This window comes from Microbulbifer mixtoriginis (SeqCode) (genome assembly GCF_052467945.1).
In genome coordinates this window covers 3,243,603-3,301,273 of record NZ_CP174328.1, presented here as the reverse complement: position 1 = coordinate 3,301,273, position 57,671 = coordinate 3,243,603, and the positions used below count along the sequence as shown (strand labels likewise).

The following is a 57,671-nucleotide window of genomic DNA, read 5'->3' as shown; positions in this document are numbered from 1 at the left end:
GCTTAGGGGGAGGGGGTGTCAAGATTATAGCCAGCAAGAAGGCAGCAATTCCTGCCCACCACCATTTCTGATGCTGAGGTTTTGCCCTTTTCACGAGACCATAAAGTCCAACTGGCCAAAAAACAATCAGCCAAAACCAAGCCCAGCCGGTTTGATACCAAGCTTGCTTCGATTTCCCTGCCTTGGAGTGAACTGTCTCAGCAGGTGAAGTTTTGATTCCACACTTAGAGCAAAATTTATCAGAATCTAGTAACGTGTTGTTGCAAGAAATACACTTCATGATAGCCAATGCTTGGTATGCCAAATATGAGATTTACTGAGTTTTGGGGTAATACTCGCTGCTTTACGATTACATCATATTCAGACTGTAGTGGCCTAGCTTGGATTTAGAGAATCTCCCGATTGACTACTAAGCGTGAAGGGGCTTAGTTGGGGTTTCTTGATGCTTATAGCTGCTGTCACCCACCTAGATAGCAGAAGGGTAAGGGCGAGCTATTAAGTCCCTTTATTTTTTTAGTCCTAAAAAGGGCTGAGATTTCGGGTCCGGCGGGTTGGGTACCTCAGGTATTCTCAGGCTAGGGCCTATTCTCTAGGCAAGTCGGGTTCTCTTGGGTGTGCTGCTTATCTTAATCACTTATCCCGCGGTTTTTGTTTGGTGGCGGAGTCAACTGACTTGGGGCGTATTGCCAGCTTTTCAGGAGTGACCAAGTCCTTCAGTCTCTCTTTAGCCTCTTGCATTGATTTTACTTCTTGTTTTTCTGGCATGTCTTGTCCTCTTCGGCTTCCTGTTCATCCAAAATTTTAGGGTCTGTAATGAAGTCTGGATTTCCAATGATGGTGACATCATCAAGGGTGTCATCCTCAAGGATATGCTTATTCTCCTTGATGGAAGACTTCATCCTCTTCATTCTTTCATTGAAATCTTTGGACTTCTTCATATCTTTTTCACGCAGTAGTCAGGGAAATGGCGGGCACCTGTTGATGGTATATAGCTATAGCCCTTCTGTACGTAAAAATCTCTTACGTCCGAATTTATGGGCTGCATTATACGAATCTCATCAGCACCTAGTAGGTTGGCGTATGCAATCAAGCCTAACTCTGTAATAGCGAAGCTTCTGCCCTTGAGCATACTATATCCGGAAACCCGCTCGATTAATTCAAGACGCACTCTTGTTCCTTTGAAGGAAGGGCGCCCAAGAGAGAGGGATTCGAGCCGGTTTTGATACCAAATAGCTAGCTCAAAGCGCTTAGGGTATATCTTTCTATAAGCTCTAGTGTTCGCTTCCCAATCGAAATCAGCTCTACGCTCTGGAATCCTGTCCCAAAGCTTCGCTTGGCTGATTGCCCTGGAATCTAATCCTGAAAGGTGTATTTGGCTTGCATCTCCATAGGGGAGGGCTTCTTTGACGTGGTCCCGCACCGCTTGACGATATGATTCGTATCGTGATTCTGCATCACTATGAGTTGCTAGCATTTATCCTCCTTGCCGCTAACTGACAAACCCCATGCATGGGATATAAGAATTTTATCCTTGTCCTGGCGCGGGATTGTAGGGCCTGTAGAGAATAAATTCGGTAGAATTTTACGCCTTAATCAATCACAAGGACTGAAATTTCGGTGTCTTGCTAATGATGCACCTCAGATATCCAGAAGCTTTAAGTTCATATTTTGCACGTTGGTACAACAAAAGTAGATGACCCACTTGTCGAAAACATTGTTATGCTTTCCATAGTTTTATTTATGTGAACCGTGGTGATTAGCTCTATTTGAGAATTTAACCGTGAATAAAAAAGTTACTGACATCCGAGATAGGAAGCATAGAAAGCCTGTTACGGTTGAGGAGGCGGCTAAACGTGCATACAGAGAGCTTTATCGGAAGGTTTCGATAGAAGAGGAGCCGCAGGGCTTGGCTTCTGGCAAAGCTGACCCAGATGGACGCATGAGGATGGATGATAATGACGGAGAAGACTAAGGACCCCAGGCATTTAAGCCTAGCCGTGAAGCAGATAGTTCCGCTACCTGAAGAGGTGGACCCTAAAGACGTGGCAATGAGAGCGCGGATTGTAGCCTTTCAGCACATGGTTAAGGTAAAGCACAACACTCGGAACAAATAGCAGACTACTTGTAAAACGCAGCATGGCCGGTGAAACGCATCCCCCTAAAGGGACTCCAGAATATGAGCAATGGAGAAAGGAGTGGTCGAAGAAGCGGACTGAAGAACTGCTTTCCGCTGATTGTAATTTTGGCCAGGTAGGGCTTCTTAGTGGTGGCAAGCGCGCTATGCGTGAAGAGAACCTAGACGGGAAACCTGACCTGAAAGAGGTCAAATAACACTTTTACTGGCTGCCCACCTATGACGTGCTGGAGGTGGCCAGCCGTTAACCCGGATGCCGGTATTTAGACCAGCTCCTCGGCCCTTTAGGGGGTTCTTGAAAACTGGACATATTTGTACAGTTTCTCTCCAATCGAGGCCCTTGCTTTGAAGTGCATCCCCATCAATTGCTGTATAAACAGCCAGTATTTTTAATCCCGAAGATTTACCCACTTTACCTGCTGAGTTTGCCTGGGGAATATTCGGAGCCCCGAATAGGCGTTCGGAAAATGCGAAGAACCCTATTCAGGATGCTGAAGGGGGGTATTCAGCTTCCGCGAAGGAGAGTAATACATTAGAGAATAATAATACTGGAACAAATCCGGAAGTTGACCCTGTTGAATCTGGGCTGAGGATGTTGTGAATAATCCAGCATGTGCTGGCGCACTCTCAGACTGGTTACTTTCTCCAGTGGTTATTTTCTTAGTATCTTTACTTTCTTGTGTCGGCAAATCCCTATCTGGGTTTCCCGTATCTGGATTATCCGTATCTGGATTTTCAGGAAGTGGATTGGGGAAAGCGGGTCAACGTTTGGATAGCGCTGAAACTGCCTAACTTCAGCTCTGCTTGAATTGCTTCTTGGCTTTTATCTTTCTCGGCCACCTCTAAGGCGGTTTTAAGCGCTCCTGCCGGGATTTATTTCTTTCTTGGTGTCATGGGTGGCCTGTAGCTAAAGGCCGCGAAAAGTCCTCTTAGGTGGCTTCAGCGCAATTTCGCTAAATTCATCTTTTTGTGCTGGTTTGTATGGCTGGGGGGGATTTTTAAATCTCTCAGCGAGTGCAAGCCCAAGCGGGTTTCTTGCTCGGTGTTTGGTTGCCAGTGAGCCTTAGGTGAATTGGCAGATTTATTTTGAATTTTGTTTAACCTGCAAGGTAGGTTCATTGACTGGTTCAAAAGAGTGACTGGTTCAAAGAGTGACTGGTTCTGGGTGACTCTGTGTCACTACCTAGTGAATCTCTGTCACTACCCAGTGACTCTGTGTCACCACCCCCAGAGCGGTCGATAAGTGCAACCAACCCCCACAAACGACTTCCAAAAAACCTTCACTTTAGCCATCACGCAACGCCATTCAGGTGTTTTGGCCAAGGCGTTGAGGGTTGAGGCTCTTAGATATGAAATCCAGAAGGGTAAGCACTAGGCGCACACCCCGGGAACATTAGTTTCAATCCCGCCATTTCGGCGGGTTAGGATTTCGACCGCGCATATACCTTGCGCGCACCGAGGCAGCCTCAAAGGGTTGCGTTTGAAACGTGACTCCTGACTCTGCTAGCGCGCGTACTGGTCGCAAAACTCTGAGAAGGTGGCAATGGGGCGCACCCTCTGCTGCAAGGGCCTCTGTGGCTCTCTGAGCCGCTTTACTGGCCTTGGGGGTGCGTTGATGTTGATACGTTTTAGTGCTGCTTAGGGAGCACCTAAGTATTTCTCAGTAAAAATTACGTACAAATACCGTTATTGATACGTTCGTACATATCATATCTCTGGCTTGCTAATTGAGCTGTAAAAATCCTCCCTTTGATTGTTTTAATGAGTCATGCAAATCGACACGGCTCCACATCCGCATTAACCTCTGAGTCTCTGGCACACATGTCACATCTCTGTTTTCTTTGGCAAGTGATATAGACAAGCCTCAAGACTAAGGGTGTTTATGGCATACATAATCGTATAGCTGAGTAGTAAGGGAGTTCTCAATATGGAAATAGATTCTAATCAAATAGATACGTCTCCAAAATGGAGGTCGCTAATTAGAGATTTTAAGCGGCTAATTGCGGTGTCACTAATCATCGCTATTTGCGCTGGGGCGATGTACGCATCTACGTTTAACGGGGGGTTATCCAATGACAGTGGCGTCTGGGGCGCCTTTGGAGATTTTATGGGTGGGGTTCTGAACCCTATCTTTGCGTTTATGGGGCTGATTGCTCTTTTGCTAACTATTTCCATGCAGAGTGAGGAACTTAATAATTCTACAAAGGAGCTTAGGAATTCAGCAGAAGCTCTAATGGAACAAAGTAAATCACTTGAAAGGCAGAATTTCGAGAATACTTTTTTCCAGCTGATAAGTTTACACAATGAAATTGTCAGCGGAATGAAAAAGAGAACAGGCTCTCGAAGAAACGGAATTGAGTTAGAAGGAAGGTTCTGCTTTACATATTTTTACGGTTGGATGAAAGAGTGGTATGACGAATTATATTTAGAAAATTTTGACCATTTGACTGCGTCGGAGCACACCTATCAAAAGTTCTTGGAGGAGGGTGTGAATACTTTTGGTCATTACTTTAAGAATTTGTATGAAATATTTCGTTTTATTGATGAAAGTAAGGCTGATGATAAAGAGCAGTATATTAGAATCCTAAGGGCTCAGCTTTCTTTGTATGAAGAAGTTATTCTGTTTTATGACTGTGTTCATAGGCCTGAAAATGATGATATTAAAGGAGTGCTCGAAAAATATTCCTTTTTTTCAAACCTCGATAAGAAGAGCCTATTTGATGATATAGCTCACCCAGAGATGTACAAGCCGCTTGCCTTTGGGGTGAGAGCAGAGACTTTGGACAAAACATTAGTCGAAGAGACTACTTGAAGGCAATGTTTACCTTTGGTCTGACTAGAATTGGCGAAAGCCCTCTTAACTCACGTTCAGAGCTTCAGACCCCGAATTAGGGGTTTGAGCTGCCAACTCTCAATATCACCTTAATATTCCTTAATGCTTTGGGGTTGAGTGGTCCCGAGCTCGTTTTTGTATTCTGACGGCTTGAATTCAAGCCATGAGATAGCCCCGACCTGCGGCAAGGTTCCACCCTTCCGCATTTCAAATGCGATAGGGTCAAAGTGGGAATTCCCGCTCTGGTATGACCTTGAAGGTCTGCTGGCCTCCCTCGGTAAGGGCGCCCTGTTTCAAGGCCCCCTTTGCACTATGAGCCAGCTAAAACCTCTTACTGTTCACCCTCCAGGCGCTCCAGGTCTTCACGCTCACAGTCGATAAGATTTGCCCATTCATCGGCAAGGTGAGCCCCAATAACTGCCAGCTCTTGGCTGGTGGTTTTGTCCTCGGATATCTGGCTGATGCTCTGGAAGAGGGTGCGCAGCTTGTTCAGTGACTCAAGGCTGAGGTTTGCGATATCGATTGAACGACCAAGGAAGTTATCGGCTTGAGGGGTAGATACAACTGGGGCTTGGTTTGTCATGGCTTGGGCTCCTGATATTGAGTGAGCCGCTGCCCGTGAGGTGTCAATCTCATTAGGGCGGCGGGCTGACTGGGTTGACACTACCGCTATCAGGAACGGCGGGCACAAGGCCCCCCAGAAAGCCCACCATAACAGGGTGAGACCTTAGAGGTCTGGGCACAAAAAAACCGCATACAGGGGTAGGCGGCTTCGGGACGCCTGATAGTTTCGGGGTGTCAAACCCGGTTACGGATTTTGCCGCAACGCCTCCAGTATGCTTGCCCAGTGTAAAGCCTTTCAATGCTGGGCGTCGAATGTGCTGCCAATATTTTACTGTGCTGTTTCGCTACCTGAATTTGGATAGGGCGCCCCAAATTATTAAATCAGCCCGCGCGCTCATAACAAGCTAACCATTCCTCATTGGTCTGTTCTTGGGGGGGAATAGGTGTTCCCTTATACCCACGTCCCCTTATTACCGTATTACCGTGCTTTTTTTCACCCGTAGTTTGAATTGGCTGTATTCCCCGTGGTTGCTGGGTTTGCTGGATTTCCTTGTCCGGAAGTTTTGTCCGGGAGTTGTCCGGCACTTGTCCGGGACATTCAGGTTGGGGGTGGGCTCCTAATGTCCGCTGCTCAATGCAAACATGCAAGTGTGATGTCTAACCGCTTCCTTGCGCAGACTCTGTGATGTGAGGCCCACGCACTGTATGGAGCATTAGAATTGGTTAACTATGGGTATGGCTAAGTATAAGACTCTCCAATATGAGACTAGTGAGGCCCAAAAAAGGGCTGTTAGTCCTTCATATTGATACTGCTGGCGCTTCTATCATCTGTTTTCCTCGTTAACTTGTCTCATATTGGAGTAGGTAGAGGTAGTTAGTCCTCCAATATGAGACTGGTAAAATCGAAATTTGCAGGAGCCTTGAGCGTCGGTTTTAGCTTCCAGGTTGAGGGGTGGGTGCACCAATAGCCCAATGACTGACGCCCGGGAATAATTCCTTCCCGAAATCCTGTCCCGCTCTTTGGTTCATCAATCCCAAACCAAGTTGCAGCTAACAGAGTCGGGCAGCCCCGCTTTTTGACCCCTTTTCGAGTGACTACGAATATGCCTGAGTGCTCCAGCTCTGCAAGTGCCCGATAAAGTGTTCCCTTGACCCATCCATAGTCCTTCATGATGGAATAACAAGCTGATAGGTGGCCGTTGTTATTCCCCTTGTACTGGACCATGACGTTATTCAATAGCTTGTGAGCCTGGGCGCCTAGCCCCCGGAAGCGGGGGCTATCGTACACACGGTGTGGGCATTGGATATAGCTGCCGTTTTCAGGCTTCTGTCTCCGTTTTGCCATTAGTCCTCCAGCAGATTTAAGGACTTTACTCGCTGTCAGGTAGCCAATAAACGCCATGACTTCCTGCAATTCCGTCTCGGTCAATATGCCCCTCCATTCGGCATTTAACAGCTATTCCTCGCTTTCTAAGTTGCGATACGATTTCGGGACTATTGCTTGCCCCGGTGACTTTATCTAGCTCCTCTCGGCAGCATGACCGCTTAACAAGAGTTTTGAGTGCACGCATTTGCCTGGCGGTAAGGCGGCGTTGTTTGCCCGGCGGGAAAAGTGCCAGCTGCTCTTTATTTGGGGCTGCCCGGTTGGCGCTATGGGGCGTGCTTACAACTACTCCAAATAGCGATTCACTGGTATTATTTATTGGCTTGGTTTTTTGGTCGGGGCCGCTCTGTACTGGGGCGGTTCTGATTGTTTTCATGATTCCTCCCGTTAGCTCCGAGCTTCTCTAATGAGTTTTTGGCGAAGGTCTACTAAATACTCTCCCTCCCATACAGTTGTTTTTGGTCCCAGCTTAATGCCGGGTTTGACACGTCCATCTGAAACCCACTTCCACCACGTCGAAAGCCCAACGCTATATAAATTTGCGCAGTCCTTTGCTCGATAAAGAGCGTCTCGGTTAATGGTGTTTGTGTGCTCGACAGTCCCAGCCATAAGGCTTCCTCTCTTTAGAAACAAAAAAACCCGCACTAGGCGGGTTGGGTTTGAAAACTAGATGTAAAAACTTTGCTGCTATGCGACCTTTCTCTAAGTGGTGGGTAAAGGTGCTCCTCCTTTGAGCTCAAATTTCAGGCATAAAAAAACCCGCTCAAGGCGGGTTTAGTGGTTTGAATCTGTAATTTTCAGGGCTGTAGGTGCCTGACTATAGGCGCTTAATTTATCAACGATTCTCTATCTTTCAGGCACAAAAAAGCCCGCTCGAGGCGGGCCTTCTTAAATTCTGTGGGCTACTCATATCTTTCGCCACTGTTGCATATATTCGACCATGAAATACGTATTAGTTGCAAGCTTTTTAGGGCTTTCATGGGTTGCTCCGCACGAATCGGCAGCTTGCCTGAATTTAATGTCTAGACGGCTAGACGTCAAGGTGGTTTTATGCGCCACAAGCTCAAACTGGATTAAAATACAGTTTTTGCTTTAAGCCCTTCGCAGAAATCGGCAGCTTGTCAAAAAATAGCGTGTACACGTGTAAACTGTCAAGGCGGCACAGGGCCACAGTAGGTTTGTAGGGGTTAATTTAAGCTCGCTTGATACTTAAGTATTAAATAATATCTTGCTGTAACAGTAAAAGGCGATGTGATTTTAATTGTGATAATTAGGGGCTTTAATAATTCTTGAAGAGAGGCGCCGTGCAGAAATCGGCAGCGTATCAGAAAATAGCGTGCGCACGGGCGCCTGTCAAGATGACATAGGGTCTCAGTGGTTTTATAGAGCTTAATATTAATTTTACTTGGTACACCGGTAGCAATTGTTTCAGCTGGCTGTGCTTGCGGTCTTTTATAAGCATTTAGAAGGAACAACTGCGCAGAAATCGGCAACCTACCTAAATTTAATCCCCGGGCGCCCGGGGAGTCAAGGCAGCCTTAGATTTACTGGGTGTTATTTCTGAGTTTTAAGTGCTTGAATTGTTTAATCCGAAATTAGCGGTTACTACATTATTCGCTCCCGCTTGAGCTTTGAGATTATCCAAATAATCTGCCCACTTCTGCATCATAGCTGCCCGCTGCTCAAGGTGCTTTGTCCGGTTATAGGCGCGCCCCAGCGTGTCTTTCACTTCATGGGCTAGCTGGTGCTCTATGTAGTCCACGCGGAAGCCAAGAACTTCATCCAGCAGGGTGCGAGCCATTGCCCGGAAGCCGTGGGCAGTCATGGTTTCGTTGTCATAGCCCAGTGACCTGATCGCAGTCCTCACCCCGGCATCAGACAATGGGCGGCTCTGGCCTCGAGCCGATGGAAAAACATACTTGCCACGGCCTGTTAGCGGCTCCAGCTCTCGCAGTAGAGCCAGCGACTGTTCTGCAAGAGGGATAATGTGCGGCTGGCCCATTTTCATTTTTTCGCTGGGCAGCTCTATTTGCTTGGCCTCCCAGTTAATTTCGGCCCACTCCAGTTTGCGCAATTCTCCAGGGCGGCAGAATAGGAGAGGGGATAGTTTGAGGGCGGCCCTCACTACTGGGGTGCCTTGGTATTCCTCCATGGCGGTTAGCAGGCGCCCAACTTCAGTGGGGTCAGTAATAGCTGCCAGATGTTTCTTCTTGGTGGGGGTGAGTGCGCCGGTAAGGTCTGTGGTGGGGTCGCGGTCGGCCCTTCCGGTGGCCACGGCAAAGCGGAATACCTGGCTGGCTACTCGCTTTACCCGGTGGGCAGTCTCCAGGGTTCCCCGGCTCTCAATACGGCGCAGGCACCGCAGCACTTCCGGCGGGCTTATCTCGGAGATAGGACGCTTACCCAAATAGGGCTTTAGGTCACGCTCTAAAGCGAGGGTGGCGCGGTCCTTTGATGAGCTGGATAGGTGCGCCATCTTGGCGGCGAACCACTCATCACTAACGGCGGCGAAGCTGCTGCGATTGGCTTCCAGGGCGGATTCTTTGCGGGCGCGTTTTATATCGCGGGGGTCGACACCTTCGGCAACATGCTGGCGGGCTTCATCACGAAGTTCGCGGGCGCGCTTTAGGCTTACATCGGGGTAGAGCCCAATTGCCATTTCTGGGCGTTTGCCATGCAGGCGGAAACGGAATACCCAACGCTTGGCCCCGGTCGGGGTCACTTCGATTGCCAGCCCTTTCTCATCGGACTCGATGTACTTCTTGTCGCGTGGCTTGAGGGCGCGGACCTTGGTGTCAGACAGCGGCATAGCTCACCTTCCATGGATTTTGGACGGGTTGGACGGTGGCACTGCTATCAACCCGTCCAATAACCCGTCCACTTGAGTCTGGATTTGGACGGGTTAGCTTAGATTAACTGGGATGGTCCAGATAAGCAAAAACCCCGGAAACTCTAGGTTTGCGGGGCTTTTGTGGGCTGTCTGAGACAGCGATTTGGTGGAGATGGCGGGAGTCGAACCCGCGTCCGTCAGCACTCTGCCAGAGGCTCTACATGCTTAGCTCCGTCTATTGATTTAACCCATTACAGCCCGGCGGTCAGGACGTATAGGGCGATCCCGTAAAGTGTTTAACCGCTTGCCCACGAGTATGGCTTGCGGCGATCCAGTTCTGTATAACAGTCTACAGCGCGATACTGGAACCTTGCTGAAGACTGCTAAGGGACGAACCCTTAGTTAGTGCTTCACAAGCTGCTTACGCAGCGAGTTGGGCACCGTAGTTGTCGTCGTTGGCAACTAATAAAATACAGCTTTGGATTAACGTGATTCGCTGCCATCACGGCATGCACCCAAGGTTTCGTCACCGGCGTCGAATCCAAGTCATCCCCGATAAGAAACACTCTCGTGTGTCATCTAAGTATACCTCAAACTCGGGCATTGCAATAAATTTTTATGCGCCAGGAATTTTTGGGAACTTTGATCAGGGGCAGGGAGAGAGCGGAGTGCCCCGGCAGCAGTGGCCGCCGGGGTAGTTAGAAAAGGCGTTACAGTATCGATTGGGCGAAGGCTACCAGGATCAGCAGTGGGCACACGATGCGTACATACCAGGGCCAGATCTTCCAGAACAGGGTGTGCTCAATATCTTCGTGGCCTTTCTTCAGCTCGCTCAGCAGCTGGTCTCGGCGCCAGATCCAGCCGGCAAAGATACACAGCGCAATACCCAGCAGGGGCTGGCCGTATTCAGTACTGATGCTGACTGCCAGCCCAAACAGGCTGTCGAAGTTGTAAATAATGGTGCTGCTGATGGCAAAGATCACCAGGCCCACCCCTGGGGTGGCAATACGGCGGGGGATGCCTAGGTTCTCAATAGAGAAAGCCACCGGTACTTCCAGCATAGAGATAGAGGAGGTGAGGGAGGCGATCACCATCAGGGCAAAGAAGGCAATGGCGACGAACACGCCGGCTTCGCCCATGGTATCGAACAGCGCTGGCAGCACCTGCAGGATCAGGTTGGGCCCGGCAATCAGGGCACCGTCAGCAGCGAAGATCTGGGTGCCGGCTTCCTGGGCCACATACATGGCGGGCAGGATTAGCAGGCCGGCGGTGAAGGCGATCCCCACGTCGATCAAAGTGACCAGGGCGCCCAGGCGGGGCAAGCTCTCCTGTTGGCTCAGGTAAGAGCCGTAGATCAGCATGGTACCCACCCCTAGAGACAGGGAGAAGAAGGCCTGGCCCATGGCAGAGATCAGTAGCTTCGGGGTGAAGTGACTGAAGTCTGGCATCAGGTACACCTCCAGGCCGGTAAAGGCACCGGGCTGGGTGAGTACGTAGGCGATTAAAAGCAGCAGCAGAATAATCAGCGAGGGCATCAACAGGGTGGACCAGCGCTCAATGCCCTTCTCCACACCACTGGCAATAATCAGCATGGTGAGACCACTGAAGATCGCGGTAAAGATCAGATTGCGCTGGGTACTGTTTTCTGTGAGCCATTGGACGGCTTCCTGGGCGCCAAACAGGGCGGCGAAAGGCTCGGCCAGGTGGGCCACCATCCAGCCGGCCACAATAGCGTAAAAGCTCAGAATCAAAGAGGCTACCAGGATACCGCCAAAGCCGGTGAGACCACCGAAGAAGCGGCTCACAGGACCAATAGAAATAGCCCGCAGTGCCTGCACCATATTGCGCCGCGCATAACGGCCAATGGTGAGTTCGGCCATCAGCGCCGGATAGGCGAGGGCGAAGGCCAAAAACAGATAGGCCACTACAAAGGCGGCGCCGCCGTTGCTGGCGGCTTTGGTGGGGAAGCCCCAAATGTTGCCGAGACCAACGGCGGACCCGGCGGCGGCCATCAAAAAGCCAATATTCGAGCTGAACTGTCCTCGCGGTGCACTCATAGTAAATCCCGTAATTATTCTTCTAGTTGTCTCTGTGCACTACTTGTGCGTGGCGCGCATCAGGCGCTGCTTTTCACGGTTCCAATCCCGTTTTTTCTCGGTTTCGCGTTTGTCGTGCATAGCCTTACCCTTGGCCAAGCAGATTTCGCATTTGACCAAATGGCCCTTCCAATACAGCGCGGTGGCAACCACGGTGTGCCCCTTTTGCTCCACGGCGGCGATCAGCTTGGACAGCTCGCGCTTGGTGAGCAGCAGGCGACGGGTGCGGTCGGGCTCGGTCACATAATGGGTGGAGGCGCTGGCAAGCGGCTGGATATTGGAACCCAGCAGCCAGGCTTCGCCATTTTTAAAAATGACATAGCTGTCGGTGAGCTGGGCCTTGCCCTCACGACAGCTTTTCACTTCCCAGCCCTGCATCTCAACGCCCGCCTCAAACTTCTCCTCTATGAAGTAGTCGTGACGGGCCTTCTTGTTGAGGGCGATGGTATTGGATGTTTGCGCTTTCTTTTTCTTGGCCATGAAAACTTCTAGTGACTAGATAAAACTGTGTCCAAAAAACTTCAGGGCCACGGTGTTGATAAAGATCAACAGCAGTATCAGAGGGATAAAGGTGCCCAGGGAGAAGTTTACGTATTTTTGTGAGAAAGAGCCGGCAAAGGCGGAGTCGCCTTCCTGCAGCTCTTTGTCAAAGTTGGCTTTCTTCCATTTGTAGATCACAAACAGACACACCAGCAGGCCATTTAAGGGCAGGATGGTGTCGTAGAAAATGATCTCTACCAGGTCGAAGAAGGACTTGTTAACGCCGGCCAACTGTACAAATTCAGTGAACCAGTTGACCATGCCAAAGGAGACGGCGCAAGCGATGGCCAGTACAAACTGTACTCCGGCAACCCAGTAAATGGCTGTTTTACGCTCCATATCGCGCTCGTCGCGCAGGGTGGCGATGGGTACTTCAATAATGGAAACCAGGGACGTGATCGCTGCTACCAGAACCAGGAAGAAGAAGATTGCAGCCACGGCACTTGCGCCGGCATAGCCGATGCTGTCCTGTAGGGCAAGGAAGATCTTCGGTAGGAACAGGAAGATCATTCCGGCAGAGGACTCGCTTAATTCGGAGGGATCAATCTGCGGGTTGAAGTGGAAAATACTCGGCAGAATCAGCAGGCCCGCAGTAAAGGCCACCATGGTATCGGTAATGGCAACGGCGCGGGAGGAGCCGGGGATAGAGTCCCGCTTCTTCATATAAGAGCCGTAGGTGATCATGATGCCCATACCCAGAGACAGCGAGAAGAAGGCCTGGGCCATGGCTTTGCTCACCACGTTGCCATCAATTTTGCTGAAGTCTGGCACCAGGTAATACTTCACACCGAGGATGGCGTTATCCAGGGTCAGGACAAAAATCACCAGGCCCAGCAGCATTACAAACAGCATCGGCATCAGGGTTTTTGCCGCACGCTCAATACCGTCTTTAACTCCCATAGCGAGGATGGCGTTAATAATCAGCATCAGTACCACCAGGTAAATAAATACCTTGGGGGTATTGATAAAGTGGATAAAGAAATCCTGGGTGGCGAGCAGGTTGAGATTACCGGTGACGGTTTCAATCAGGTACCCGAGCACCCACACAGTAACCACTAAATAAAATACTGCGATCATAAAAGGCGTGATCAAGGCTAGCCAGCCGGGGATACGCCACAGGTGTGAACCGTTGGAGAGTTGACGATAGGCACCTACCGGGTCTTTATCGGAGCGGCGCCCCAGAGCCAATTCCGCCATCATAACGGGCAGGCAGATCAGAAAAACAAAGAGCGCATAGACCAGTAGGAAAGCACCGCCTCCGCTCTTGGTGGCCGCTACCGGGAATGCCACCAGATTGCCAATACCAACTGCGGAACCAGCTGCGGCCAGGATAAAGCCCAGCCTTGACCCAAAATGCTCTCTCACTGCGGTCATAGTACTCTCGCTATTATTTTTTATCAGATACAGCTTTCGTTTTTGTTATTCCAGCGGGGCCGGGTATGTCCCGCCGGCAAAAAATGCGATTGTTGCAGGAATTCTCTTGCTTGAGTAGCGCCGACTGGCAAAATTAGCGGCCGAACGACAATCCCAGGCGATTTCGCCTGGCGGACTGGATTTGACAACAGGAATGACTGAAATAGAGCGCAGCGCGCTGGTGATGTACAGCGCGGAACAAATGTTTGATCTGGTCAATGATGTGGCCAGCTACCCACAATTTTTACCGGGGTGTCGCGGGGCTGAAATTCTGCATCGGGACGAAGAAACCCTGGAGGCACGGTTGGATTTATCGCGCGCGGGTATTCGTCAAAGTTTTACCACGCGCAATCAACTGGTGCGCCCGACCAGCATGACCCTGACCCTGGTAGACGGTCCCTTCGAAAATTTTACCGGGCATTGGATGTTTACTCCCCTGGCTGAGAGCGCCTGTAAGGTGACTTTTTCACTGTCGTTCTCCATGAAGAGCCGTTTGATCGCCGCCGCCGCAGGTAAGCTTTTTAGTGATCTGGCCAATCAAATGGTGGCGGTAATGTGTGAGCGTGCCGAGGACATTTACGGGAAGCCGCAATGACAGAAGAAAAAATGATTTCGGTAGAAGTGGTTTACGCACTGCCCCATGAACAGCGGTTGATGCGGTTACTGGTAAAACCGGGCACTACGGCAAGGGAAGCTCTGATTCGTTCGGGTATTCCAAAAGAGTATCCGGAAGTGGACCCGGATAGTGCCAAGATGGGTATCTTTGGCCAGGTTCTGGGGAGCAAAGGATTGGCGCCGGCAGAGAGCTACGAGTTGCAGCCGGGCGATCGGGTGGAGGTTTACCGCCCGTTGATCGCCGACCCGAAAGAGGCGCGCAAACAACGCGCCGAGAAGGCCAAGCGTATGGCCGAGAAAAAGAAAGGTGCCGAAGACGCTTAGGCTTAGGGCCAGTCAGCCGGCTGCAAGTCACCGCTGGTGGATACCAGGGAGTCTTCGTCAAAATAAACGCTAAAGCGCTCCTGGCTGATATCACCCTTCTTGTCGCGAATGCGGTTGACGTAGTCCCAGCGGTTGGGATTGTAAGTGTCTTCCAGCAGCGGGGTGCCAAGAACAAACTGTACCTGGCGGCGGGTCATACCGGGCTTCAGCTGGTCGATCATCTCTTGGGTAATGATATTGCCCTGCTGTACCTCAATGCGGTGCACACCGGGAAACTTAACCAGCGTACAGGCGCCGAGAAGGGCGCAGAGGCTGGCGATGGCGATAAATTTCAGGCTAGGCGGCATTCATTGCTCCATTATGTTCTTTCACACGGCACCTCTCGTACAAATTTTAAACGGTTGCCCGGAATAGGACCCTATGCGTAGGGAAAGTTCCCTTCCTCTGCGATTTCCCTCTCTCATGGTGCCTGGGGTTCCGCTGACTCCGTTCGGCATGGGATAATACCCGAAGAGCCGGCTCGCTGACAGGCGGGAATCTGTGGTCTTATTCGGGTATAGACCTTTTCAGTGAGCTGATGCAAGTAAAGACAATTCATAAAATCCTGTCGGGAAATATTTATTCATGTCGAACGAAAACCAGGAATTGCGCAAGGCTGGCCTGAAGGTCACCCTGCCGCGGGTTAAGATTTTGCAATTGCTTGAAAGCACCAGCGAGCAGCACTTGAGTGCTGAAGATGTGTATAAGCTACTGCTGGAAGCGGGGGAAGATGTCGGTCTGGCTACCGTCTACCGGGTACTGACCCAGTTTGAGAGCGCGGGTCTGGTTGTTCGCCACAACTTCGATGGCGGCCACTCCGTATTCGAGCTGGATCGTGGTGATCATCACGACCACATGGTGTGTACCGATACCGGCAAGGTGATCGAGTTTCACAATGAGGAAATTGAGGAACTGCAGCGCCAGATCGCCGATGAGCACGGCTACGAGCTGACAGGCCACAGCTTAGTGCTGTACGTGAAGGAAAAAGAGAAGTAATCCAGTCGGGTGCGGCGTCCGCCGCACCCATCTTATGCCCGCTTACTGCTGTGGCTGGCAGGGCGGCGTGTACAGCTCTGGGAATTTACCGACCTTATCCGCGTAAAACTCCCTTAATTTGTTCAGTTCTGCCTCCAGGTTTTCCCCCAGTTGGGCGATAGGGCCAATTCCCACTTCTTTCTTGGAGAAATTGATAAAGCCCAATACCAGAGGCACCTTGGCACTGCGTGCAATATGGTAGAAACCGGACTTCCAGCGCTCACCCAAACCGCGGGTGCCCTCCGGTGGGATGGCAATAACCAGCTCTTTGCGCAGCTTAAATTGGCGCACGGTGGCATCTACCAAGTTGTTAGCCTTGCTGCGGTCTACGGCGATACCGCCAAACCAGCGCATGGGGCCGCCCAGGGGGAACTGGAACAGTTTGTCTTTGCCCATCCACTGCGGAGTCATCTTTAATTTGAGTGCGGCGAGAATAAAGTAGTAGCCGTCCCAGTTAGTGGTGTGGGGAGCCCCGATCAATACATATTTTTTCAGTTTTAATGATTGCTGATCGCCGTTAACGCGCCAGCCGTGAAACTTCAGCAGCAGCTTGGCAACTTGGCGCAGCAGCGGCGTGATAATCGGGGTATTAAAAATCGTTCTCTGCATAAACTCGGCCGATACTACTCAAACAAAGTTAAACAAGCGGCTCAGTATATGGTGACTTCTGCCGCCAGACCCAGTCATATTTGGTCTATTTGTCCTAAAACGGCATATATCACCGGCAGGCCGGCTATTTTGCCGGATTGTTGGCGGTTATTTATTGATCTGCGAGATATGATTGCCCACCGCTCCATTGAAAGTGATGGGCTGTCCTGTTGGTCAGCTTTGAAACTCGGCTGAAGGGCTGTTCTGAGATTGCCCTGGGGGCAGCTCAAAGGGTCCTGGTCAACATCTCTTCCGCATGGGCCAGTGACTGCGGGCTGGGTTGCCCTCCGAGCATGCGTGCGATCTCTTCACGGCGCTCGCCGTTTTTCAATTCACGCAAAGCCACAAACGCCTGCTCACCATCACTGTGCTTCTCCACCAGATATTGGCGGTGGGCTCGCGCAGCCACCTGGGCCAGGTGGGTGACGCAGATCACTTGGCCGCTACAGCCATTGCGGGTCTCTCCCAGCTGGCGCAGTAGGCGGCCTACCACGTCGCCAGTGGCGCCGCCGATACCGACGTCCACTTCATCAAAGACCAGGGTGGGGGTGCGTGAAGTCTGTGCCGTGACCACCTGTACGGCGAGGCTTACCCGAGAAAGCTCACCGCCGGAGGCGATCCTGCCCAGTGGGCGCGGTGGCTGGCCGGGGTTGGTGGAAATTAAAATTTCCACTTCCTCCAGGCCGTGGCTGCAAGGCTTGTCGAGAGCTTGTAAGGCAAGTTCGACCTTGGCGTGCGGCATGGCCAAATCCACCAGTTGCCGATTGACCGATTCGGCGAGTGTGATCGCTGCCCCACGCCGTAGCTCGCTTAATTTTGCTGCGACTGCCCGAAACTCTTTTTCCAGTTTGCTGCAGGTTTCGGCGAGGCGCTCCAAGGTATCTTCCGTGCCGATATCTTCCAGTTCCTCTTGCAGCTGTCGCTGCAGGGCCGGTAGCTCACTGGGTTGTACACGGTGTCTGCGCGCCGCCTGGTAAATAGCACTGAGGCGCTCCTCAACTTCACTGAGCCGCTCAGGGTCCATCTCGAAGCGATCGATATGTCGCGACAAAGTACCGGCCGCTTCGTCGATCTGAATTCGCGCACTATCGAGCATCTGCGCCACCTCGACCAGGGCCGGCGCCTGTTCGGGCATGGCGGAAAGCAGTTGCAGGGCGCGGTGCAGTTGTTCGGCGATATCGCCCTCACCGCCGGACAGCAGCGCGGCCAGCTGATAGCTGCCGTTAAGAATATCGCCGGCATTGGCCAGCTGACGCTGCTCGCTCTCCAGGGCCTCTATCTCACCTTCGCTCAAATCCAGTTGTTCCAGCTCGCGCAGCTGGTACTGCAGTAGGTTGCGGCGCGCCTCGGCCTCCTCAACGCTGTCGGCCAGATTGCGGTAGCGGCGGTATTGGTCCTGCCAGGTCTTGTAGCGACTGCGGGTTTCGGCGGCCAGTTCCTGGGCTTGGGCGTACTCATCGAGCAGGCGGCGGTGGGTTTCCTTCTTCAGCAGGGACTGGTGCTCGTGCTGGCTGTGGATATCAATCAGTTGCTCACCCAGGGCGCGCTGCTGCAGCAGCGTCACCGGCTGGCCGTTGATATAGGCCCGTGAGCGGCCATCGGCGCCGATGGTGCGGCGCAGTATCACTTCCTGCCCGCTATCTAGCTCCTGGGATTTAAGCCAATCGCTGGCGTTGGGGTAGCCGGAGATATCGAAGGTGGCACTTATATCGGCGCGGTTGGCTCCAGCGCGTACCAGTTCGGCACTGCCGCGACCACCCAGGGCGAGCCCGAGTGCATCTAGGGTGATGGATTTGCCCGCGCCGGTCTCGCCGGTGAGGGTGCTGGTACCTGGGCCGAACTCCAACTCCAGTTGGTCCACCAGGGTGAATTGGCTGATAGACAGGTGCAGCAACATATAGAGATCGCTTCTGTGTCCTTTTCTTATGGGTGGGTCTGAATACCCAATCAGTGGTTATTTATACAGTATTCCTTTCTGGTTAGCTATAGCGTCAAGCGCAGATTCTCCAGCTATTGCGCGCTAGCGCAAAAAACCACTTGAACTGTGCGGGGATGGCCCCATATAGCCCCCAGAGCCCGCAGGACGGGCCCAACTCATTACTGACAGAGTCGACGCGACGGAGAAAGCAGTGGCCAGAGAGCGCAGCGAAGAAGATCAGATTACAGAGGGGGTGCAGCCGGAAGCACTGGCTGATGAGCACCTGACAGCGACAGACGAGGCGGCTTCCGCGGAGATTGAAGATCCCACCGCGACCGAGCGCGAGCAGGCTGAGCAAGCATTGCACGAAGAAGCCGAGAGTGCCGATGCGCTGCACGATGAAATTATCAAGCTGCAAGAGCAGTTAGTGGTGCAGAAAGACCTCGCTCTGCGCGCCCAGGCTGAAGAGCAGAATGCCCGTCGTCGCGCCCAGCAGGATGTGGATCGCGCACGCAAATTTGCAGTGGAAAAACTGCTGCAGGATTTGTTGCCGGTTGTGGACAACCTGGAGCGCGCCCTCGCCACCATTGATAGCGCTGATGAAAGCAATAAAGCATTGGTGGAAGGTATCGAGCTTACTCATAAATCTTTCGTCGACACCCTGACGAAAAATTCTGTGGAAGTTGTCGATCCAGCTGGTGAGCCCTTCGACCCAGAGCTGCACCAGGCCATGACCCAGGTGCCGAATGGGGAGGTGGAGCCGAACACGGTTCTAGAGGTATTTCAAAAAGGCTATCGCCTCAATGGTCGCCTGGTTCGCCCGGCCATGGTTGTGGTTAGTAAGGCCCCGTAACGGCAAATGCGTGAAACGGCCTTGAATTTCGCTGGCCGGCACCAATATAGCTGACATCAAGAATTATTCGCGCGCTGCATACAGAACAGAGCTGGCAGCGCGTAACAAATGAGGATTTTACAGATGGGAAAAATTATCGGCATCGACCTGGGTACCACCAACAGCTGTGTGGCGGTACTGGATGGTGACAAAGCGCGTGTAATCGAGAACGCCGAAGGCGATCGTACTACACCTTCTATTGTTGCCTTCACTGACGACAACGAAATCCTGGTAGGCCAGTCTGCCAAACGTCAGGCGGTGACCAATCCCCAGAATACTCTGTTTGCGGTTAAGCGTTTGATCGGCCGTAAATTCAAAGACGACGTTGTACAGAAAGATATCAAGATGGTGCCTTACACCATCACTGAAGCCGACAACGGCGACGCTTGGGTAGAAGTGAAAGGCGATAAAAAAGCTCCGCCGCAGATCTCTGCCGAAGTTCTGAAGAAAATGAAAAAGACTGCAGAAGACTTCCTCGGCGAGAAAGTTGACGCTGCAGTAATTACTGTACCGGCTTACTTCAACGACTCGCAGCGCCAGGCCACTAAAGACGCCGGCCGTATCGCGGGCCTGGACGTTAAACGTATTATCAACGAGCCGACTGCTGCTGCTCTGGCCTACGGCCTGGACAAGCAGGGCGGTGACCGCACTGTAGCGGTATACGACCTGGGTGGTGGTACCTTTGATATCTCCATTATCGAAATTGCCGATGTAGATGGTGAGAAGCAGTTCGAAGTACTGTCCACCAACGGTGACACTTTCCTCGGCGGTGAAGATTTCGACCTGCGTCTGATCGAATACCTCGCAGACGAGTTCAAGAAAGACCAAGGCATCGACCTGAAAGGCGATCCCCTGGCGATGCAGCGCCTGAAAGAAGCTGCGGAAAAAGCCAAGATCGAGCTGTCCTCCAGCCAGCAGACCGAAGTCAACCTGCCGTATATCACTGCAGATGCCACCGGTCCCAAGCACTTGGTGGTTAAGCTGACCCGCGCCAAGCTGGAAAGCCTGGTAGAAGATCTGGTTACCCGTTCTCTGGAGCCGGTAAAAATCGCTCTGCAAGATGCCGACCTGTCCGCTTCTGGCGTCGACGAAGTGATCCTGGTTGGTGGTCAGACCCGCATGCCGCTGGTACAGCAGAAAGTCACCGAGTTCTTCGGTAAAGAGCCGCGCAAAGACGTTAACCCAGACGAAGCTGTTGCCATGGGTGCCGCTATCCAGGGCGCCGTACTGTCCGGAGATGTTAAAGACGTACTGCTGCTGGACGTAACCCCGCTGACCCTGGGTATCGAAACCATGGGTGGCGTTGCGACTCCGCTGATCGACAAAAACACCACTATCCCCACCAAGAAGTCCCAGGTGTTCTCCACTGCGGAAGATAACCAGACTGCGGTAACCATTCACGTGGTACAGGGTGAGCGCAAGCAGGCTTCCCAGAACAAATCCCTGGGTCGTTTTGACCTGGCCGATATCCCGCCGTCCCCCCGCGGTGTACCGCAGATCGAAGTGACCTTCGATATCGATGCCAACGGTATCCTGCACGTACACGCGAAAGATAAGGCCACTGGTAAAGAGCAGTCCATCGTGATCAAAGCTTCCTCCGGTCTGTCCGAGGACGAGATCGATAAGATGGTTCAAGACGCAGAGGCGAATGCCGAAGCTGATAAGCAGTTCGAGGAGCTGGTGCAAACCCGCAATACCCTCGACGGCCTGATCTCTGCCACCAAGAAGACCCTGGAAGAAGCCGGCGACAAAGCCACCGCTGAAGAGAAGTCTGCAATCGAAGCGGCTATCAAAGAAGCGGAAGAAGCGGTGAAAGGCAATGACAAGGCTGCTATGGAAGCTGCCACCACCAAGCTGACCGAAGCTTCTGGCCCGGTTGCACAGAAGATGTACGCCGAGCAGGCCCAGGCCGCTGGCGCTGAAGGTGCCGCTGGTGCAGGCGCTCAACAGGGCGAGCAGCAGCAATCTTCCGCTGGCGACGATGCGGTAGATGCAGAGTTCGAAGAAGTAAAGGACGACAAGAAAGAAGGTAAGTAAGCGTTCGCTTGCATTTCCGGTGGCAGCTTTTAAAGTGGCCACCGGAGAACTTCAGGGGCGCGGCGCCTTCTTTTTAGGCCCCGCGCCCTGTGTTGTTTCAGGTATCCATCAAAGTTTGTACAGAGTTCGCAGTTTGGTGGTGCTCCGCAATGCGGGGCTTGGTTAGAAACCGAGAAGTAGAAAGAGTTTGGCCGTTCTTGATGCCGGACCAGAGAACATAGTTTTATGTCGAAACGCGATTATTACGAAGTCCTCGGCGTCGAGCGCGGCGCTTCGGATGCAGAGCTGAAGAAAGCCTACCGCCGGGTGGCGATGAAGTTTCACCCGGACCGCAATCCCGATGATGCGGAAGCAGAAAACAAATTCAAAGAAGCCAACGAGGCCTACGAAATACTGTCCGATTCGCAGAAACGCGCGGCTTATGATCAATTTGGTCACGCCGGTGTAGAGGGGCAAATGGGTGGTGGCGGCGCCGGTGGCTTCGGCGGTTTCTCCGATATCTTCGGCGATGTATTTGGCGATATCTTCGGTGGGGGCGGTGGCGGCCGTCGGGGTGGCCCCGCGCGCGGTTCAGACCTGCGTTACGACTTGGAACTGGACCTGGAAGACGCAGTGCGCGGTACCACGGTCAAGATCCGTGTGCCAACGCTCGCTTCCTGTAATACCTGCCACGGTTCAGGCGCTAAGCCAGGTTCCTCTCCGCAGACCTGTAGCACCTGTGGTGGTGCCGGTCAGGTGCGTATGCAACAGGGCTTCTTCTCTGTTCAGCAAACCTGCCCCAACTGTCGCGGTCGCGGTACCACTATCTCCGATCCCTGTGGCAGCTGCCACGGTCGCGGTCGGGTTGAAGAGACCAAGACTCTGTCCGTTAAGGTTCCGCCAGGTGTGGATACTGGCGATCGTATCCGCCTGTCCGGTGAGGGTGAAGCTGGCCCCGATGGCGGGCCCGCTGGTGATTTGTATGTACAGGTGGTGGTGAAGGAGCACGAGCTGTTCCAGCGCGATGGCAAGAACTTGTACTGCGAAGTGCCCATCAGTTTTGCTGCCGCAGCACTGGGGGGTGAACTGGAAGTGCCGACCCTCGATGGTAAGGTGAAGCTAAAGATTCCCGCCGAGAGTCAAACTGGCAAGCTGTTCCGCCTGCGTGGTAAAGGTGTCACTCCGGTGCGCGGTGGAGCTACCGGCGACTTGCTGTGTCGGGTTGTAGTGGAAACACCGGTAAACCTTTCTGGTAAACAGAAAGAGTTACTGCAGGAATTTGCCAATACCCTGAGCGAAAAGAAAAATGCACCTCGCCAGACCGGTTGGTTTGAAGGAGTGAAAAACTTCTTTGGGGATATGAAGCTTTAACGCTAAGCGAGCATCCCCAATCGCTATTCGACCATTGGTAATTTAGGGCTTATATAGTTGCTTAACGGATGAGCTCTTTTAAAAGTTAAAAGCAGGAAGAATAGCGAAAACTGGCCCGGTATCTCTGCCGGGTTAGTTGCCCTGGGCAGAACGGGCTCTCAGACGGGCAGCCAGTGCCATCAATAATTCGTGTTGAATCTTACCTAACTCCCTCATCTGTTGTTTTTTTAGTATCCCTTCCAGTTCTTTGTTTGCCTGCGCGCTAATCGCGGCCAATTGCGCACCGATTTCCCCGCGCTGCTTAGGTGTCAAAGTCAGTTTAGGGTTGTCCAAAACGCCATAGCGATCCAGTACGGCTTTTTTCTCTGCAAGGCTCTTTTGCAAGATGGGCAGTACTACTTTTTCCTGGCCAGGGGTGAGCTGCAGACGCAGCGTCACCCAATCTGTAATGTCGTCATATTTCTCCCAGAAGTCTGGGTTTGTTGTTTGCTGTTGTGCGGATACGGGCGCACTGCCAAAGGCCAGGGTTAAAGAAATAACCACCACCAATAAATGTGGCAGGTGGTTTGATCGAATCATTAGTCGCATGTTGGCGCTCCATTTACCCCTCTGGCTTAAGCCTAGCATCGTGATTTGTCATTGCTTTCACTCAATTTCAGTTAGTTGGTAATAAAAATATGTTTTGTTATTTCCTCTATGGCTGGAAGTTTTATGGTCAGTTTGGTCCCCAAAAATGATCACTTTTTAAGACTGAGTTTTTGTAGCTGCTTTCTAGTAGGGCGAGGTAAGATTCGCAGCAATATTGGGCGTAGACAGGAGTGTTGTTGTGGCAGTAAGAGTAGCAATCACCGGATTTGGCGGACGTATGGGAAGGGCCTTGGCGGAGGCACTGCTTTTAAGTGATGAGGCTGAGCTCAGCGCGGCAGTTGTACGGCCGGGCTCCAGCTTAGTGGGGGCCGATGCCGGTGAAGTTGCGGGCCTCGGGCGCAACGGTATCGCCATTGTCGATAGCCTGGATAAAGCCGACTTCGATGTACTGATTGACTTTACCGCACCACAGGCAACTGTGGATAATTCTGCCTATTGTGCAGCCAACGGACGCCCCATTGTTATTGGCACTACCGGTTTTGACTCTGAGCAGAAAAATCAGGTGCTGGCTAATGCGGGTAAGGTACCGTTGTGCCTGGCCAGTAACTTTTCTACCGGTGTAAATCTGTGCTTCAAGTTATTGGAGACCGCTGCACGGGTAATGGGTGAAGATGCCGATATAGAAATTGTTGAAGCACATCACCGCCACAAAGTGGATGCGCCTTCTGGCACTGCGTTAAGCATGGGAGAAGTCGTCGCCGAGACCCTAGGGCGGGATCTGGAGAAAGTGGCGATTTATGGACGCGAGGGCCAGACAGGTGCCCGTGAACGCGACACCATCGGTTTTGCCACTGTGCGCGGTGGTGATGTGGTCGGTGAGCACTCTGTGCTGTTCCTGGCCGAAGGGGAGCGCGTAGAAATCCGTCACCGCGCCAGCAGTCGTCTCTCTTTTGCCCGCGGTGCGGTACGCGCAGCGATATGGTTGATGGGAAATAAGCAATCGGTGCGTGGGCCGGGCCACTACGATATGCGCGATGTACTGGGGTTAAATTAATCGGATCACGCAAAAAAATCGGTAAAGGGCGGCCTTTATTCAATAGTTCTAAGGCAGTAGTTATACGGTTGATCGATAGGCGAGCCTTATTTTTATAGTGAAAGTCAATACTTCGGGTTTTCGACCCTCTAGGTAAACCAAAAATTTTTTGAGGATTTTTTGTTTGGAAAAAAAGCTGATTGTCGGCAGCGAAGAGTGGTGCGGGCTTCCCGCACTCAGCGTCCCGGCGATTAAGGTGCGTGTGGACTCCGGAGCTAAAACTTCCTGCCTACACGCATACAACATCCATACCTTTAAGCGCGATGGCGAACCCTGGGTGAGTTTTGAGGCGCATCCATTACAGCACCAACGTCGCCCATCAGTGCGTTGTGAGGCGCGGCTTTTGGATAAGAGGCTGGTGCGTAGCTCCTCTGGAGAGAGTGAAAAACGCCCAGTAATCCGTACCTCCATTTCTATTGGTGGCAGTGTATGGGATATCGAACTGACCCTGACCAATCGGGACAGCATGGGCTATCGCATGTTGCTGGGACGCGAAGCCATGATTGGGCGAATGCTGGTGGACCCGGCAGAGAGCTTCTGTATTGGCGATATCCCGAAAAGCCAGTTGGATGAATATTATCGGGATGAGCACCATATTGCCGGTACCGGCCTGCGCATCGGACTGCTGGCATCGAACCCGGATCTCTATAGCAACCGGCGCATTATGGAAGCGGGGGCCGAGCGCGGACATCGCATGAGTTTTCTCGATATCCGCCAGTGCTACATGAAGCTCGATCCTGACGAGCCGGAAGTGCACTATCGGGATGGCCGAATACTCAATAGCCTGGATGCGGTTATTCCCCGTATTCGCCCCAGCCAGACTTTTTACGGTTGTGCACTGACGCGGCACTTTGAGAGTCTGGATATTTTTGCCCTGAATGGCTCCGCCGCGATCAGCCAGTCGCGGGATAAGCTATTTTCCCTGCAGTTGTTACAGCAGAGTGGTTTGAGTATTCCCACTTCAGGCTTTGCCAACTCGCCGGTAGATACCAATGAGTTGATTGACATGGTGGGTGGGGCACCATTGATTGTGAAGTTGCTGGAGGGAACTCAGGGGCGCGGAGTGGTGTTGGCGGAAACCCGCAAAGCTGGCGAATCGGTGATTAATGCGTTTAAGTCACTTAAAGCCAATTTGCTAGTGCAGGAGTTTATCCGTGAGGCCCAGGGCAAGGATCTGCGCCTGTTTGTGATTGATGGCCGCGTGGTGGCCTCGATCCAGCGAGAGGCGGCACCGGGAGAGTTCCGCGCCAATATTCACCAGGGCGGCACCGCTTCGGTAGTTAAAGTCACAGCAGATGAAAAGCGCATAGCCATTAAAGCGGCTAAAGCGCTCGGGTTGAAAGTGGCTGGTGTGGATATTATTCGTTCGCGTAAAGGGCCGCTGTTACTTGAGGTGAACTCCTCTCCCGGTCTCGAGGGTATTGAGAGTGCCACGCGTAAGGATGTGGCCGGTGCGATGATTATGTCGATTGAGAAGGCGCTCAAATGGCACCCCGTAACAAAAAACCAGGATGGTAGTGCCGACTTGGATAGCCGTGTACCCGAGTAATCGACGGTGAACGGGGCACCGGCGGGGCAAAGCTCGGTGGGCTAACCTTCAAAGGTGGCCGGGCTTTTCGCTGGCGCGCCGTTCGAGCCTCGGCAGTGGTTGATTGCCCAGGTATCCGCCGATAGACATTTTCTGCCGGAGCAGCGCCTTCCGCCGGCAGAAGGTGTGAACTCCTGGGTATCAATGACCGTGAAGACACTCTTTGCCAGACTTTCTATCACTCGCCCATTCCTGACGATTTCCCTGATATTGGGCCTGCTGCTTGCTCCCTTGGTACAGGCCGCAGTACACCTTTCGGATACTCCCCTGGGGCGGCGTGTCATGGTGGATTACATCGTGCACTTCGCCTACAACCTGCAGTGGCCGGTCAACGCATTTGATAATTACAGTGCCCCCTTTAAGGTGTGTTTGATGGGGGGGGATTCCCTCGGCGAGCAGCTGGCTCTGCGCTTCAAGAATCAGCGTATTGATGGGCGCCGGGTGGCGCTGGAGAAAATTGGCTTCAAAGATATACTGCGCGCGCGCAAATGCCAGATCGTGATTCTCGGCTCTATGGATCGCTCCAGTCTGCTCAAGACGCTGGTTACAGTGGAGTTCTTCCCTGTCTTAACAGTGAGCGATGCCGAGCGCTTTGCTGCAACCGGCGGCATGATTGAATTTGCCGACAAAGGTGGCGAAGTGGCGCTGCGTATGAACAAAACCATGCTGGAAAAGGCCGAGCTGAAAATGGGCAACAGTCTCTTTCGTCTCGGGCAGAAGCTGGAGTAGAGAGGAATTTTTCGTCAGGTTTGGCGTATTTTTGCACTAGCGTCCAGAGGTGAATTCGCGTAGAATCTGCGCCCGATTTGGGCCGGTGCCGCGAAGCTGAATCGCGCAGCGTGAGCCTACTAAAAAGCTGGCGGCAACCGTCGGCCACTTTGTGAGAATCACGCGTGAACAGATTTTTAAAGCGAGATGAAGCTGCGATGTTTCATCTCGCTTTTTTATGCGCGCACCAGTCAGGAGCCTGCGTGCTCCGAAGCCCGCAAACCCCGCCCGGAAGCAGTTCTGAAGATTGGAGTTCAATTTGACTAAAGCTGTCCCTACGTCGGAGGCTTTCATGCCCCACAACTTTATGCAGAGTACAACTCCCGCGCTGCTGGTGCTCGCAGATGGTAGTGTCTTTGAAGGACGCGCAATCGGTGCCCATGGCAGTTCTGTTGGCGAGGTCGTGTTCAACACATCCATGACCGGCTACCAGGAGATCCTCACCGATCCCTCCTACGCCCGCCAGATTGTGACTCTGACCTACCCGCACATCGGCAACACTGGCACCAACCAGGAAGACGAAGAGTGCGCTGATATCTGGGCTGCCGGCCTGGTAATCCGCGACCTTCCGCTGCTGGCCAGCAGCTTCCGCAACGAGCAGTCCCTGGAGGACTACCTGCGCGAGCGCAATATCGTTGGTATCGCCGATATCGACACTCGTCGCCTGACCCGCCTGCTGCGTGACAAGGGCGCACAGAGCGGTTGCATCGTTGCCGGTGACAATATCGACCGCGAAGAAGCCCTGGCCAAAGCCAAGGAATTTGCCGGTCTGAAAGGGATGGACCTGGCCAAGGTAGTGAGCACCAAGGAAGCCTACCCCTTTAGCGAAGGTACCTGGGAACTGGGCGAAGGCCATAAGGCCGCGCCGGAACAGCCCTTCAAAGTGGTCGCTTACGATTTCGGTGTGAAGCGCAATATCCTGCGTATGCTGGTGGATCGCGGCTGTGACATCACCGTAGTACCGGCGGAGACTCCGGCCTCCGAAGTCTTGGCGATGAATCCCAACGGTGTATTCCTGTCCAATGGCCCCGGTGACCCCGAGCCCTGCGAATACGCGATCGCTGCAATCCGCGAAATCCTCGACGCGGGCATCCCCACCTACGGCATCTGCCTGGGCCACCAGTTGTTGGGCCTGGCGGTGGGCGGTAAAACTGCCAAGATGAAGTTCGGTCACCACGGTGGTAACCACCCGGTACAGGACCTGAACAGCACCAAGGTGATGATCACCGCGCAGAACCACGGTTTCGAAGTGGACGCCGACAGCCTGCCGGACAATGTGGAAGTTACCCACAAGTCCCTGTTCGACGGCACCTTGCAGGGTATTCACCTGAAGGACAAGCCGGCCTTCAGCTTCCAGGGACACCCGGAAGCGAGCCCGGGCCCACACGATGTGGCGCCGTTGTTTGACCACTTTATCGATTTGATGAAAGAGCGCGCCTAAGGGCGTAGCCGCCCAGGGTAGGGCAATTAACCGCCGCTTTTGCGGCGGTTTTAACAAGAAACGAATGAAATTTAGCGCAGCCGGCCTTTGCCGGTAGTAGAACGGAAGAAAGATGCCAAAACGCACAGATATCCAAAGCATTCTGATTATCGGCGCAGGCCCCATCGTGATCGGCCAGGCGTGCGAATTTGACTACTCCGGCGCCCAGGCCTGTAAGGCGCTGCGCGAAGAGGGTTACCGGGTGATCCTGGTGAACTCCAACCCGGCCACTATCATGACCGACCCGGCTATGGCCGATGCCACTTACATCGAGCCGGTGGAGTGGCGCACCGTTGCCAAGATTATCGAGCAGGAGCGCCCCGATGCCATCCTGCCCACCATGGGTGGCCAGACAGCACTGAACTGCGCCCTGGACCTGGACAAGCACGGTGTCCTGAAGGAATTCAATGTCGAGCTGATCGGTGCGGACAAAGACGCTATCGAGAAAGCGGAAGACCGCGACCTGTTCGACAAGGCGATGAAGGCGATCGGCCTGGAAACTCCACGCGCCAAGATTGTCCACTCCATGGAAGAGGCGAAGAAAGTACCGGAAGAGTTCGGCTTCCCGGTAATTATCCGTCCGTCCTTCACCATGGGTGGTTCCGGTGGCGGTGTGGCCTACAACTGGCCGGAGTTTGAAGAGATCTGTAAGCGCGGTCTCGACCTCTCCCCCACCAACGAGTTGCTGATCGACGAATCCCTGCTCGGCTGGAAAGAGTACGAGATGGAAGTGGTTCGCGATAAGAACGACAACTGCATCATCGTATGTTCCATCGAGAACTTCGACCCGATGGGCGTACACACTGGTGACTCCATCACCGTTGCTCCGGCGCAGACGCTGACCGACAAGGAATACCAGCTGATGCGCAACGCTTCTATCGCGGTACTGCGCGAGATCGGCGTTGAGACTGGTGGCTCCAACGTACAGTTCGGCGTTTGCCCGAAAACTGGCCGCGTAGTTGTGATCGAGATGAACCCGCGCGTATCCCGCTCCTCCGCACTGGCCTCCAAGGCCACCGGCTTCCCGATCGCCAAGGTCGCGGCCAAGCTGGCAGTGGGTTACACCCTGGACGAGTTGCAGAACGATATCACTGGCGGTGCTACCCCGGCGTCCTTCGAGCCGTCTATCGATTACGTTGTCACTAAGATCCCGCGCTTCACCTTTGAGAAATTCGGTGAAGCCGATGCGCGCCTGACCACCCAGATGAAGTCTGTGGGTGAAGTGATGGCAATCGGCCGTACCTTCCAGGAGTCCATGCAGAAAGCCCTGCGCGGTCTGGAAGTGGGCAGCTTCGGCCTGGAAAGCAAGATTGACCCGAGCAAAGACGGCGCTGAGACCCGTCTGCGCAGCGAACTCTCCGTTCCGGGTGCCGAGCGCATCTGGTACGTGGGCGACGCCTTCCGTATGGGCATGAGCGTCGGTGAAGTTTACGACCTGTCCGGTATCGATCCCTGGTTCCTGGTACAGATCGAAGAGCTGATCAAAATCGAAGAGCCGCTCAAGTCACTGCCCACCTCGGCGCTGACCACTGAGCAAATGCGCTTCCTCAAGCGCAAAGGCTTCTCCGATCGCCGCCTGGCAGACCTGCTGGGGGTGAGCCAGAAGACTGTGCGCGAGTTCCGCCACAAGCTGGGCGTATTCCCGTCTTACAAGCGCGTGGACACCTGTGCTGCTGAGTTCAGCACCTCCACTGCTTACATGTACTCCACCTACGATGAGGAGTGCGAAGCGCAGCCGTCCGACAAAAAGAAAATCATGGTACTCGGCGGTGGCCCCAACCGTATCGGCCAGGGCATCGAGTTCGACTACTGCTGTGTACACGCCGCTCTGGCGATGCGCGAAGACGGTTACGAGACCATCATGGTCAACTGTAACCCGGAGACTGTTTCCACCGACTACGACACTTCCGACCGCCTCTACTTCGAGCCGGTAACCCTGGAAGACGTGCTGGAAATCGTTGCCAAAGAGAAGCCGGAAGGCGTGATCGTGCAGTTCGGCGGCCAGACCCCGCTGAACCTGGCGCGCTACCTGGCCAACGAAGGTGTGCCGATTATCGGTACCACCCCAGAGCAGATCGACCGCGCCGAAGACCGCGAGCGCTTCCAGCAGATGATTATGCGTCTCGGCCTCAAGCAGCCCAAGAACGCCATTGTGCGCTCTGTCTCCGAAGCCATCCAGGCGGCGAAAGACGTGGGCTACCCGCTGGTTGTGCGCCCGTCTTACGTACTGGGCGGCCGCGCCATGGAGATCGTCTACAAAGAAGACGAGCTGCTCACCTACATGAAAGAAGCGGTACAGGTTTCCGACGAAGCGCCGGTACTGCTGGACCACTTCCTCAACGCCGCCATTGAGGTGGATATCGATGCGGTATCCGATGGCCAGGACGTTGTGATTGGCGCCATTATGCAGCACATTGAACAGTGTGGTGTTCACTCAGGTGACTCCGCCTGCTCCCTGCCGCCTTACAGCCTGCCGGCGGATGTGCAGGACCGTATGCGCGAAGAAGTGAAAGCCATGGCCCGCGAGCTTGGCGTAGTTGGCCTGATGAATACCCAGCTGGCCTACCAGGACGGCGAGATTTACGTGATCGAGGTGAACCCGCGCGCTTCCCGTACCGTACCTTTCGTCTCCAAGTGCATCGGCACTTCACTGGCGAAAGTGGCTGCACGCTGTCAGGCGGGTATCAGCCTGCAGGAACAGGGCTTTACCGAAGAGATCGTACCGGACTACTACTCCGTTAAAGAGTCTGTATTCCCGTTCAACAAGTTCCCGAAAGTGGACCCGATTCTCGGCCCCGAGATGAAGTCCACCGGCGAAGTGATGGGCGTAGGCGCTACCTTCGCAGAGGCCTTCGACAAGGGCTTGGTTGCCGCTGGCGATCGCCTGCCGGAGTCCGGCCGCGCGTTTATCTCTGTGCGTGACTTCGACAAGGCCGACGCCGTGGGCGTAGCGCGCGATCTGGTAGAGCTTGGCTTCGAAGTCATTGCCAGCCGCGGCACCGCTAAGGTCTTGCAAGAAAACGATATTCCCGTTACAACCGTCAACAAGATGAGTGAAGGTCGCCCGCATATCGTCGATATGATTAAAAACGACGAGATTGCACTGGTGGTGAATACCACCGAAGGACGCCAGGCGATTCGCGACTCTGCGGATATCCGTCGCAGTGCCGAGAACCACCAGGTGTGTTACACCACCACCCTGGCAGCGGCTCAGGCCATGGCGATGGCCATGCGTCAGGAGCAGCCGCTGCAGGTTCGCCGCCTGCAAGATCTTCACCAGCGTGTGGTAAAGCTGTCTTAATCATCTAAAAACAATCTGTCATTTCCGACCGGGCCTTGTGGCAACACAGGGCCCGGTTGCGTAGTAACAATAATGGAGGTCCCACAGTGAACCGGGTACCAATGACCGTTGAAGGCGCGGAAGCGCTGCGTTCAGAGCTGGATAATCTGAAAAAAGTCGAGCGCCCTGCGGTGGTAGAGGCCATTGCCGAAGCACGCGAACACGGTGATTTGAAGGAGAATGCCGAATACCATGCGGCGCGGGAAAAGCAGGGCTTTATTGAGGGGCGTATTCAAGAGATTGAAGCCAAGCTGTCTCACGCCCAAGTGATCGATGTGAAGTCGATTGAGCCCAGCGATAAAGTAATTTTTGGCACTACGGTAACGATTATTCACCTGGATGACGATGCTGAAGTGACCTATAAAATCGTGGGTGACGATGAAGCGGATGTGAAAAAACAAAAAATCTCAGTGAACTCCCCGATTGCCCGCGCACTGATTGGTAAGGAAGTGGGGGAAGTCGTTGTTGTGCACACGCCTTCCGGTACAGTGGAATATGAAATTGATACTGTAGAGCATCTATAAAAGATCTCTTAGTAAGAAAAAGGGCGGCCAGAGGCCGCCTTTTTTCTTTGGGGCAGGAGCAGTTTTTACTGGAGAACGAAACTGTTGTTGTTTTGGCCATACTGAAGAACCTTGGCGGTTTCATTGTGGCCAAATTGAGCAACAAGACTGTTGTTACTAGTACCGTACTGGGCGACTTCGGCGTGGTGCTTTTCACCTATTTGCCCCACGTAGACATCATTGTTGTAGCCTACTTGGATGGTTTTACCGAAGTGGTGGCTGCCGGCTTGAGAAATATCCCCTTCGTTGTTCCAACCATCTTGGTACATATGGGCTTCATGGCCATAGCCGATTTGACGAGAATCAAGATCGTTGTGACCGCCCTCTGCCTGAATAAGGTGAGTCCTGTGAGATTCACCTGTTTGGAAGGTATCAGCATGATTCATTTCGCCAGCCTGTGAGACCATGGCTTCACTGCCATAGCTATTTACCTGAGTTACAGAAGCATAGCTATAGTCGCTATTTTGTAGAATGGTGGCATGGTTACCGCTGCCAGAAAGTTGGTAAGTTCTTGCTTTATTTCCATGGCCATCCTGGAAATGGTAGGAGAAGCTGTCGTATTCATCAAACTGGAAGGTTAGGCTGCTATTGTCGATGCCCATTTGCTCGCTCATAGCTGTATTGCCTGCCCCCCCTTTTTGGTAGGCATTGGCGTAATTGCTGTAGCCCTCCTGATGCTGAAGAACCGTACTGTGATGTTCATGCTCCTGAATACTAACGGCCGTATTGTATCCCCCGTGTTGCTCCTGTTTAACATAATTGTGATGACTACCTGGGCCGGCTTGATCGATATAACCCAGGTGACCCATACCATGTTGATCCTGGTAAGCGGTATTGTCATCGGCCATGGCTGCACCACTGATCACGAAAGCAATAGCGGCAGCGATTGGGGTTAAAGTCTTCATGAGTATCTCCATTACTACTTGAAAAGAGCATCGCGTTTTGGGTTCAGCATTTACCGGCTGAGCGGGCGCACAGAATAATTCACCCGAGTATTTTGCAGTAAGCCGCTAGGCTGTGATTAGCGGCAATACTATAAATTACTCAGATATACACTCGCTTTAAGTTCCTGTACAAAAAGGTAGAATCGAAGGGAAATCAAAGATAGGAAATAGCTGTTTCATTCTGGTTGGCATCCCTGTTACTGCTTAGGAGTCCATAAGTTCGTTCCGTCTTTATTATTGTTGCTTCAGTAGCTTAGAAAAACCATAGGATAGAAGTCTTAATTGTTTAGGAGGTTAGTTTTAGCCAGGAAAGCGATAAAATAAAAAGACTTTCCTGAGTAATATATTTAATTTAAAGAATAAAGCCTGTAGAGGCTAGTAAAAAAGAATACTCTGCAGCGAGCATGGGTTCAAAAACACCAAAGACCGATAAAAGTCTTTGGTATAATGGGGGAAATAATATCTACTGGTTTACTACGGCGGTATTGCCGTAACCGGTTTGGATAATATTTACTGACCCAGAGAATCCGCTTTGGATAACTGTGGCCTCATTCATGCCGCCTGATTGATTGACAATAGCCAAGTGTCCTCCACCCATAGCGCCACCTCCAGACTGCATAATTGTCGCCTGATTCATATAGCCATCTTGATGGACGTATGCACTGTTATACCAGGAAACCTGAACAATTGTAGTGTTATTAGTTTCACCCCTTTGGATGATATCGGCCTCATTATGCATATCGGTTTGAGTTATTTCAGCATAGTGAGATATTCCTGATTGAGAAATGCCGGCGTAGTGCCCAGTACCTTCTTGTTTGATAATTGCTTCGTGATAAGAGCCATCTTGGAATATGTGCGCCTCTGAGTTGAAGCTGGCGTACTGCCCAACCATGGCGCCGTGAACAGTACCGATTTGCTCTATAACAGAAATGTTGTCACTTCCAAGATGTTGTTGAATTTCGGCTTCGTTCCCAGCGCCATTTTGACGGATAGTAGCTTGGTTATTTTTAGTGGCAATTTGATAAGTGTTAGAGCGGTTGTCCATGCCTGACTGGTAGATCAGAGTTTCATTTCCAGATCCACCCATCTGTAGGCTGTAGGCGTGATTTAATTTACCTTCTTGAACTTGGTGTATTAAGCTGTCGATTACATCAGTTTGGACAGACTTTGCATTATTTAGGCTACCATTCTGGGAGATTTTCACATGGCTATCGATGGCGCTATTATCGGATTGATCAATTAAGGCATGATTGATATTACCAATTTGATCGAGAGTGGATGAATTCTCTGCTGCATATGTCAGTCCGCTGTAAGATATCAGTAATGCGAGCGATGTAATAGGAAGCTTGCTCACTTTCAACTCCTGTTTACTTCTTTATCCATTTTGGCTCAGTGTATTTCTGGACTAGCTATACATTCACCATTTTGAAGTTAATAGCTTGTTGTTTTAACTTTAGCCTAGCTGGTATGGAAAAATGGCTGTTGGCGTAGGGAGCTTTGATTTGTGAGTATTACTTTAATGAAGGAAGGGCTGGGTTTAAATTTTTCAAAAAAAGCAGAGTGAAATGAGTTTGATGTCACCTTTAAGGCTGGATCACCTGAGGCTAAATTTTAGTTTTTTAGCTTGTTCTATAGAGCAAGCATAAAGACATTGACGTCATCAATTTGAGAGGAGGCTATGTTATTATCGTTAGTTTGTTGTACTGCAAAAATAAGGTTGAAACTACATAATCTGTGTCGCATCAATTGTAGTAGTGCTGCCGATTTGAGTTACAAACGCCGTATCCATGTTACCACCGGACTGGGATATAGTTGACACATTAATATTGCTAGATTTATCAGTTGCGCATAATTATCTATTGCCTGCTGGTTGGTAACGGAGTGGTTGATATTTTCTATTTTATTGATAGTCATAATATTTTTCTCCAGTTAATATGTTGTCACTTACATTATTGTTTCGAGCTTGAATAACGTGAATTATGTTTTACAGCGTTTTTGATCGGAGTGAGAGGTATAGCTTGAATCTACAATTTGAGGAATTAATACGCTGCTCGTGTCGCCATATTGGGTGGCGTTGATAGTATTTAAAATACTGATAATCTGCACAGAGGCTAAGATATTTCCTCTAAGAGTACCTCCTGTATGAGTGATAGTTGCTTAGTTTGTGTTTCCATCAGTCTGATTTATGCGAGAAATATTGGAACCTTTACTTTGAGTTATGGTTGTAAAGCTTAAGTTGGTGTTAGTTTGATTTATCGTTGCTAACTGCGGCGCAAAGCCACTCTGAAAAAAATTCAGCTGCGGAATTGTTGACAGATGTTTGGCTTGTGGCTATTTCATTCATGTTGTCTATTTGGCGAATCACGACAAAAGAATTGAGAGTATTATCCTGTAATGGCTCTACCTTATTCACATTGTCTGTCTATGAATGATAACGCTATTGTTACTGTTAATTATCTGTTGAGAAGAAGATTAATTAAAACCACCATTCTGAGCGAGAAAGATATTATTGGATGCCAGTAGGTCACTTTAAGCAAAGGCTATTAATACTCCAGCTTTAATCGAGACATATTTCTTGATGAATTACACCTTAGAGGCATCGAATCCAAGTTGTGGAGGGTGACTTGCAATATGATCATAAAAATACAGCGAAATTATTATCTTTATAGTGAAAAATAAGTTGTATTAGCTTTAGAGCAAGATTAATTTCTCAACTTCAAGTTATAACTGAAATTTCTTTATACTGTAAGTAGATTATCTTGCAGTCCCATAAAAAGGTCATATTCTATCTAAGATCGTTCGGCATACATTTTTAGAATGATCAATGAGGGATGTCAATCCAGGAGTTTTGTAATTTCTTTCTGAAAGACTTCTTCTCAGTTAAGCAGGGATCTTTGATCTAGCTTTCATCAAGCCTTTAGCCAAGCGCCTTGCTAAATATAAACTGGGATTGGGATACCACTAAAGTCATAATTAATCATGCTTATGAGGGGGCAGGGCAATTGGCGCTTAATCTGGGTATAATTTCGTTGGTTTCATTAAAGATTAGCGGGTTGACACAGCGGAAGTATGATTGAAGAGTATGCAAGATGCAGAATGCTGCGAAGCAATTATTTTATTGGCGGAAAGAATTTAAATATTTTTTTGCTCTGTAAATTTATATGTAACTGTTAGATTGGTTATTAAATTTTTTGTTGTGAACAGGTTGGCTGGTGTAATAAGGCTTAAATGAAAGCATAAATTTTTGCGTTAATAGTGAATATTTATGTTTGGCTTCTGACTTTATTTTATTGTAAGTTGTAATTAGTGATGTATAGTCTTTTATATGGAAGATTGCAGTTCTTAATGCTTGGTATTTGGCTTGCATAAAGGCTAGTATTTCACGTTATAAATTTTTAAGTAAATTAAAAGCTGGCCCAATATGGGCCAGCTTGTTTATGGCTTTAAAGAAGAATTCTAAGGGAAGATAAAGGAATTACCGTCACCAATTTGGTTTATTCCCATTACCAAGCCGCCGTTTTGCACTACAGAAATAAAGTTTGAGTTTCCGTTTTGTGTTGCAATGAATTCGTTAGAGTCTCCAGTCTGAGTGATATAGTATTGATTCATGTTGCCGCCAAACTGAGATATGCTGGACACATTCATGTCACCAGTTTGAACTGTTTGAGCAATATTGTTTTGGGTTAATTGCTCAGTAAAAGCGTAGTTGTCGTCGCCAGACTGAAAATGTACAGCTAGGTTAGACTCCCAGTATTGCTCGACATGGCTGTCGTTGCCATCACCCGACTGTGCAACATTTAGTTCATTATATTTACCGAACTGGTAAGAGAAGGAGTAATTTCCTGATCCACCTATCTGGGAAACGAATCCAGTTTGGGCATTGCCAACTTGAGTGGCATCAATAGTGTTAAAATGGCCACTCCCTTGTGTTGTTTGCATTTCATTGTTCCCTATGAAATGCCCTTCCTGGTTAACAGTAGTAACGTTTCCTGTTCCGTTAAACTGCCAAACTGTAGCAGTATTTGAGTTTTTAGTTTGGTTTACTGTGGCAAAGTTTGAGTTGACGGTTTGCTGATTGATCCATGCCATCTGGCCTCCCCATCCACTCTGCGAAATTGCTGCGGATGAGCCGTTTGCTGACCATTGATTCGTAGTGGCATCGTTACTGTCAGAAGTCTGGGTGATGAAGGCGAATGAACCTGAGGCGTCATCTTGTAAAGATACGGCACTATTTGAGTCACCGACTTGAGTGTGACTAATCAAGCTATTACTGGTGTTGTTCACCTGTTGAGGGACAGAGGAATTAAAGTCGCCATTCTGATTAATAAGAATAACGCTACCAGTAACAGTGGCATCTACAGCCGGAAGTGCGCTATTTCCATTACCCATTTGATTGACGATAACTGTCTGGGATAAGGCGCCACCGGCGGCAATTGCCAAGAAAATTCCTGTGGCAATTGGGGTGTACTTTTTCATTGGTTACTCCTTAGAGATATCAAGTTCTGCTAGAAAGCAATTTTTTACTAAAGAAAATATCAAAACAGCATCGAAAGCAAGTGAACATTGTTTTTCCTGGTGTAGGAGAAGTTCTTCAAGATATTCACCCCAAAAAATTAAAAGAGACGCCAGGCCTCCTTGGATCCTCCGGTGAAGCATTTCTACCTCTTAAATATGAATATCAGCTTGATGCTGAGTAGAGTTTTGTAGTGAATAAGAAAAACTGCTATAGGATAAAATTCTCTATAGATTGGGAAGAAAGTGTGTTTCTAATAGATAGGAGGGTTCAACTGCCATTATCGTAGGTCTATGGTCAGATTTTCTTGATTTTAAAAGTTATCTGTAATTTACCTGCATGACACATTTTAAATTATGATCTATGGGGAATGTAAGAAATTATTCTCAGTAAGTGTTTAAGCTTGGGTGGTTGCTCATTCTTTACATATTTAATTGTGAATCAGAATAAATTAAAGTGACAAAAAATAAGATCAGACTGCTGCTCTGTTTTGGTTGTAATTTAATTTTCCATTATGATTTATGATCTTGGGTGTTAGGTAATTATTTTGCTGCTATAGTTTTATAGCTCTGGTGTTGTCTGAAAAATCCAGAGATGGGCAGGAAAAAGTTTCTTTATCGAGAGTTGTATCGGAAGTATTTTTTTGTATATCCAGTAGGGAGATCTTGTTCTCTTGGTGGGTTGTATTTATTTTGAGCTTGCTTATCTTTTTAGTGATTAGCTGCCAGGTCTGTCTGTGAAAAATGAAATTATTTAGAGTTTGTGAGTGTTCCTTTATTCTTCTTGATTAGAATTTGGAAGGCCAGTCCAGTTAGAGGTGGCCCTGTTATGAGCGATTTAACCTACTTTATTGCCCTCCGATAGTTGTATTATTTCGCTAAAGTTAATTTAGCCTCCCACATGTGAAACTTTAGCATCATTATTTCTGCCTTTCTGGTGGAAGATAGATTTGTCGCCAGACGAAAATATCTGAGAGGCCGCAGTTAGATTAGAGCTGCCTCTTTGAATTGCTTCTATAGAGTTAGTTAAAGTTAACTGCTGACTGAAATGCGGCTATAACATTATTCCCAAAACCCAATCCTTCTTGGCTGATGGTAATAGAGTTTGCATTAAAACCTAATTGGTTAACCGTAGCTTGGTTGGGGCCACCTTTTTGGGGTGCTACTTTAGTACTTTTTGAAGCTCCAAATTGAAAAATAAATATATCTTGAGTTCCAAAACAACTTTGAGTAATTTCAGTGGATGAGTTAGCGCTTTATCGTTGTACGCTTTCAGGGTATTTGTTATCACCAGTCTGGGTAATAACAGAATCAAAAAAGGGAATTATGAATTGATCTATCAGTATTATTGTTGCCATGTTGTGTCTGTTTGATCGACAAGTTGTCCATACTTTTATCTTGTAAGGTATATGCGGAGTTATTGTCACCAATTTGAACTTGTCTAACATGGCCGTCTGCTTCTGGGGGATTTCTATCGATACCTGTTGACATATTTCCAGTACCCTTCTGGAAAAGGATGTAGGTGTCAGCTATGGCTCCACTGTTAGTTATGGCAATAATTACGCCAGCAGCGATTGAGATGTGCCTGTTCATCTGTTACTCCTTTGGGGAATCAGGTTTGGCTAAAAACGATTTGTCGGATGAGATTTTTAGGAGAAATTAAAATTATTGAGGATTAACTTTTTTCTTAAATGGAAAACTCCTGAGGCATTAAATTGAAGTGATTATTAGGGGGGAAGTTGTAAATTTCTTTGTTAGGGCATGGCGGCCTCGTGAATATCAACTTTGCCTTAGTTAAAGTTTTGTAGAAAAAAAAGAAGCTGCCATAGGTTGTAAGTATTGATAAGCTGAGAAGAAAGTATGTTATTTTCATCAGTAAATTAATAGGAGTCAGTTTATTTGGAGTTCCGTGCTTGTATTGCTACAATCGTTTTTTATCTTTTAAATATTCTTGTTAAGGCTGTTATCTTATAGATATTTAAGAATATTCTTTGTTACTTTTCTTTAATAAAAAAGGCGATCAAATAATGACCGCCAAATGATATTTTCTCTCTAAGGAACTACAGTAGTTACTACTGCAAAATGGTGCCGACGTTTCCTACTCCATTTTGAATAGCTAAAGCCATTTCATTAGAGCCAAATTGAGCTGTGGAGTGGAAGTTGGCGATACCAGTCTGCGTGGTTGACGCATGATGGCCGGAACCAAATTGTGCCTGCAGAGAGGCGTTCAATAAACCGTTTTGGTCAGTCAGTGAGGTATGACCAATGCCATCTTGAAGAACGGCGGAGCCATTCAAAATACCGGTTTGCACGGTTGATACTAAGTTGAGAGCGCCATCCTGAAAAACGGCGGAACCATTTAGTATGCCTGATTGCACAGTTGATACGGCGTTGAAAGCGCCATCCTGAAGAACAGCAGAGCCATTTAAAATACCGGTTTGTATAGTTGATACGGCGTTTAAAGCGCCATCTTGAAGAACAGCAGAGCCATTTAAAATGCCGGTTTGTATGGTTGATACGGCGTTGAAAGCGCCATCCTGAAGAACGGCGGAGCCATTTAGTATGCCTGTTTGCACGTTTGACACCAAATTGAAAGCACCATCCTGAAGAACGGCAGCGCCATTAAGCAAGCCTAATTGCGTATTTGCTACACCATTGAAGGTGCCATCCTGAAAAACAGCGGAACCATTTAGTGTACCTACTTGTGTAGTCAATACACCATTGTGAGAGCCACTCTGAGCAACTGCCGTACCATTTAGGGTGCCGAATTGTGATGTGAATATAGAATTATTATCACCACCTTGGAGATGCAAAGCACCATTTAAAGTGCCTACTTGCGTAGATGTTGAGTTATTTGATGAACCGGTTTGGGTATGGGTGGCAATGTTCACGGTGCCAACTTGATTCGCAACAGCAGTATTGTGATCCCCGAGAAATTGGGTCATTGTTGCAATATTTGCCGTGCCAAACTGGTTTGCTGTAGCGCTATTTCCAACACTCAGAAATTGAGTGACTGTGGCAAAATTCGCCTCACCTACTTGGTTAATTGCTGCTTTATCACCAGCTGAAGCGGTTTGCGATATAAAGCCAAAGTTTGCTTCCCCAGCTTGATTAATAGATGCTTCTGACATAAATGCTGGGGCGGCTTGTGAAGTAATACCGACGTTTCCACTACCTTGCTGAACAACTGAGGCCTTATTTAGAAGCCCGCCGGTTTGAGTGGATGATGCACTGTTGCCAGTTCCAGTTTGATTGTGGTGGATATTATTACTTTGGCTACCACCAGTCTGCGTTGCATCAGAGTCGTTAAAGAATCCGTTTTGAGTTTGATTTACATAATTGTTATCGTTGCCCGGTCCTATTTGCGTTGATGTGGCGCTATTGCCAATACCAGTTTGAGATTGATGGGTGATATTACCTGATGCTAAAACAGCACCACTGGCGCTGAGTAGAATAGCGGCTGCGATGGGGGTTAACGCCTTCATGCGATACTCCTTTACTCTTGACGTTTTGATCCAGCACACACAGTACTGGAATTACTGACATCTTCCAGATGTCATGGATTCACAATACAGGTTTCCTAAACTCCTGGAATAGCTGCATCGTAGAATTCTGGCTGAAACAATAAATCAGAAATTAGTACTTCAATTTACTAATTTACTAGGTTTGCTTAACAGATTTTCTGTCACTGTGGAGGTGTGTTGTCTCCCAGATACTGCATTGGGGACCACTCTTGAGAGAGGGCCAGTTTGGTTTTGAGAAATTGATCTCTAAACAACCTAAAGTCTGCATGACAAAATGTCCAAGAGGTGTAAAACAACATTTGATCAGATATGTATTGAGTTTTGTCTGTAAAGCGAAGGTACGCTATAGGACATAAGTCACTAATAGATAGGAATATAGTTCTTTTGTTGTGGCTTGATTTTTAATGTGTGATTTGGCTCTCAAAAAACATCAGTTTTCATAAAGGGATTTTCTGCTCAAATGGCCACTACTTATGTTTTTACGCAGCTAGATTACTCTGGATCACAAGGTTGAAGAATTTAATAAGAAAAATAGGTTGTTATTCTTTAGCATTACTTTTGTTGTTAAGATGTTTTTATGGGAATCTGTCAGGCTGCTAATTCTGACAGATATTTGAGATGTTAGGTTTAAGGGGGCTCAGAGTTGCGTAATTTCAGTCAAATTGGCGGATAGAGGTAGTGGTCGCGGTGCCTATTACAGTTACAGAAGTATGTAGGCCATGGCCACTTTGATAGATATTAACTTTGTGTAGCATGCCAATTTCTTCCACTTGAGCACTGTTTTGTGTGCCGAATTGGGATATACCTGCGGAGTTAGCTGTACCATATTGCTCTATATTAATCAGATTTTCATAGCCCACCTGGATTAATCCGCTCAGGTTTTGTTCACCTATTTGACGTGAAAGTACAATATTATTCTCTCCTGCCTGTGTTACCGAAAGACTGTTTCTATTACCATCTTGGTGAGCAGAAGTATAATTGGTTCGGCCCGATTGCCGTACGTTAACATTGTTCACGCCACCTTCTTGGTTGATTACTGTGAGATTGGAGACTGATAGAAGGTTAGCTGTGCTCAATTCGCTGCTTAAGGCGAGTTCACTGCTGGCATCCAAATCAGACGCTGTACAACTTTTTGTATATCCCCCGGTACACAATCCGATAACTATTGGAAGGAATAAGAGGTGATTTTTCTGACTGCCAAACATAATTTACTCTACTTCGTTGTACTGCCTGATCCCAGTTCACCGTCACATAATAACGGTGCTGTCGTTTAAATAGTATTGCAGTATGGGATTGTTAATTTCATCGGGATTCGCTAAGGCCCAAGAATTATGCACAATCCCCTCACTGATCAAGTGAATCACCGCAGATTCCATAGCTGAAAGCATAGCAAGTTGTGCTGGTTCGTTATATGTTACCCCGGCTTCCAACTCTAGTAAGCGTCGGAATTTAACATAACGAAATACATCGGCACTGATTGCTTTGGAGTAAACAGTTTTTGATGTCAATACAGAGTGCAATATTCTGCCCGAGCGTATATCGATTGCTCTTAGATTGACCGTCACCTGATCGACGCGGTATTGCTCATTGGCACCGATGCCAAAGTACCTTGCTCCGGCACCACCGGTTTGAATGTTTTGATCGTAGGCGACAATTCCGCCTTCAAGCAGTACGTTAGCTGCAATTAGAGTTGGTAGAGGAATATTATTATTGGCTGGAGCATCGGGTTTACTGAGCCCGGCACGTATAATTTTTCGCTCGGTTAAAAGGTTTTGTAAGCCTTCACGCTCCAATGCGATAAACCAACCGGATTCATTGAGTACATCGGTCAACATAGCGGCTCCACCCTGAGTAACCGCAGTGGAGAAGCTGCTGTTTGGTGCTGGCTTGTATTGTCCGGTTTGATCACGGAAACTATATACAGCAGCCAATATCTTTCCTTTAGGTTCAGGAAGATTCACCAAATCCCGATAGGTATTCATTCGTGGAGTTAGCATGGCATCAGTCCGCCCAGGGCCAAATAGGGCATCACCAAGGCTTTTAAATGCTGAGCATCCGCTTAGTGTGAGAGTAAACGCCAGTGCGGGCAAGGCTAAGGCTTTTGTTATTGCATTGCGCATTGCCAGTTTTCCTTCAGTGTTGATTCTTATCTAATTTGTGGGATTGAGACCACTGACAACGATCTCACTTTTGTCCCCAGTACTTCTGTCGGTGATTAGTACCGTAAGAACGCCATCGTTATCGACGATCTGTACGATAAAATCGTCGGTAATTAACTCACCACTATTGCCGTCGCCGACATCCGTTAGCAGTTGATTGAGTAGTCTTGTTTCCAATGAGTCAGTAAAGCGATCCAGGGCACTTGGTTGTTCGTAGAGACTGTCATGCTTGTCGGGGTCTTCGTGGCTATCCTGAGATTGCGCGCTTTGCAGCAAGTAGGTTCCATTAAGAGGATTGCCGCCAAAATTCGGGTTTACTGGCTCATAAATTAATTCAGTCGCGATCACAGAGCCACACGAGAATAGGGTGGCTACCAGGCTAGCTGGATAAATAAGGTAATCTTTGTTCATTAGAATTCGTCCTTTCCCAAATCAAAATTATCTATTAGGGCACTGCTCACCCGATCTTTTAAGACCGTTTGATGAATGTATTGGGCTGCTTCATCTGCAAGGCGATGAATATTGTTGGTACTTGGGCTGATAAATCGTCGAAATACAATTTTGTCGTTGTAGGTAACCCATATTAAGTTTCCCCAACGAGCTGAGGGTCGCTCGTAAACCGTTAAATTGTAAGTGGCATCTGGATAATTCAGATTTCTATATTCACTAAGGTATCTGGCAAAGTCGTGGCCTGTTCGGGTAATTGTTCTGTCGATATTAAACCCGCTGATTTCATCCTCAAGTCTTCCTGAGTCAGTGTCTGCAGGAGGAACTCTGGTGTCATCCTGAGCAAAGCCTACAGTTGTGAGAAGAATGAAAATCAGCGGGGTTAATCTCATATTCTCTCTTCCTGGAGATTGAGTTTTGCCCAGTTGCTAGCTTGTAAGCGATTCTTCACGCCGATTTTCCGAAAAATGTTATACATGTGATTTTTAACGGTGTGTTCGCTCAGGTGTAGTTTCGTAGCGATGACGCTATTGGGTTCTCCCGTTGTTAGTTGCCCTAGGATTTCCTGTTCTCTACGAGTGAGAGGAAGGGGGGATTGCGAATTATCAGCGTGACTGCTTTCACAGCTGTGAATGGCTGTACTGAGTCTTTGAATAAGTTTTTCCTGGCTAATGTTATTGTCACACAACAAATAAAAACCACTTTGCCGCAGTTTTTCTGAGATGTGGGTTGGTAAGTCGGCAGGAAAGTTAATAAGAATTGCTTTTGAGTGTCTGATTTTCTTTAAGTCAGAAAGAAAATCCTTAGAGTAGCTGTTGATGCCAATCTGCCAGCAATCAATGATTATCGCCTCGTAGTGTTGTAGACAGTGCCTTTGTTTTCCTATACAGGCTTTCTCCCATGGCATGGGAATAGACTGAGAAAATAGTGAAAATAAAAGATCGCCCTGAAGGCCGGAATTGCTAAAAAAAAGAACCGGCATATACCTCGTACCTCTCCTTGAAACAAATGGATAGCTCTCAACTCGAAGAGCGAAATCCGTTGTCGACTCCTGTCGTTTAAGTTTCCTGGTTGATCTTTGAAGACCTCAAAAAAATATTGCTGTTAACGCTAAGTACCTCTTTGTTTAGGGAAAATAACTCATTTGCTGAGAATTTAGTTTGGAGTGTAGTCGTGGGTGTGAGGTGTTCTGGAAAATATGATGCCTGTTTTTATTTCACGGTAAGGGAGCAGTGAATGATGTCGTCAGTAATTTTTATTGGTTGAATTTTATGTGATTGATTAAGTTTTGCTTTTTGTTTTTGAGTTTGTCTCTATTTTGAATGGGAAAGTTGGCTGGGGGTTGTTGGTTAGGAATAGTCAGTTGGGTGCTAGCGTTGATTTCTAAGATTCTTTCTTTCTAAGGCTTGCTTGTGAATATATGGCAAATTTAACTCTGAAGTTAAAATATACGTATGAGGGTAGTTACTTATTGATTGTTTTTTAAGTGACCTGTGGAATATGTCACTGATGTAGTCTTTAGATGAGGTTGGGGGTTTTTGAGGGCGGGAAAGTGCTGGTATGAGCTCTGGATTATGGTGTTTCCAGGAGGGATATTGTGAGTAGTGATGCTGGGATGACTGTGGTCCAATTTTTACCATTAGGAAGCAATAAATAGATAGTGAATCATGCCTGCTAGCAAGTGACGCAATATAGCAACACAAAGTGTGATATTTTGGGCGATTGTCAAAGTTTCAGCTGTTAGGATGTGATATCGCTCGGTTCCACAGGGAAAAGTAACGTCATGAGTCACCTATTTGAGACACTACCATCCTGGCTATGGGTGAGTTTGGCAGTTATTACATTTTTCTTAGCTAGAGGGCCTATTCATAGAAGTATTTATTCCCTGGCAAGACTATTTCATCGCTCATTATTGTTTTCTGCACACGCTGTTGAGCTTGCGGGGCAGGGCCTCCGTGAACGCAATCGAGAGGTACTGCTGGCTAGAGGTCGTGAGGTAACAGAGTGGCAAATTGAAAGGGAGTTTGAGCGAATAGAAAGTAGTTTAAAGCGGGATATGGCACAATATCCTACGTTGCATCGTCATTTGTGTGAGCAGATGACAACCATAGATGATGATTATGTGCGTAGCGCAGAGGTTCCTCCAGAGCCATCAAGCTGGGCCCGGGCAATCCGCTCTGTGGCGGAAATTCCTACTCCAGACGATACAGTTGTGGCAGATGTGTTGGAGACTATTAATCACTCTATGCGCAAGGCTGAAAATAAAGCTCTGGAGTCTTATCGGGAGTCTATAAGGGAGCGTCATCAGCTACTAAAGCGCATGATGCCTGGTTGGCGTTCCATATTGAAAACTCTGGGAAGAATGAATAAGAGTGTGGAATCTGTAATTTACCGTAGCAAAGTATTGGATGAGCATATGACACGCTACGAGGAGGTATTACAGGAGAGTGATCGCAGTTTACGTCTTCTATCCACCTCTTTTTTTAGTCGTTTTTTTATCTCTTTACTGGTATTGCTGTTGATAATGGCAGGGGTTTGGTTGAATCACCAATTAATTGCCAGGCCTGTGGCGGAAATCATTGGAAGTAACAGCTTTCTGGGGGGATATGGGACAGCGGATGTTGCAGCTTTGATTTTAATCTTCGTACAAATTGTCACTGGTATTGTGGTTATGGAGTGTTTGCGGATTACGCGATTATTTCCTTCGATCTCCGCATTAACTGATTCAGTACGGAAGCGTTTGCTGTGGATTGGGGTACTTCTACTCTTGTGTTTGGCCTCTATTGAGGCGGGGCTATCACTCTCAAGGGAGTTACTATTGCAACAGGATCAGTTGCTTACGGGGTTATCTGAAACGAGCGGTTCTGCTGTTACTGAGGTAAACGCTTACTGGACTCTCGGGCTTATACAAATGATGTTGGGTTTTACGCTCCCTTTGGTCCTGGCCTTTATCGCAATACCCTTGGAGCAATTTGTATCATCTGCCCGCACGGTGTTTGGTAGTGTCTTAGTATTTTTCTTGAATGTGTTATCAGTGGGCTTACGTCTTCTGGCGGTTATTGCAATAAATTGTGGCACACTCCTTAATCGTATCTATGACCTAATAATATTTCTGCCTCTTTGGTTGCAGCATACTTATTGGCAGTTTCGTAAAGCTTCAGAATTAGATGTTGCGTCGGATAAGTCGAAATCACCAGTAAGCCAATCCAAGTCAGAAATAAATATTGAGAAAGAAGTGTCTACAGGAGGAGCCACTAGTGTCTGACTGCTGTTTAATTAATGATTGCTGCCCAGATAAATCAATTTAGCGTCTTTTTATTGATCTTAGGTTTTTGAAATAGATGTCAATGTTACTTATTTTTTTCTTTCTTTTGCTTGTGTTGTTCTTATATGCCCGCTCTGGCATTGCGCCAAAATCAGCATTAAAGCTACCCTCATGCAAAGGGCCTATGGTTATCGCACATGGCAATGATTGTGGCAATGGGCTTTTCCCGGGGAATACTCAGGAATTTCTGCAAAATATGGTGATGCAGGGGGTGGATGCTATTGAAATAGATGTTTGGCTTAGTGCTGACGGGCATTTGGTTTTACGCCATGATCCTGATCTGGAAGATTCAACCAATGGGAGTGGGTTCATAGAGGACTTTACCCTGGCTCAACTGCGTAACTTAAATGCAGCTTACCACTGGAGTCGTGATCAAGAATCTTACCCCTATCGACATAAATCTTTGAAAATAATTACTCTGGAAGAGACTTTACAGATAGTGGGTCAGACGCCACTAATATTGGATATAAAAAGTAAACAGTTACGGGCCGCACGACAGTTGAGCGCTTTGCTCGAGCGTACTGGCAAGAACAATCAGGTTATCGTCTCCTCATTTAATCACAAGGTTCTACTGGAATTTCGACGATTGAGCCCGGAGACGGCGACGGGTTCTACAAGCTGGGAGGCGACCCTTCTATTTTTTGCCCAGTTACTGCGCGCGGAAAGCCTGCTAGCCCCCCGTTATCAAACTATGCAATTGCCCATGCAATTTTGGGGGCTCAATGTGGTTTCCAGGGGCACTATGCGTGCGGCGCGTAAGCTTAACCTGCACGTCTCTGTGTGGACTGTAAATGGGCGGGCCGATCTACAGCGCTATATCGATATGGGAGTGAATGGTATTGTTACCGACCGCCCGGATATATTGATGAGTATGTTGCCCAGTCGGGAGCCGAAGGTAGAACCAAAGCTACTTGAACGGGCTTCCTAAATTGAGCAACATCGCAAAAACAATATGACAATAACAACAGAGAAATGTTTATGAAGCAGATTGCAGGTATTGGGGTGCTGTTAGCGTCTCTAATCATTACCCCGGTATTGGCGGAAGACCGCTTTGCCAAAGTAGAAATTAGTAGTGAGGCGGTGGCAGGAAATGTTTATATGCTCCAGGGGGCTGGCGGCAATATCGCAGTACTGGTCGGAGAGGACGGCACCTTTATGGTGGATGACCAATATGCGCCACTCACCGCAAAAATACAGAAAGCGGTGACGGGTTTGGCAGATCAGCCGCTGCGCTTTGTGATCAATACCCATTGGCATGGCGATCATACTGGCGGCAATGAAAATCTGGGTAAAAGCGGTGCCCTGATCGTTGCCCATGAGAATGTGCGTAAACGTGTGAGTACCGAACAGTTTATAGAGGCTTTTAAGCGTAAGGTAGAGCCCTCACCGCTGGCAGCACTGCCGGTAATCACTTTTACCGATGCCACTACTTTTCACTGGAATGGTGATGAGGTGAAGGTGCAGCATGTTGGCCCAGCCCATACCGATGGTGACTCTATTGTGCATTTCGCCAAAGCCGATGTGATTCATATGGGTGACATCTATTTTAATGGCACTTATCCATTTATCGATCTTTCATCTGGCGGTTCGGTGGATGGCATGATTGAAGCAATGGACACCGCATTGGCGCTTTCTGGCGAAAACACCAAAATCATTCCAGGACATGGCCCTCTGAGTAGTCCTGCGGAGTTAAAAGTGCAACGGGATATGTTGCAGACCCTGAGGGATCGTATCCAGAAGCTGGTCGATAATGGCCAAAGCCGTGACCAAGTCATTGCTGCCAAACCCACCAAAGATTTTGACGAACAGTATGGACAGGGTTTTATGACACCAGATATATGGACTGGTATTGTGTATGACTCCCTGGCTGCAAAATCCAAGAAGTCTTGACCCTTTATTGATGGTGACACTTAAAAGTTGCTGAAATAAAAAGGCCCGGATATTTCTATCCAGGCCTTTTTATTTAGGGGCTTTCTTGAGCCAGTCTATTAAAGCATCTGTAGTTATCAGGATGCTTGGGGTTCAGCACCACTTAACTCCGTTGGCGTTTCTACTGCTATCTCTGTTTTCTCCTCTCGCACTCGGAACCAAGCTGCATACAGGGCTGGCAGGAAGATCAGGGTCAAGCCAGTAGCAACGATCAGTCCCCCCATAATGGCGACAGCCATGGGGCCGAAGAAGTCACTGCGCGACAGTGGAATCATCGCCAATACCGCAGTCAGAGCGGTTAAAACTATCGGGCGGAAACGCCGCACAGTGGACTCAATAATTGCCTCCCAGGTACTCAAGCCCTGGCTGATATCCTGCTGTATTTGATCCACCAGAATGACGGAGTTGCGCATAATCATACCGGCCAGGGCAATGGTGCCGAGCATGGCGACAAAACCGAAGGGTTTGCCGAACAGCAGCAGGAACAAGGTAACTCCAATCAGTCCCAAAGGCGCGGTGAGGAAGACCATGGTGGACAAGGACATACTGCGCAGCTGCAGCATCAGCAAGGTGAATACAACCAACACAAACAGCGGCATACCGGCATTCACTGATTTTTGTCCACGCTCGGATTCCTCCACACTGCCACCAACTTCCAGCAGGTAGCCCGGTGGCAGTTGCTCTCGAATGTTCTGCAGGCGCGGCCAGACTTCATTCACCACGGTTGCGGGCAGTTCTTCACCATAAATATCGGCACGTACTGTGACGGTGGGCAGGCGATCGCGGTGCCAGATAATCCCTTCCTCGAAGCCGTACTCCAGGGTGGCAATCTGGTTCAGGGGGACACTGCGACTGCTGTCGGTTTGCACCGCCAGGTTACCCAGTTGGCTGAGGGCGTAGCGTTCTTGCTCGTCGCCGCGCACACGCACGTCAATCAGCTCATTGTCTTCGCGGTATTGGCTAACGGTAATACCGGTGAGTGAGCTTTGCAGGGCGCGGGAGAGCGAGGCACTGTTCACGCCCATAGCGCGGGCGCGGTCCTGATCGATATTCAGGTTGACGGTTTTACTGGGTTCCTCCCAGTCCAGGTGGACGTTGGTGACCTTGGCATTTTCCCGCACGCGCTCGGCAACCTGGCGGGCCAGGCTGCGCACTTCACCAATATGCTCACCAGAGACGCGGAACTGCACTGGATAGCCAACCGGTGGGCCATTTTCCAGGCGGGATACCCGGCTGCGCAGAGTGGGGAATTCCTCCTCCATGGTTTCGATCAGCCAGCTGCGTACCTGCTCGCGCTCCTCTACGTTACGTGTCATCACTACAAACTGGGCAAAGCTGGCCGCGGGTAACTGCTGGTCTAATGGCAGATAGAAACGCGGTGAGCCGGTGCCCACATACACCACATAGTTTTCCACCAGGTCGTTTTTATCCAGCAGGGTTTCCAGTCGCTTGGCCTGGTACTCGGTGGACTTCAGCGAGGCGCCTTCGGCCAGCTTGAGATCGACTAACAGTTCCAAGCGCCCGGAAGAGGGGAAGAACTGCTGGGGCACCAGGCGGAAAAGTGCCAGGGAACCAATAAAGATCGCCAGGGTTGCCACTATGACAGTTTTGCGGTGGCGCAGGCACCAGGTAATCAGGCGGCGGAAGCGCTGGTAAAAGGGCTTCTGGTAGGGGTCCTGAACCTCGCCACTGTGATTGTGGCGAGCCAGATTGGGCAAAAGGTAATGGCCCAGGTAGGGCACGAATATGACTGCGGCAATCCAGGAGACAACCAGGGAAAGCGTGACCACCTGGAAGATTGAGCGGGTGTATTCCCCGGTGCCGGATTCCGCCGTGGCGATGGGTAGGAAACCGGCGGCGGTGATTAAGGTACCGGTGAGCATGGGGAAGGCGGTACTGGTCCAGGCGAAGCCGGCGGCTTTCAGGCGACTGAGCCCCTGCTCCATTTTAATGGCCATCATTTCCACGGCGATAATGGCATCGTCCACCATCAGGCCAAGGGCGAGTACCAGGGCGCCCAGAGAAATCTTGTGCAGGCCGATATTGAAGTAATTCATCAGTGCGAAAGTCATGGCCAGCACCAATGGTATCGATAGCGCCACGATCAAGCCGGGGCGGCTGCCGAGAGAGAAAAAACTCACCAGCAGGACAATGCCCAGCGCCTCCGCCAATACTTGTAGGAATTCCCCCACACCGCGTTTCACCGCCGCGGGTTGGTCGGACACCTTGCGTAACTGCATACCGATCGGCAGATCTTCCTGCAACTCGGCAAAGGTGGCGTCCAGCTGTTTGCCCAGCTTGAGGATATCACCGCCTTCTTTCATGGAAACGGCCAGGCCGATGGCGTCTTCGCCCATAAAGCGCATGCGAGGTTGTGCAGGATCGCTGAAACCGCGGTGTACTTCGGCAATATCACCCAGCCTCTGGGTGCGTCCGCCGGCAGTGATGGGGAAGCGGCGAATTTCATCGACCGAGTGAAATTGACCGCTCACGCGAATTCGCACGCGGTCGCTCACCGTATCTACAAAGCCCGCATCGGCAACCTGATTTTGCGACTGCAGTGCGCTTTGCACTGCACTGAGGGGAATCCCCAGAGAGGCGAGCTTGGTATTGGAAATTTCCACCCAGATTTTTTCATCTTGCAGCCCCAGTAATTCCACCTTGCCCACATTCTTGACCCGCTGCAGTGCCAACTGCAGGCGCTCGGCATAGTCTTTCATTAGGGCGTAATCGAAACCGCTGCCGGTTAGCGCATAAATATTGCCGAAAGTAGTGCCGAATTCGTCATTAAAAAACGGGCCCTGGATATCCGGTGGTAGGGTGTGGCGGATATCCCTGACCTTTTTGCGTACCTGATACCAGAGATCGGGGATGTAGCGCGAGTGCATATCGTCGCGGGCGACAAACAACACCTGGGATTGGCCGGGACGGGAGAAAGAGGAGATACGCTGGTAGTCACCAGTCTCCAGCAGTTTTTTCTCCACCCGCTCGGTAATTTGACGGGACACCTCCTCGGCACTGGCGCCGGGCCAAAGGGTATTGATCACCATTACCTTGAAAGTGAAGGGAGGGTCTTCGCTTTGCCCAAGTTGTGTGTAGGAGGCAGCGCCCAGCAATCCCAGCACGATCATGGCGTAGAGTACCAGCGGGCGGTTTTTCAGCGCCCATTCGGAAAGGTTAAAGCCCATGGTTATTTCTCTGTATGGAAGCATGGATTGATCGAACTAACAGTGCTTCGGCAATTTCATCGGAGCGCGTTTTAGCGTTCAGTCCAGTTGTTATTTTGGGGTGGTGTTTAGTTAGTCCTGCTGGGCAAGCGCGCGGTCCGGATCGATTGGGCGATTCATACGGTCCACGGGACGAATCTGTTGTCCCTCCAATAACAGGTGCGTACCAGCGGCAACGATCCAATCATCGGCGCGCAGGCCAGAGAAAATCGGTACAAATTCTTGGCCGAAGGCACCTACGGTGACTTCGGTTTTATGCAGGGTTTGTTGTTCGCGGTTCAGTACCCAGACAAAGGCTTTGCCGTTATCGGCGCTCACTGCCGACATGGGTACTTGTAAAACATCGGTGGCCACTGCTTTGGGAACGAATACTCGGGCGCTCTGACCTATTTCAATGCCGGTGGTTTTATTGGTAAAGGCCACGCGTGCTTCAAAGGTGCGGGATACCGGATCTGCGGCGGGGGAGAGTTCCCTCACCTGGGCGGGGAAGGATTTACCGGGCTGCGACCAGAGCTCTACGGTCAAAGGTTGGCCGACACGGAAATGGCTAATTGCCTGCTCCGGTAAATCGATGCGCACTTCGCGTTCGCCGTCGGCGGCAAGTTCGAAAATCCCCTGACCAGCGGCGACAACCTGGCCAGCCTCGGCCATGCGGCGGGCGATAACACCGCTCTCTGGAGCTTTCAGTTCCGCATAGGCGGCCTGATTACGCGCTACGTCTAATTGCGCCTTGGCTTGTTGCAGGCGCGCATCGCTGGCTTCGAAACGGGTCTCCACCGCATCGAACTGTGACTGGCTGACCAGCTGGCGCTCCAATAGTTTGCGGTGGCGCCCCAGCTCGCTGCTGGCCAGGCGCTGGTCTGCCACGGCGGAGGTGAGGCGTGCGCGTGCGGAATCCAGTTGTAGGAGCAAGTCTTCGGTATCCAGTTCGGCCAGCGGTTGGCCCTGCTCAACACGGTCGCCTACATTAACCAGGCGCCGCTGTAATTTGCCACTGATGCGAAAGGCCAAAGCGGGTTCGAAGCGGGCTCGCACCTCGCCGGGATAAAAATCCTGTTGGGCACTGGCCACTTGTGGCTGGACCATCACCGCTGGGCGGGGTTTTTCTAATTGTTCGGTGGACTCTGATGGCGCGCAGGCGGACAACAGCAGGCTGAACGACAGGGCAGCGAAGAGTAGCGATCGGTACATAGGGGCTCCCTTCCTCGGCGGCGAGGCGACAAGGTAAGTCCGGAAGTGGACGAGTCATGGCCGGGCGGCCGGTAATGTTATACTAGCGAGTATAGTAAATTTATTAAACTGGCGAGTCCAGTATATGGAGTGCTATGTCTGAACAGACTCAGACGGCCGCCCAGCGCGGGCGTCCCAAGGATCTGGCCAAACGCCAGGCCATTCTCGATGCAGCCAAAGAGCTGTTTCTGACCAAAGGCTTTGCCGCTACCAGTGTGGATGCGGTGGCCTCTGCTGCGGGCGTATCGAAACTGACGGTGTACAGCCATTTCTCCGATAAAGAGACGCTGTTCAGTGCTGCGATTACCTCCCGCTGCGAGATGATGATGCCCCTGCCCATTTTCGATCTGAAAGAGGGGGATTCGGTGGCAGAGGTACTGGAGCGTATTGGTCAGGCTTTTCTAAGCATGGTGGATAGCGAGGATAGTATCCGCCTGTTACGGCTTTTATGTGCTCTGGCGGCGCAGGAATCAAAACTTGCTCAGTTGTTTTTCGATGCGGGCCCCCAGCGCATCCTTCGAGATATTGAGCAGTTGCTGCGCCGCGCTACCGAGATGGGCAAGCTGCAGGTGGCAGACCCGGCCGAGGCCGCCGAGGACTTTATGGGCATACTGCTGGGTTGCCGGCACATGCGGGTATTGATCGGTTGTTGTGAGGTACAGGCCGAGGGTGAGCGGCGCGAGCGGGTGCGCAAGGCAGTGGCGCTTTTTATGCGGGGTTACCGCTGACAAGCTACTGGTTGGGGTTTTCCGGCATCGCTGGGCAACGGTTGATATCGCCGCTTATTTCCAGCCAGCCCGGCTTGTTTTGGTAGTAGACGTAACGCTCTGGTCGGATAAATACTGGGTTGTCGAAGGCGCCCCCAGCTAGGCCGCGAAACTCTGGGAGAAATTCCAGTGTCCAGCTGAGGGCGCTGCCGCATTGCCCACAAAATTGGCACTCTATCCAACGGCCTGCATCGGACATTAACCGGTGACTTTTCAGCCCGCCTCTAATGAACTCTACATTGTTTTTTTCGAAATACACCGATACGCCTATTAAGCTACCGGTACGTTTCCGACACCAGCTACAGGAACAGAGGCTCACTCGGCGCGGCTGGCCAGTGGCGCGAAATCGTACAACACTACAGGCACAGCCACCTTCGTGAAATTCCTCCATCCCTAAACTCTCACCGATCAGGTTTTAATGCGGTAACCGGTGCGGAAAATCCACCAGACTGTTACCAGGCATAGGAAAAGGAAGAGTAATGTCATTCCCACGCTGAGGCCCAGGTTTACATCGGCCACACCGTAGAATGCCCAGCGGAAACCACTGATCAGATAAACCACTGGATTAAACAAAGTCACTTTTTGCCAGAACTCCGGCAGCATACTGATGGAATAAAAAGCCCCACCGAGAAAGGTTAAGGGGGTAATAATCATTAGCGGAATAATTTGCAGTTTTTGGAAGTCATCGGCCCAGATGCCGATAATAAAGCCGAATAAGCTAAAACTAACGGCGGTTAGCACCAGAAATGTGACCATCCAGAATGGATGAAGGATTTCATAGTCCACAAAAAATCGCGCGGTGAGAAGGATTAGTAGCCCGAGCAGAATTGACTTGCTGGCCGCAGCGCCGACATAGCCGGCGACAATTTCAAAGGGGGATACCGGTGCCGATAGCACTTCATAAATAGTGCCTGAAAATTTCGGGAAAAAGATACCGAAGGCGGCGTTGGCAATACTTTCTCCCAAAAGCGCCAACATCAACAAGCCTGGGATAATAAAGGCCCCGTAGCTCACACCTTCGATGTCTCCCATACGCGAGCCGATAGCGGCACCAAAAACAATAAAGTACAGGGATGTGGAGAGTACCGGAGAAGCGACACTTTGTATCAATGTGCGCCAAGTCCGTGACATTTCAAATTTGTAAATTGCCGCAATACCATACCAGTTCATTATTGTGCCTCCCCACTGAGTTGCTCCTCGCCTTGGTGCTGTGCAGAGTGCACCAGATTGACAAATATTTCTTCGAGAGAACTCTCCCTGGTATATAAATCGCGAAATTCAATATTTGCAGAGGTGAGGCGGCGAAGGAATTCCGTAATACCGGTATTTTCACTCTTGATATCGAAGCGATAGATGAGTTCACTACCATCTCCATTGAGGCGCAGTGGCAGGTCAGAGAGGCTGTCAGGAATAGTTTCCAGAGGCGTGGGTAATTGCAGGCTGAGCTCTTTTTCCCCCATTTTTTGCATTAAAGTTTTTTTATCTTCAACCAATACTAATTCACCGCGATTAATAACACCGACCCGGTCGGCCATCTCCTCCGCCTCTTCAATATAGTGCGTGGTGAGAATAACGGTTACGCCTGAGTCGCGCAGGTCGCGCACCATCCCCCACATATCCTGGCGCAGTTCCACATCGACCCCGGCGGTGGGTTCGTCCAGGAAGAGTACGCTGGGCTCATGGGATAAGGCCTTTGCGATCATCAGGCGTCGTTTCATACCGCCGGACAAGGTGACAATTTTGTTGTCTCTTTTTTCCCATAGGGAAAGCTGTCGAAGGATTTTCTCCAGGTAAGCGGGGTTGGGCGGCTTGCCAAACAAGCCGCGGCTAAATTGAATTGCGCCAAGCACGCTCTCAAAGGAATCTGTGGCAATTTCCTGGGGGACCAAGCCAATTTCGCGCCGTGCGTGGCGGTAATCACGTTGGATATCGTAACCATTGACTGTAACGTTGCCCTGACCAGGATTGACGATGCCACAGATTATACTGATCAGAGTCGTTTTGCCGGCACCATTGGGGCCGAGCAGTGCGAAGATCTCACCCCGTTGAATATCCAAGTCAATACTTTTTAGGGCGTTAAACCCACCACTATATGTCTTGTCGAGATCTCTAACAGAAATTATCGGTTTCACTTTCTCTCCTAAGCGTGGCCTCACAGGCAGCTCGGCCAAAATATTTTTAGTGTGTATAGATCCTACTGCAAAAACATTTTTGCGGAGGGCTTCGGTTTTAACCAATGCAGGAGCAGTGCCAGGGAGGCTAAAAGTAGCAGCGCAGTGCTGGCTGCGGAAAAACCACTGGCGAGGCCAAAACGTTCTATCCAGGGCTGGCTGATAAATGGTGAGATAAATTGTCCGATAAAAACACTGGCGGCGAGAGCTCCAGATGTTCGCCCACGAATATTGGGAGTGGCAGATTCCAGCCCGGTGGCGAAAATATGGGGGATCAATGTCCCCATACCGCAGCCGTAAATCGCGGTGGCCATTATTATCGCATTAAATGAATCTGCCTCGGCGATCAGCCCCATACCACAGGCCATAACAGTAAAACCTAACACAAAAACGCCACTTTTTCCCAAGTAGTTACGTGCCAGAGGGTAGAAAACCAGTGAAGCCAGAGCACCCATTAAATTGCTGGCAGCAATGGCAATGCCCGCGAGGCTGGGGGTGTCTGCTCCAATCTCTTTTAGCAGGAATGGGAGCTGTGTGGGAATCAGGAAAAAGATAAGGCTGTTTAGTAGGGCTGCACCCAGCAACAAGGCGAATGCTGGCCAATCGGGATTTCCATTCGTGACATTGTTGGGGAGTGGTTCAATGCGATTGCATGTAGGTTCTGGCAGAAAACGCAACACGGCAGGGATTAGTAGTAGTGCCACTGCATAAATAGCAAAGGGCGCGCGCCAATGTAAATCTGCCAAGAGTCCACCGGCCAAAAGGAAGACAACTCCGCCGAGGCTGATAAAGGCGCCCTGCTGACTCATATAGGTTTGTCTTTGAATGGGGCTGAAATAGTCACCAACCAGGGCGGTGACTGAAGTCATTGTGCCCGCCACTGCAATTCCCAGAAGGATGCGACTGGCCAAAAGTCCCACCAAGTTTTCCTGTAACAGTGCAGAGATGCCGGCCAGGGCGTAAACAGTTACCGCCAGTAACAGCAATTTCCTGCGACCATAACGGTCGGATATAAACCCGGCGATAGGTGCAAATAGAGCGATCATTAATGCCGGTAGGCTCAAAATCAGGCGACTGAGCAGGGCAATATCTTCATGCTGGGCAAAATGTGCCTCCAGTGCCGGTAAGGATGGCGCTATGGTGGCACCAGACATAATTGTGAGCGCCGCCAGGCACAGCAGTGTGAATCGCATCGGCACCGGTATAGCTGATTCCGCCATTTCGTGGGTTGGTGCTGCGCTGTTAAGTATCACCGGCGCCCTCCGCTATCGGTTTCTCTATTCTCTACGCTCATGGAGGTGATTGGTTGGCATAGCCCCTCTTGCACCGCCAGGCTGATACTTTGACTTTGTGCTGCCACTAAA

At 50.0% G+C, this 57,671-nt stretch carries 49 protein-coding genes, 1 other RNA gene and 1 pseudogene (1 of these 51 only partly in view); 20 read left to right on the top strand and 31 right to left on the bottom strand.

Features of this window, described 5'->3' with window-relative positions; genetic code table 11:
• Positions 1-743 precede the first annotated feature (743 nt).
• Together ACJJIJ_RS14460 and ACJJIJ_RS14455 are read right to left on the bottom strand one after the other, a co-directional pair.
• Positions 744-938, bottom strand: coding sequence for a hypothetical protein (locus tag ACJJIJ_RS14460; RefSeq protein ID WP_444937711.1), 195 nt, complete (start codon positions 936-938; stop codon positions 744-746).
• Positions 935-1,474 carry a hypothetical protein gene (locus ACJJIJ_RS14455; protein WP_444937710.1) on the bottom strand — a complete coding sequence of 180 codons (540 nt, stop codon included), beginning with the start codon at positions 1,472-1,474 and terminating at the stop codon, positions 935-937. Before ACJJIJ_RS14455 ends, ACJJIJ_RS14460 begins: the two co-directional genes overlap by 4 nt.
• Positions 1,475-1,780: 306 nt before the next feature.
• Here ACJJIJ_RS14455 and ACJJIJ_RS14450 point away from each other — a divergent pair, with 306 nt between their 5' ends.
• From ACJJIJ_RS14450 to ACJJIJ_RS14440, 3 genes are all read left to right on the top strand, one after another.
• The gene (locus ACJJIJ_RS14450) at positions 1,781-1,972 is read left to right on the top strand and encodes a hypothetical protein (RefSeq protein WP_444937709.1); all 192 of its coding nucleotides are present in this window, start codon (positions 1,781-1,783) and stop codon (positions 1,970-1,972) included.
• Positions 1,973-2,136: 164 nt separating this feature from the next.
• Entirely contained in the window at positions 2,137-2,331 is a 195-nt protein-coding gene (locus ACJJIJ_RS14445; protein WP_444937708.1) for a hypothetical protein, read from the top strand.
• Positions 2,332-4,061: 1,730 nt separating this feature from the next.
• Positions 4,062-4,946, top strand: a complete 885-nt coding sequence (locus tag ACJJIJ_RS14440; protein ID WP_444937707.1) for a putative phage abortive infection protein — start codon at positions 4,062-4,064, stop codon at positions 4,944-4,946.
• A 352-nt stretch (positions 4,947-5,298) separates the two neighbouring features.
• On the opposite strand, the gene ACJJIJ_RS14435 is transcribed toward ACJJIJ_RS14440, so the two are convergent.
• The 8 genes from ACJJIJ_RS14435 to ACJJIJ_RS14400 form a co-directional block, all read right to left on the bottom strand.
• Complete coding sequence (locus tag ACJJIJ_RS14435; protein ID WP_444937706.1) at positions 5,299-5,550, bottom strand: hypothetical protein; 252 nt, start codon at positions 5,548-5,550, stop codon at positions 5,299-5,301.
• A gap of 855 nt (positions 5,551-6,405) precedes the next feature.
• Positions 6,406-6,960: a hypothetical protein gene (locus ACJJIJ_RS14430; RefSeq protein WP_444937705.1), complete on the bottom strand. Its 555-nt coding sequence runs from the start codon at positions 6,958-6,960 to the stop codon at positions 6,406-6,408.
• Complete coding sequence (locus ACJJIJ_RS14425; protein ID WP_444937704.1) at positions 6,902-7,291, bottom strand: hypothetical protein; 390 nt, start codon at positions 7,289-7,291, stop codon at positions 6,902-6,904. The genes ACJJIJ_RS14430 and ACJJIJ_RS14425 overlap by 59 nt, the downstream gene beginning before the upstream one ends.
• A 1,191-nt stretch (positions 7,292-8,482) precedes the next feature.
• Entirely contained in the window at positions 8,483-9,724 is a 1,242-nt protein-coding gene (locus ACJJIJ_RS14420; protein ID WP_444937703.1) for a tyrosine-type recombinase/integrase, read from the bottom strand.
• Positions 9,725-9,909: 185 nt separating this feature from the next.
• Positions 9,910-10,299, bottom strand: a transfer-messenger RNA (tmRNA) gene (gene ssrA, locus ACJJIJ_RS14415).
• A gap of 156 nt (positions 10,300-10,455) precedes the next feature.
• Positions 10,456-11,802 (bottom strand): sodium-dependent transporter, encoded by a 1,347-nt coding sequence (locus ACJJIJ_RS14410; RefSeq protein ID WP_444889457.1) that lies wholly within the window; start codon positions 11,800-11,802, stop codon positions 10,456-10,458.
• 39 nt (positions 11,803-11,841) lie between these two features.
• Positions 11,842-12,321 (bottom strand): SsrA-binding protein SmpB, encoded by a 480-nt coding sequence (smpB, locus tag ACJJIJ_RS14405; RefSeq protein WP_152454820.1) that lies wholly within the window; start codon positions 12,319-12,321, stop codon positions 11,842-11,844.
• 15 nt (positions 12,322-12,336) lie between these two features.
• Positions 12,337-13,755: a sodium-dependent transporter gene (locus tag ACJJIJ_RS14400; protein ID WP_252083247.1), complete on the bottom strand. Its 1,419-nt coding sequence runs from the start codon at positions 13,753-13,755 to the stop codon at positions 12,337-12,339.
• 193 nt (positions 13,756-13,948) lie between these two features.
• On the opposite strand from ACJJIJ_RS14400, the gene ACJJIJ_RS14395 reads away from it, so the two are divergent.
• Together ACJJIJ_RS14395 and ACJJIJ_RS14390 are read left to right on the top strand one after the other, a co-directional pair.
• Positions 13,949-14,389, top strand: coding sequence for a type II toxin-antitoxin system RatA family toxin (locus ACJJIJ_RS14395; RefSeq protein ID WP_252083246.1), 441 nt, complete (start codon positions 13,949-13,951; stop codon positions 14,387-14,389).
• Complete coding sequence (locus ACJJIJ_RS14390; protein WP_252083245.1) at positions 14,386-14,733, top strand: RnfH family protein; 348 nt, start codon at positions 14,386-14,388, stop codon at positions 14,731-14,733. Before ACJJIJ_RS14395 ends, ACJJIJ_RS14390 begins: the two co-directional genes overlap by 4 nt.
• 2 nt (positions 14,734-14,735) lie before the next feature.
• Here the strand turns inward: ACJJIJ_RS14390 and ACJJIJ_RS14385 are convergent, their stop codons facing one another.
• The gene (locus ACJJIJ_RS14385) at positions 14,736-15,080 is read right to left on the bottom strand and encodes an outer membrane protein assembly factor BamE (RefSeq protein WP_444882694.1); all 345 of its coding nucleotides are present in this window, start codon (positions 15,078-15,080) and stop codon (positions 14,736-14,738) included.
• 277 nt (positions 15,081-15,357) lie between these two features.
• Here ACJJIJ_RS14385 and fur point away from each other — a divergent pair, with 277 nt between their 5' ends.
• Positions 15,358-15,768: a ferric iron uptake transcriptional regulator gene (gene fur / locus ACJJIJ_RS14380; RefSeq protein WP_252083243.1), complete on the top strand. Its 411-nt coding sequence runs from the start codon at positions 15,358-15,360 to the stop codon at positions 15,766-15,768.
• Positions 15,769-15,810: 42 nt separating this feature from the next.
• On the opposite strand, the gene ACJJIJ_RS14375 is transcribed toward fur, so the two are convergent.
• Positions 15,811-16,416 (bottom strand): 1-acyl-sn-glycerol-3-phosphate acyltransferase, encoded by a 606-nt coding sequence (locus ACJJIJ_RS14375; RefSeq protein ID WP_252083242.1) that lies wholly within the window; start codon positions 16,414-16,416, stop codon positions 15,811-15,813.
• 265 nt (positions 16,417-16,681) lie between these two features.
• On the bottom strand, positions 16,682-18,352 hold the full coding sequence (gene recN, locus ACJJIJ_RS14370) for a DNA repair protein RecN (RefSeq protein ID WP_444937702.1): 1,671 nt from the start codon (positions 18,350-18,352) through the stop codon (positions 16,682-16,684).
• 232 nt (positions 18,353-18,584) lie between these two features.
• Here recN and grpE point away from each other — a divergent pair, with 232 nt between their 5' ends.
• The 3 genes from grpE to dnaJ all read left to right on the top strand — a co-directional run bounded on the left by grpE (position 18,585) and on the right by dnaJ (position 22,652).
• The gene (gene grpE / locus ACJJIJ_RS14365) at positions 18,585-19,226 is read left to right on the top strand and encodes a nucleotide exchange factor GrpE (RefSeq protein ID WP_252083240.1); all 642 of its coding nucleotides are present in this window, start codon (positions 18,585-18,587) and stop codon (positions 19,224-19,226) included.
• A gap of 123 nt (positions 19,227-19,349) precedes the next feature.
• On the top strand, positions 19,350-21,302 hold the full coding sequence (gene dnaK / locus ACJJIJ_RS14360; protein WP_252083239.1) for a molecular chaperone DnaK: 1,953 nt from the start codon (positions 19,350-19,352) through the stop codon (positions 21,300-21,302).
• A gap of 225 nt (positions 21,303-21,527) precedes the next feature.
• Positions 21,528-22,652, top strand: coding sequence for a molecular chaperone DnaJ (gene dnaJ / locus ACJJIJ_RS14355; protein WP_252083238.1), 1,125 nt, complete (start codon positions 21,528-21,530; stop codon positions 22,650-22,652).
• A 132-nt stretch (positions 22,653-22,784) separates the two neighbouring features.
• Here dnaJ and ACJJIJ_RS14350 read toward each other — a convergent pair whose 3' ends face one another.
• Entirely contained in the window at positions 22,785-23,240 is a 456-nt protein-coding gene (locus tag ACJJIJ_RS14350; protein WP_444937701.1) for a hypothetical protein, read from the bottom strand.
• A 238-nt stretch (positions 23,241-23,478) separates the two neighbouring features.
• Here ACJJIJ_RS14350 and dapB point away from each other — a divergent pair, with 238 nt between their 5' ends.
• From dapB to greA, 7 genes and pseudogenes are all read left to right on the top strand, one after another.
• Complete coding sequence (gene dapB, locus ACJJIJ_RS14345) at positions 23,479-24,294, top strand: 4-hydroxy-tetrahydrodipicolinate reductase (protein ID WP_444937700.1); 816 nt, start codon at positions 23,479-23,481, stop codon at positions 24,292-24,294.
• 235 nt (positions 24,295-24,529) lie between these two features.
• Positions 24,530-24,814, top strand: a pseudogene (locus ACJJIJ_RS14340) (ATP-dependent zinc protease family protein); the annotation flags it as partial.
• Between the two features lie 129 nt (positions 24,815-24,943).
• Complete coding sequence (rimK, locus tag ACJJIJ_RS14335) at positions 24,944-25,882, top strand: 30S ribosomal protein S6--L-glutamate ligase (RefSeq protein WP_444939584.1); 939 nt, start codon at positions 24,944-24,946, stop codon at positions 25,880-25,882.
• 54 nt (positions 25,883-25,936) lie between these two features.
• A complete protein-coding gene (locus ACJJIJ_RS14330; RefSeq protein WP_444937699.1) occupies positions 25,937-26,650 on the top strand; it encodes a YfiR family protein in 714 nt (237 codons plus the stop codon).
• Positions 26,651-26,981: 331 nt separating this feature from the next.
• A complete protein-coding gene (carA, locus tag ACJJIJ_RS14325; protein WP_444891979.1) occupies positions 26,982-28,130 on the top strand; it encodes a glutamine-hydrolyzing carbamoyl-phosphate synthase small subunit in 1,149 nt (382 codons plus the stop codon).
• A 112-nt stretch (positions 28,131-28,242) separates the two neighbouring features.
• Entirely contained in the window at positions 28,243-31,470 is a 3,228-nt protein-coding gene (carB, locus tag ACJJIJ_RS14320) for a carbamoyl-phosphate synthase large subunit (RefSeq protein ID WP_252083233.1), read from the top strand.
• Between the two features lie 86 nt (positions 31,471-31,556).
• Positions 31,557-32,033 (top strand): transcription elongation factor GreA, encoded by a 477-nt coding sequence (greA, locus tag ACJJIJ_RS14315; RefSeq protein WP_252083232.1) that lies wholly within the window; start codon positions 31,557-31,559, stop codon positions 32,031-32,033.
• A 65-nt stretch (positions 32,034-32,098) separates the two neighbouring features.
• Here the strand turns inward: greA and ACJJIJ_RS14310 are convergent, their stop codons facing one another.
• The 10 genes from ACJJIJ_RS14310 to ACJJIJ_RS14265 all read right to left on the bottom strand — a co-directional run bounded on the left by ACJJIJ_RS14310 (position 32,099) and on the right by ACJJIJ_RS14265 (position 44,640).
• Complete coding sequence (locus ACJJIJ_RS14310) at positions 32,099-32,977, bottom strand: hypothetical protein (RefSeq protein ID WP_444937698.1); 879 nt, start codon at positions 32,975-32,977, stop codon at positions 32,099-32,101.
• A 502-nt stretch (positions 32,978-33,479) separates the two neighbouring features.
• Positions 33,480-34,370, bottom strand: a complete 891-nt coding sequence (locus ACJJIJ_RS14305; protein ID WP_444937697.1) for a hypothetical protein — start codon at positions 34,368-34,370, stop codon at positions 33,480-33,482.
• A 2,102-nt stretch (positions 34,371-36,472) separates the two neighbouring features.
• Positions 36,473-37,492: a hypothetical protein gene (locus tag ACJJIJ_RS14300; RefSeq protein ID WP_252083228.1), complete on the bottom strand. Its 1,020-nt coding sequence runs from the start codon at positions 37,490-37,492 to the stop codon at positions 36,473-36,475.
• A gap of 1,347 nt (positions 37,493-38,839) precedes the next feature.
• Positions 38,840-39,121, bottom strand: a complete 282-nt coding sequence (locus tag ACJJIJ_RS14295) for a hypothetical protein (protein ID WP_444937696.1) — start codon at positions 39,119-39,121, stop codon at positions 38,840-38,842.
• Positions 39,122-39,600: 479 nt separating this feature from the next.
• Positions 39,601-41,013, bottom strand: a complete 1,413-nt coding sequence (locus tag ACJJIJ_RS14290) for a beta strand repeat-containing protein (RefSeq protein ID WP_444937695.1) — start codon at positions 41,011-41,013, stop codon at positions 39,601-39,603.
• Between the two features lie 692 nt (positions 41,014-41,705).
• Positions 41,706-42,257, bottom strand: a complete 552-nt coding sequence (locus ACJJIJ_RS14285) for a hypothetical protein (RefSeq protein WP_252083225.1) — start codon at positions 42,255-42,257, stop codon at positions 41,706-41,708.
• Positions 42,258-42,299: 42 nt separating this feature from the next.
• Positions 42,300-43,172: a CsgG/HfaB family protein gene (locus ACJJIJ_RS14280; protein WP_252083224.1), complete on the bottom strand. Its 873-nt coding sequence runs from the start codon at positions 43,170-43,172 to the stop codon at positions 42,300-42,302.
• A 30-nt stretch (positions 43,173-43,202) separates the two neighbouring features.
• The gene (locus tag ACJJIJ_RS14275; protein WP_252083223.1) at positions 43,203-43,622 is read right to left on the bottom strand and encodes a curli assembly protein CsgF; all 420 of its coding nucleotides are present in this window, start codon (positions 43,620-43,622) and stop codon (positions 43,203-43,205) included.
• Positions 43,622-44,050, bottom strand: a complete 429-nt coding sequence (locus ACJJIJ_RS14270; protein WP_444937694.1) for a CsgE family curli-type amyloid fiber assembly protein — start codon at positions 44,048-44,050, stop codon at positions 43,622-43,624. Before ACJJIJ_RS14270 ends, ACJJIJ_RS14275 begins: the two co-directional genes overlap by 1 nt.
• Positions 44,047-44,640: a helix-turn-helix transcriptional regulator gene (locus ACJJIJ_RS14265; protein ID WP_444937693.1), complete on the bottom strand. Its 594-nt coding sequence runs from the start codon at positions 44,638-44,640 to the stop codon at positions 44,047-44,049. Before ACJJIJ_RS14265 ends, ACJJIJ_RS14270 begins: the two co-directional genes overlap by 4 nt.
• An 840-nt stretch (positions 44,641-45,480) precedes the next feature.
• Between ACJJIJ_RS14265 and ACJJIJ_RS14260 the strand changes: the two genes are divergently transcribed.
• The 3 genes from ACJJIJ_RS14260 to ACJJIJ_RS14250 all read left to right on the top strand — a co-directional run bounded on the left by ACJJIJ_RS14260 (position 45,481) and on the right by ACJJIJ_RS14250 (position 48,873).
• Positions 45,481-46,923, top strand: coding sequence for a hypothetical protein (locus ACJJIJ_RS14260; RefSeq protein ID WP_444937692.1), 1,443 nt, complete (start codon positions 45,481-45,483; stop codon positions 46,921-46,923).
• Between the two features lie 184 nt (positions 46,924-47,107).
• On the top strand, positions 47,108-47,911 hold the full coding sequence (locus tag ACJJIJ_RS14255; protein ID WP_444937691.1) for a glycerophosphodiester phosphodiesterase family protein: 804 nt from the start codon (positions 47,108-47,110) through the stop codon (positions 47,909-47,911).
• 50 nt (positions 47,912-47,961) lie between these two features.
• Positions 47,962-48,873, top strand: a complete 912-nt coding sequence (locus ACJJIJ_RS14250) for an MBL fold metallo-hydrolase (RefSeq protein WP_444937690.1) — start codon at positions 47,962-47,964, stop codon at positions 48,871-48,873.
• Between the two features lie 116 nt (positions 48,874-48,989).
• Here ACJJIJ_RS14250 and ACJJIJ_RS14245 read toward each other — a convergent pair whose 3' ends face one another.
• Positions 48,990-52,100 carry an efflux RND transporter permease subunit gene (locus tag ACJJIJ_RS14245; RefSeq protein ID WP_444937689.1) on the bottom strand — a complete coding sequence of 1,037 codons (3,111 nt, stop codon included), beginning with the start codon at positions 52,098-52,100 and terminating at the stop codon, positions 48,990-48,992.
• 111 nt (positions 52,101-52,211) lie between these two features.
• Positions 52,212-53,330: an efflux RND transporter periplasmic adaptor subunit gene (locus ACJJIJ_RS14240; RefSeq protein ID WP_444887125.1), complete on the bottom strand. Its 1,119-nt coding sequence runs from the start codon at positions 53,328-53,330 to the stop codon at positions 52,212-52,214.
• A gap of 134 nt (positions 53,331-53,464) precedes the next feature.
• Between ACJJIJ_RS14240 and ACJJIJ_RS14235 the strand changes: the two genes are divergently transcribed.
• Positions 53,465-54,097, top strand: a complete 633-nt coding sequence (locus ACJJIJ_RS14235; RefSeq protein ID WP_444937688.1) for a TetR/AcrR family transcriptional regulator — start codon at positions 53,465-53,467, stop codon at positions 54,095-54,097.
• 4 nt (positions 54,098-54,101) lie between these two features.
• Here the strand turns inward: ACJJIJ_RS14235 and ACJJIJ_RS14230 are convergent, their stop codons facing one another.
• The 5 genes from ACJJIJ_RS14230 to ACJJIJ_RS14210 all read right to left on the bottom strand — a co-directional run.
• Entirely contained in the window at positions 54,102-54,527 is a 426-nt protein-coding gene (locus ACJJIJ_RS14230; RefSeq protein WP_444937687.1) for a GFA family protein, read from the bottom strand.
• Positions 54,528-54,544: 17 nt separating this feature from the next.
• On the bottom strand, positions 54,545-55,306 hold the full coding sequence (locus tag ACJJIJ_RS14225) for an ABC transporter permease (RefSeq protein WP_252083213.1): 762 nt from the start codon (positions 55,304-55,306) through the stop codon (positions 54,545-54,547).
• Entirely contained in the window at positions 55,306-56,268 is a 963-nt protein-coding gene (locus ACJJIJ_RS14220; RefSeq protein ID WP_444910430.1) for an ABC transporter ATP-binding protein, read from the bottom strand. Before ACJJIJ_RS14220 ends, ACJJIJ_RS14225 begins: the two co-directional genes overlap by 1 nt.
• Positions 56,269-56,330: 62 nt before the next feature.
• Positions 56,331-57,560: an MFS transporter gene (locus tag ACJJIJ_RS14215; RefSeq protein ID WP_444937686.1), complete on the bottom strand. Its 1,230-nt coding sequence runs from the start codon at positions 57,558-57,560 to the stop codon at positions 56,331-56,333.
• Positions 57,557-57,671 carry the 3' portion of a hypothetical protein gene (locus ACJJIJ_RS14210; protein WP_444903101.1) on the bottom strand. Its footprint extends 68 nt past the window's final position, so 115 of the gene's 183 nt are visible here — the last part of the coding sequence; the start codon falls outside the window, past its right edge; its stop codon occupies positions 57,557-57,559. The genes ACJJIJ_RS14215 and ACJJIJ_RS14210 overlap by 4 nt, the downstream gene beginning before the upstream one ends.

Coding starts and splice junctions, on each gene's coding strand:
- ACJJIJ_RS14460 (WP_444937711.1), bottom strand. CDS start 938: ATGAAGAAGTCCAAAGATTTCAATGAAAGAATGAAGAGGATGAAGTCT.
- ACJJIJ_RS14455 (WP_444937710.1), bottom strand. CDS start 1,474: ATGCTAGCAACTCATAGTGATGCAGAATCACGATACGAATCATATCGT.
- ACJJIJ_RS14445 (WP_444937708.1), top strand. CDS start 2,137: ATGGCCGGTGAAACGCATCCCCCTAAAGGGACTCCAGAATATGAGCAA.
- ACJJIJ_RS14440 (WP_444937707.1), top strand. CDS start 4,062: ATGGAAATAGATTCTAATCAAATAGATACGTCTCCAAAATGGAGGTCG.
- ACJJIJ_RS14435 (WP_444937706.1), bottom strand. CDS start 5,550: ATGACAAACCAAGCCCCAGTTGTATCTACCCCTCAAGCCGATAACTTC.
- ACJJIJ_RS14425 (WP_444937704.1), bottom strand. CDS start 7,291: ATGAAAACAATCAGAACCGCCCCAGTACAGAGCGGCCCCGACCAAAAA.
- ACJJIJ_RS14420 (WP_444937703.1), bottom strand. CDS start 9,724: ATGCCGCTGTCTGACACCAAGGTCCGCGCCCTCAAGCCACGCGACAAG.
- ACJJIJ_RS14410 (WP_444889457.1), bottom strand. CDS start 11,802: ATGAGTGCACCGCGAGGACAGTTCAGCTCGAATATTGGCTTTTTGATG.
- smpB (WP_152454820.1), bottom strand. CDS start 12,321: ATGGCCAAGAAAAAGAAAGCGCAAACATCCAATACCATCGCCCTCAAC.
- ACJJIJ_RS14400 (WP_252083247.1), bottom strand. CDS start 13,755: ATGACCGCAGTGAGAGAGCATTTTGGGTCAAGGCTGGGCTTTATCCTG.
- ACJJIJ_RS14395 (WP_252083246.1), top strand. CDS start 13,949: ATGACTGAAATAGAGCGCAGCGCGCTGGTGATGTACAGCGCGGAACAA.
- ACJJIJ_RS14390 (WP_252083245.1), top strand. CDS start 14,386: ATGACAGAAGAAAAAATGATTTCGGTAGAAGTGGTTTACGCACTGCCC.
- ACJJIJ_RS14385 (WP_444882694.1), bottom strand. CDS start 15,080: ATGCCGCCTAGCCTGAAATTTATCGCCATCGCCAGCCTCTGCGCCCTT.
- fur (WP_252083243.1), top strand. CDS start 15,358: ATGTCGAACGAAAACCAGGAATTGCGCAAGGCTGGCCTGAAGGTCACC.
- ACJJIJ_RS14375 (WP_252083242.1), bottom strand. CDS start 16,416: ATGCAGAGAACGATTTTTAATACCCCGATTATCACGCCGCTGCTGCGC.
- recN (WP_444937702.1), bottom strand. CDS start 18,352: ATGTTGCTGCACCTGTCTATCAGCCAATTCACCCTGGTGGACCAACTG.
- dnaK (WP_252083239.1), top strand. CDS start 19,350: ATGGGAAAAATTATCGGCATCGACCTGGGTACCACCAACAGCTGTGTG.
- dnaJ (WP_252083238.1), top strand. CDS start 21,528: ATGTCGAAACGCGATTATTACGAAGTCCTCGGCGTCGAGCGCGGCGCT.
- ACJJIJ_RS14350 (WP_444937701.1), bottom strand. CDS start 23,240: ATGCGACTAATGATTCGATCAAACCACCTGCCACATTTATTGGTGGTG.
- carA (WP_444891979.1), top strand. CDS start 26,982: ATGCCCCACAACTTTATGCAGAGTACAACTCCCGCGCTGCTGGTGCTC.
- carB (WP_252083233.1), top strand. CDS start 28,243: ATGCCAAAACGCACAGATATCCAAAGCATTCTGATTATCGGCGCAGGC.
- ACJJIJ_RS14310 (WP_444937698.1), bottom strand. CDS start 32,977: ATGAAGACTTTAACCCCAATCGCTGCCGCTATTGCTTTCGTGATCAGT.
- ACJJIJ_RS14300 (WP_252083228.1), bottom strand. CDS start 37,492: ATGAAAAAGTACACCCCAATTGCCACAGGAATTTTCTTGGCAATTGCC.
- ACJJIJ_RS14295 (WP_444937696.1), bottom strand. CDS start 39,121: ATGAACAGGCACATCTCAATCGCTGCTGGCGTAATTATTGCCATAACT.
- ACJJIJ_RS14290 (WP_444937695.1), bottom strand. CDS start 41,013: ATGAAGGCGTTAACCCCCATCGCAGCCGCTATTCTACTCAGCGCCAGT.
- ACJJIJ_RS14285 (WP_252083225.1), bottom strand. CDS start 42,257: ATGTTTGGCAGTCAGAAAAATCACCTCTTATTCCTTCCAATAGTTATC.
- ACJJIJ_RS14280 (WP_252083224.1), bottom strand. CDS start 43,172: ATGCGCAATGCAATAACAAAAGCCTTAGCCTTGCCCGCACTGGCGTTT.
- ACJJIJ_RS14275 (WP_252083223.1), bottom strand. CDS start 43,622: ATGAACAAAGATTACCTTATTTATCCAGCTAGCCTGGTAGCCACCCTA.
- ACJJIJ_RS14270 (WP_444937694.1), bottom strand. CDS start 44,050: ATGAGATTAACCCCGCTGATTTTCATTCTTCTCACAACTGTAGGCTTT.
- ACJJIJ_RS14265 (WP_444937693.1), bottom strand. CDS start 44,640: ATGCCGGTTCTTTTTTTTAGCAATTCCGGCCTTCAGGGCGATCTTTTA.
- ACJJIJ_RS14255 (WP_444937691.1), top strand. CDS start 47,108: ATGGTTATCGCACATGGCAATGATTGTGGCAATGGGCTTTTCCCGGGG.
- ACJJIJ_RS14250 (WP_444937690.1), top strand. CDS start 47,962: ATGAAGCAGATTGCAGGTATTGGGGTGCTGTTAGCGTCTCTAATCATT.
- ACJJIJ_RS14245 (WP_444937689.1), bottom strand. CDS start 52,100: ATGGGCTTTAACCTTTCCGAATGGGCGCTGAAAAACCGCCCGCTGGTA.
- ACJJIJ_RS14240 (WP_444887125.1), bottom strand. CDS start 53,330: ATGTACCGATCGCTACTCTTCGCTGCCCTGTCGTTCAGCCTGCTGTTG.
- ACJJIJ_RS14235 (WP_444937688.1), top strand. CDS start 53,465: ATGTCTGAACAGACTCAGACGGCCGCCCAGCGCGGGCGTCCCAAGGAT.
- ACJJIJ_RS14230 (WP_444937687.1), bottom strand. CDS start 54,527: ATGGAGGAATTTCACGAAGGTGGCTGTGCCTGTAGTGTTGTACGATTT.
- ACJJIJ_RS14225 (WP_252083213.1), bottom strand. CDS start 55,306: ATGAACTGGTATGGTATTGCGGCAATTTACAAATTTGAAATGTCACGG.